Origin of the sequence: Mesorhizobium sp. M0938 (assembly GCF_040319125.1) — a bacterium.
GTDB lineage: Bacteria > Pseudomonadota > Alphaproteobacteria > Rhizobiales > Rhizobiaceae > Mesorhizobium > Mesorhizobium robiniae.
The window spans coordinates 1-57,671 of sequence record NZ_JAMYNS010000004.1 but is presented as its reverse complement, the minus strand read 5'-3'; the positions used below and the strand labels follow the sequence as shown (position 1 = coordinate 57,671).

43 protein-coding genes and 2 pseudogenes (1 of these 45 running past the window's edge) are annotated in these 57,671 nt (G+C 61.2%); 18 read left to right on the top strand and 27 right to left on the bottom strand.

The genetic code is table 11. The features are described 5' to 3' along the window. Positions 1 to 1,142: the start of a cytochrome P450 gene (locus tag NKH73_RS07865; protein ID WP_352929982.1), read on the bottom strand. It extends 3,022 nt beyond the left edge of the window; 1,142 of the gene's 4,164 nt are visible here — the first part of the coding sequence; its start codon is at positions 1,140 to 1,142; the stop codon falls past the left edge of the window. 109 nt (positions 1,143 to 1,251) lie between these two features. Further along, the gene (locus NKH73_RS07860) at positions 1,252 to 3,021 is read right to left on the bottom strand and encodes an adenylate/guanylate cyclase domain-containing protein (RefSeq protein WP_352929979.1); all 1,770 of its coding nucleotides are present in this window, start codon (positions 3,019 to 3,021) and stop codon (positions 1,252 to 1,254) included. A 495-nt stretch (positions 3,022 to 3,516) separates the two neighbouring features. Here NKH73_RS07860 and NKH73_RS07855 point away from each other — a divergent pair, with 495 nt between their 5' ends. The 3 genes from NKH73_RS07855 (at position 3,517) to NKH73_RS07845 (ending at position 6,607) form a co-directional block, all read left to right on the top strand. Next, complete coding sequence (locus NKH73_RS07855; protein WP_352929976.1) at positions 3,517 to 4,011, top strand: helix-turn-helix transcriptional regulator; 495 nt, start codon at positions 3,517 to 3,519, stop codon at positions 4,009 to 4,011. Between the two features lie 242 nt (positions 4,012 to 4,253). After that, positions 4,254 to 5,570, top strand: coding sequence for an oligosaccharide flippase family protein (locus NKH73_RS07850; RefSeq protein ID WP_352929974.1), 1,317 nt, complete (start codon positions 4,254 to 4,256; stop codon positions 5,568 to 5,570). After that, positions 5,567 to 6,607, top strand: coding sequence for a glycosyltransferase family 2 protein (locus NKH73_RS07845; protein ID WP_352929972.1), 1,041 nt, complete (start codon positions 5,567 to 5,569; stop codon positions 6,605 to 6,607). The genes NKH73_RS07850 and NKH73_RS07845 overlap by 4 nt, the downstream gene beginning before the upstream one ends. A gap of 503 nt (positions 6,608 to 7,110) precedes the next feature. Here the strand turns inward: NKH73_RS07845 and NKH73_RS07840 are convergent. The 4 genes from NKH73_RS07840 to NKH73_RS07825 are packed head-to-tail and all read right to left on the bottom strand — an operon-like array spanning position 7,111 to position 13,816. Continuing rightward, the gene (locus tag NKH73_RS07840) at positions 7,111 to 9,285 is read right to left on the bottom strand and encodes a GumC family protein (RefSeq protein WP_352930741.1); all 2,175 of its coding nucleotides are present in this window, start codon (positions 9,283 to 9,285) and stop codon (positions 7,111 to 7,113) included. A gap of 49 nt (positions 9,286 to 9,334) precedes the next feature. Further along, the gene (gene asnB / locus NKH73_RS07835) at positions 9,335 to 11,332 is read right to left on the bottom strand and encodes an asparagine synthase (glutamine-hydrolyzing) (protein ID WP_352929969.1); all 1,998 of its coding nucleotides are present in this window, start codon (positions 11,330 to 11,332) and stop codon (positions 9,335 to 9,337) included. 7 nt (positions 11,333 to 11,339) lie between these two features. Beyond that, positions 11,340 to 12,596, bottom strand: a complete 1,257-nt coding sequence (locus tag NKH73_RS07830) for an O-antigen ligase family protein (RefSeq protein ID WP_352929967.1) — start codon at positions 12,594 to 12,596, stop codon at positions 11,340 to 11,342. Next, a complete protein-coding gene (locus NKH73_RS07825) occupies positions 12,593 to 13,816 on the bottom strand; it encodes a glycosyltransferase family 4 protein (protein ID WP_352929965.1) in 1,224 nt (407 codons plus the stop codon). The genes NKH73_RS07830 and NKH73_RS07825 overlap by 4 nt, the downstream gene beginning before the upstream one ends. A 1,052-nt stretch (positions 13,817 to 14,868) precedes the next feature. Between NKH73_RS07825 and NKH73_RS07820 the strand changes: the two genes are divergently transcribed. The 4 genes from NKH73_RS07820 (at position 14,869) to NKH73_RS07805 (ending at position 22,776) form a co-directional block, all read left to right on the top strand. Continuing rightward, entirely contained in the window at positions 14,869 to 17,067 is a 2,199-nt protein-coding gene (locus NKH73_RS07820; RefSeq protein ID WP_352929963.1) for an autotransporter outer membrane beta-barrel domain-containing protein, read from the top strand. Between the two features lie 493 nt (positions 17,068 to 17,560). After that, positions 17,561 to 18,622 (top strand): glycosyltransferase family 4 protein, encoded by a 1,062-nt coding sequence (locus NKH73_RS07815; RefSeq protein WP_352929960.1) that lies wholly within the window; start codon positions 17,561 to 17,563, stop codon positions 18,620 to 18,622. A 51-nt stretch (positions 18,623 to 18,673) separates the two neighbouring features. Then, positions 18,674 to 20,836, top strand: a complete 2,163-nt coding sequence (locus tag NKH73_RS07810) for an amylo-alpha-1,6-glucosidase (RefSeq protein ID WP_352929957.1) — start codon at positions 18,674 to 18,676, stop codon at positions 20,834 to 20,836. Between the two features lie 161 nt (positions 20,837 to 20,997). Next, positions 20,998 to 22,776: an alpha,alpha-trehalose-phosphate synthase (UDP-forming) gene (locus NKH73_RS07805; RefSeq protein WP_352929954.1), complete on the top strand. Its 1,779-nt coding sequence runs from the start codon at positions 20,998 to 21,000 to the stop codon at positions 22,774 to 22,776. 77 nt (positions 22,777 to 22,853) lie between these two features. Here NKH73_RS07805 and NKH73_RS07800 read toward each other — a convergent pair whose 3' ends face one another. Genes NKH73_RS07800 through NKH73_RS07790 form a run of 3 tightly spaced genes read right to left on the bottom strand, consistent with a single transcriptional unit; the run spans position 22,854 to position 25,730 of the window. Continuing rightward, a complete protein-coding gene (locus NKH73_RS07800) occupies positions 22,854 to 23,525 on the bottom strand; it encodes an ABC transporter ATP-binding protein (RefSeq protein WP_352929951.1) in 672 nt (223 codons plus the stop codon). Beyond that, complete coding sequence (locus tag NKH73_RS07795) at positions 23,522 to 24,763, bottom strand: ABC transporter permease (RefSeq protein WP_352929948.1); 1,242 nt, start codon at positions 24,761 to 24,763, stop codon at positions 23,522 to 23,524. Before NKH73_RS07795 ends, NKH73_RS07800 begins: the two co-directional genes overlap by 4 nt. Positions 24,764 to 24,770: 7 nt before the next feature. Then, entirely contained in the window at positions 24,771 to 25,730 is a 960-nt protein-coding gene (locus NKH73_RS07790) for an efflux RND transporter periplasmic adaptor subunit (protein ID WP_502893880.1), read from the bottom strand. Between the two features lie 205 nt (positions 25,731 to 25,935). On the opposite strand from NKH73_RS07790, the gene NKH73_RS07785 reads away from it, so the two are divergent. After that, the gene (locus NKH73_RS07785; protein ID WP_352929945.1) at positions 25,936 to 26,628 is read left to right on the top strand and encodes a TetR/AcrR family transcriptional regulator; all 693 of its coding nucleotides are present in this window, start codon (positions 25,936 to 25,938) and stop codon (positions 26,626 to 26,628) included. A gap of 6 nt (positions 26,629 to 26,634) precedes the next feature. Further along, a pseudogene (locus NKH73_RS07780) lies at positions 26,635 to 26,775 on the top strand (winged helix-turn-helix domain-containing protein); the annotation flags it as partial. 41 nt (positions 26,776 to 26,816) lie between these two features. Here the strand turns inward: NKH73_RS07780 and NKH73_RS32565 are convergent. Beyond that, positions 26,817 to 27,323: a DUF982 domain-containing protein gene (locus NKH73_RS32565; protein ID WP_502893878.1), complete on the bottom strand. Its 507-nt coding sequence runs from the start codon at positions 27,321 to 27,323 to the stop codon at positions 26,817 to 26,819. 115 nt (positions 27,324 to 27,438) lie between these two features. On the opposite strand from NKH73_RS32565, the gene NKH73_RS07770 reads away from it, so the two are divergent. Continuing rightward, positions 27,439 to 28,896 (top strand): NCS1 family nucleobase:cation symporter-1, encoded by a 1,458-nt coding sequence (locus NKH73_RS07770; protein WP_352929942.1) that lies wholly within the window; start codon positions 27,439 to 27,441, stop codon positions 28,894 to 28,896. 30 nt (positions 28,897 to 28,926) lie between these two features. Here the strand turns inward: NKH73_RS07770 and NKH73_RS07765 are convergent, their stop codons facing one another. From NKH73_RS07765 to tpiA, 5 genes are all read right to left on the bottom strand, one after another. Beyond that, positions 28,927 to 29,466 (bottom strand): DUF1697 domain-containing protein, encoded by a 540-nt coding sequence (locus tag NKH73_RS07765; protein ID WP_352929939.1) that lies wholly within the window; start codon positions 29,464 to 29,466, stop codon positions 28,927 to 28,929. 19 nt (positions 29,467 to 29,485) lie between these two features. Beyond that, complete coding sequence (gene pyrG / locus NKH73_RS07760) at positions 29,486 to 31,123, bottom strand: CTP synthase (protein ID WP_352929938.1); 1,638 nt, start codon at positions 31,121 to 31,123, stop codon at positions 29,486 to 29,488. A gap of 132 nt (positions 31,124 to 31,255) precedes the next feature. Beyond that, positions 31,256 to 32,389: a L,D-transpeptidase gene (locus NKH73_RS07755; protein WP_352930735.1), complete on the bottom strand. Its 1,134-nt coding sequence runs from the start codon at positions 32,387 to 32,389 to the stop codon at positions 31,256 to 31,258. 208 nt (positions 32,390 to 32,597) lie between these two features. Then, entirely contained in the window at positions 32,598 to 33,059 is a 462-nt protein-coding gene (secG, locus tag NKH73_RS07750) for a preprotein translocase subunit SecG (protein WP_352929935.1), read from the bottom strand. A 174-nt stretch (positions 33,060 to 33,233) separates the two neighbouring features. Beyond that, complete coding sequence (gene tpiA / locus NKH73_RS07745) at positions 33,234 to 34,001, bottom strand: triose-phosphate isomerase (protein ID WP_352929932.1); 768 nt, start codon at positions 33,999 to 34,001, stop codon at positions 33,234 to 33,236. Positions 34,002 to 34,145: 144 nt separating this feature from the next. Here tpiA and NKH73_RS07740 point away from each other — a divergent pair, with 144 nt between their 5' ends. The 6 genes from NKH73_RS07740 (at position 34,146) to lexA (ending at position 40,424) form a co-directional block, all read left to right on the top strand. Next, complete coding sequence (locus NKH73_RS07740; RefSeq protein ID WP_352929929.1) at positions 34,146 to 36,038, top strand: SurA N-terminal domain-containing protein; 1,893 nt, start codon at positions 34,146 to 34,148, stop codon at positions 36,036 to 36,038. After that, positions 36,035 to 37,045, top strand: a complete 1,011-nt coding sequence (trpD, locus tag NKH73_RS07735; RefSeq protein WP_352929926.1) for an anthranilate phosphoribosyltransferase — start codon at positions 36,035 to 36,037, stop codon at positions 37,043 to 37,045. Before NKH73_RS07740 ends, trpD begins: the two co-directional genes overlap by 4 nt. Positions 37,046 to 37,049: 4 nt before the next feature. Continuing rightward, the gene (gene trpC, locus NKH73_RS07730; protein ID WP_352929923.1) at positions 37,050 to 37,862 is read left to right on the top strand and encodes an indole-3-glycerol phosphate synthase TrpC; all 813 of its coding nucleotides are present in this window, start codon (positions 37,050 to 37,052) and stop codon (positions 37,860 to 37,862) included. 2 nt (positions 37,863 to 37,864) lie between these two features. After that, positions 37,865 to 38,362 carry a cyclic pyranopterin monophosphate synthase MoaC gene (gene moaC / locus NKH73_RS07725; RefSeq protein WP_352929920.1) on the top strand — a complete coding sequence of 166 codons (498 nt, stop codon included), beginning with the start codon at positions 37,865 to 37,867 and terminating at the stop codon, positions 38,360 to 38,362. Then, positions 38,362 to 39,567, top strand: a complete 1,206-nt coding sequence (locus tag NKH73_RS07720) for a molybdopterin molybdotransferase MoeA (protein ID WP_352929917.1) — start codon at positions 38,362 to 38,364, stop codon at positions 39,565 to 39,567. The genes moaC and NKH73_RS07720 overlap by 1 nt, the downstream gene beginning before the upstream one ends. Before the next feature lie 104 nt (positions 39,568 to 39,671). Continuing rightward, the gene (gene lexA / locus NKH73_RS07715; protein WP_352929915.1) at positions 39,672 to 40,424 is read left to right on the top strand and encodes a transcriptional repressor LexA; all 753 of its coding nucleotides are present in this window, start codon (positions 39,672 to 39,674) and stop codon (positions 40,422 to 40,424) included. On the opposite strand, the gene NKH73_RS07710 is transcribed toward lexA, so the two are convergent. Then, positions 40,418 to 42,874, bottom strand: a complete 2,457-nt coding sequence (locus NKH73_RS07710) for a ComEC/Rec2 family competence protein (RefSeq protein ID WP_352929912.1) — start codon at positions 42,872 to 42,874, stop codon at positions 40,418 to 40,420. The two genes, lexA and NKH73_RS07710, sit on opposite strands and share 7 nt — an antisense overlap. 102 nt (positions 42,875 to 42,976) lie before the next feature. Between NKH73_RS07710 and gltX the strand changes: the two genes are divergently transcribed. Further along, on the top strand, positions 42,977 to 44,401 hold the full coding sequence (gene gltX / locus NKH73_RS07705) for a glutamate--tRNA ligase (protein ID WP_352929909.1): 1,425 nt from the start codon (positions 42,977 to 42,979) through the stop codon (positions 44,399 to 44,401). Positions 44,402 to 44,582: 181 nt separating this feature from the next. After that, entirely contained in the window at positions 44,583 to 45,911 is a 1,329-nt protein-coding gene (gene gltA, locus NKH73_RS07700; RefSeq protein WP_352929906.1) for a citrate synthase, read from the top strand. Between the two features lie 76 nt (positions 45,912 to 45,987). Here gltA and lpxB read toward each other — a convergent pair whose 3' ends face one another. From lpxB to pyrH, 11 genes and pseudogenes are all read right to left on the bottom strand, one after another. Then, complete coding sequence (gene lpxB / locus NKH73_RS07695) at positions 45,988 to 47,172, bottom strand: lipid-A-disaccharide synthase (protein ID WP_352929903.1); 1,185 nt, start codon at positions 47,170 to 47,172, stop codon at positions 45,988 to 45,990. Next, complete coding sequence (locus NKH73_RS07690) at positions 47,162 to 48,061, bottom strand: LpxI family protein (protein WP_352930733.1); 900 nt, start codon at positions 48,059 to 48,061, stop codon at positions 47,162 to 47,164. Before NKH73_RS07690 ends, lpxB begins: the two co-directional genes overlap by 11 nt. Further along, positions 48,048 to 48,881 (bottom strand): acyl-ACP--UDP-N-acetylglucosamine O-acyltransferase, encoded by an 834-nt coding sequence (gene lpxA / locus NKH73_RS07685; RefSeq protein ID WP_352929900.1) that lies wholly within the window; start codon positions 48,879 to 48,881, stop codon positions 48,048 to 48,050. Before lpxA ends, NKH73_RS07690 begins: the two co-directional genes overlap by 14 nt. Positions 48,882 to 48,894: 13 nt before the next feature. Next, positions 48,895 to 49,353 carry a 3-hydroxyacyl-ACP dehydratase FabZ gene (gene fabZ, locus NKH73_RS07680; protein ID WP_352929897.1) on the bottom strand — a complete coding sequence of 153 codons (459 nt, stop codon included), beginning with the start codon at positions 49,351 to 49,353 and terminating at the stop codon, positions 48,895 to 48,897. Further along, positions 49,354 to 50,412 (bottom strand): UDP-3-O-(3-hydroxymyristoyl)glucosamine N-acyltransferase, encoded by a 1,059-nt coding sequence (lpxD, locus tag NKH73_RS07675; RefSeq protein ID WP_352929894.1) that lies wholly within the window; start codon positions 50,410 to 50,412, stop codon positions 49,354 to 49,356. A gap of 178 nt (positions 50,413 to 50,590) precedes the next feature. Continuing rightward, entirely contained in the window at positions 50,591 to 52,996 is a 2,406-nt protein-coding gene (bamA, locus tag NKH73_RS07670; protein ID WP_352929891.1) for an outer membrane protein assembly factor BamA, read from the bottom strand. 217 nt (positions 52,997 to 53,213) lie between these two features. Further along, a complete protein-coding gene (rseP, locus tag NKH73_RS07665; protein ID WP_352929889.1) occupies positions 53,214 to 54,356 on the bottom strand; it encodes an RIP metalloprotease RseP in 1,143 nt (380 codons plus the stop codon). 115 nt (positions 54,357 to 54,471) lie between these two features. After that, positions 54,472 to 55,302 (bottom strand): phosphatidate cytidylyltransferase, encoded by an 831-nt coding sequence (locus NKH73_RS07660; RefSeq protein ID WP_352929886.1) that lies wholly within the window; start codon positions 55,300 to 55,302, stop codon positions 54,472 to 54,474. Continuing rightward, positions 55,299 to 56,042: pseudogene (locus tag NKH73_RS07655) on the bottom strand (isoprenyl transferase); the annotation flags it as partial. The pseudogene NKH73_RS07655 and the gene NKH73_RS07660, both read right to left, overlap by 4 nt. An 11-nt stretch (positions 56,043 to 56,053) precedes the next feature. Further along, a complete protein-coding gene (gene frr / locus NKH73_RS07650) occupies positions 56,054 to 56,608 on the bottom strand; it encodes a ribosome recycling factor (protein WP_095485252.1) in 555 nt (184 codons plus the stop codon). A gap of 126 nt (positions 56,609 to 56,734) precedes the next feature. Next, a complete protein-coding gene (gene pyrH, locus NKH73_RS07645) occupies positions 56,735 to 57,457 on the bottom strand; it encodes a UMP kinase (protein ID WP_352929882.1) in 723 nt (240 codons plus the stop codon). Between the last annotated feature and the right edge of the window lie 214 nt (positions 57,458 to 57,671).

Below are 57,671 nucleotides of genomic sequence, written 5' to 3'. Positions count from 1 at the left end.
ATACCATGGCCGAAGACGAGATAGTCGCTGGCAGGACGCTCTATGTCGAACTCGTTCGGCCGCTGGACGGCATCAGGATCGAACATCGCCGACAATGTCGCCGGCATCACGGCCGTACCTGCCTTCACCAGCCGCTCGCGGTGAGTTCCCCTGGCTATCACCGTGTCCTGGGTGGTGTAGCGGAAGGGACCGATCCAGATCGGCTTGAACCGCATCGCTTCCAGGATCGCGCGACCGAGCCGTTCTTCGTCACCCGCGGCTATGGCGCCTTCCACCGCTGCCTGCGCCTCCGGCCGGGAAAGAACCACGTCGAGGCAATTGCTGCCCGCGAGAAGATTTGTTGGCGCGAAGCCGGCGATCATGCCGAGCATGATGGAATGGATTTCTTTGAGGCTTGTGGCAGGCTGGCTGCGGTCGAGCATTTCCACCAGACGACCGAGCGGTGTCTGGAGACTACCCCGGCCTTCGCGGATCGCCTCGATCGAGCGGTCGATGGCCTTCACCATGTGGCCCGCCGCGACGATGGCGAGTTCGCGAGCTGCAGGACTGCCGAAAGGGTCGGCGAAGAACAAACCGCTCAACGCATTTGCCCAGTTCGCGAATTCGGCATCGTCGTCGATCACAATCCCAAAATAATCCCGGCAGATGCGCACCGGAACGACCTTGAGGAGATCACGCACCACATCGAAGCCCGGTCCGGCTGTCAGCATGATCTCGCGCGAATGGCGGGCGGCGATAGGCCTTGCCACACGTTCCACCTCGTCGACCGGGAAGGCGCTGAGGATGGTCGATTTCATCCGGCGATATGCCGGCCCATCCTGCATGCCGAGAATGAAGTTCGTTCCGCCGGCAATCTCCGTCATTTCGAGGCCATACGGCGTCTGGAAAATATCCTGCCGTTCCAAGATTTCACGGACATCCTCGTTCCTGGTCACGAGCAGGATGTTGCCGAGCTTCAACATCGGCCAGAAGCGCCGCAGAAGCGCCAGTATCCAGCGGGGATCCTGAAGCAGCCGATTTGTCAGGCGGCCGGTCAGGCTCGTGGAGCGAAGGCGCTCGACGTCGAAGGCAGGCAATTCCGCCGCCGGCCGCTGATCTTTCTGAGCCCGGCGAACGCCGTCGTAGTATTTGGTGATGATCATCGCTTCAAGGCCCCCGGCATCCCGGCCGACGGGATGCCCAACGATTTGATCTACGTTTGCTCGCCTCCGGCGTATGTGAGCTGGTTCACAGTTTTTTGCCGCCCCATTCTCATTGCACCCTCTCGAAATTCTCTATGAGGAAAGCGTTCGCCGACTTTTCGGTAAACGGTATCCAGTCCACCTGCTGGCGTGAAAAATCAGGATGGCGCGTCTGGAAGATCGCGCGTTCCGCACGCGCCTCGGCGTCGCGTCCGCTGCGCGCGAGCGCGCCTATCTTGAGGAATCGGGAGTAGAAATAACCGGGAGACAATTCGAGCGAGCGATCGGCGGTGGCGATCGCCGAATCCCAATCATGAGCGAAACTGTAGGCCGCAGTCAGTTCGCCGAGATTGTGGAAGCCATAGATGTCGAACGGACTCAGCCGCTCCGCGGCGAGGAACAGAGGGATCGCTTCCCTTACCTGCCCAAGCAGAAGATGGGCGCTGCCCATTGCCGAGCACGCAAAGGCAAAGCTTGGATTGATACGAAGCGCCTCGCGCAGATGTGCCAATGCCGATTTCGGCTGCCCGCGCATGATATCGGTAATGCCCAGATAAGCATGGGGACGCGCATCCTGACTGTCCATCAGCAGCGCCTTGCGGGAATAGTCAACCACCTTGGCAAGATGTTCGTTGTCGCCGAAGCGCAGCCAGCTGCGCCAGAAATGCCACCAAGCGAGTTCGTTGAGCACGGCCGAGGAATTCGGGTCTTCGAGATAGGCTTTCTGGAAGAACTCGAAGGCGAGTTCGGTATCCTCGCGCGTGCGACGCTGCATGTGCCAGCGCCCGCGTCTCACGAGTTGCCACGTCTCCATGCTTTCCCAAGGCACCTGGAATGTGCGCACCTGCTCGGCCCGATCGACCTCCTTTTCCAGCATCGACACGATTTCAGCACCGATCTCGTCCTGCAAATCGACGATGCCGGCGAAGTCGCGATCGAACCTGCGCGACCAGACCACCCTTCCATTCGAGGCGTCGGCAAGGCTGACGTTCAGCCGAAGTCCGCTGCTGCGGGAAAGCTTTCCGCTGACGACGTAGCGCGCGCCAAGCGCGTTACCGACAAGCCGGGTGTCGAGCATATCGTCGCGAAACTGAAAGCTGGAGCTTTCGGCGATGACCGGCAGCCATCTTGTGTTGGACAGCCCCTGTATTATGTCCTCGGCGATGCCGTCCGCCATATACTCGATTTCGCGATCGTCCCCGTCAATGCGGAATGGCAGGACCGCGATCGCTGGCGGGCCGTTCGCCGCGGATTTCAAACGTATGGAACCGGGAATGCCTCCGGCCGCGGGCGGCATCGTGCCTTGTCCCTCGCCGCTTCGGGCGACGACGAAGAGACGGACCGGCAAAGCGATGTTCTTCAGCGAAAACTCACCGAGATCGGTGAACTTGGCCGCCGATTTACCCTTCACATGGTGCCAGGTGGTCTCGGAAATTGCGACGCCGTCATGTGGCGCGAACTCCTGGATGCGCGCCGCGATGTTCACATCGTCGCCATAGAGACTTTCACCGCGGACAATTACGTTGCCGGTGTGTATGCCCGCGCGAAAAGGCATGCGCATGTCCGGCACAACCGCGGCGTTGATTGCTGCGATCTTCTCCTGAAAGTCGAATGCCGCCCGCAAGGCCTCGATCGGAGCTCCGAATTCGGCCATGAGGCTGTCGCCGGCAGCGCCGAACATTCGTCCGCCGAAGGAGGTGCAGCTTTCGATAATCAGCGCCCGTCGCCCTTCGAACGCTGAAACCGCAGCCTCGTCATTGAGACCCATCAGACGCGAGAATCCAACCGCATCAATGGAAATGATAGTCGCGAGCTGACGGATATATTGCCGCTCAGCCATTCCCCTTACCACCCTCCACCGAAACGTTAGCGCTGTCATCCGCACGCTGCAATCGAAATTGTGGGCTCACCTATGGGAATGTAAAAATTTTCACATACGAGCGTTCTCGCAATCTGCATTGTAGGCGAGGGTCGGGGAAAGCATCCCAGAAAGCCGGGTATATTTGGTGGACTACCCACGCGATTTCTATTCGCCCAATAGCAAAGAAATAGATTCCGTAAATCGTTCCATCGCATCCTTTCAACTTGCTTCTGGTTAGTTAAATTTTGGGGAGATTAACAGATGACTCTGGTCGACAGACACAGCAATGCTGTTGCGCGCAAGCGGTACATTCCGATGGGCGCCAAGTATAATCGCGAGCCACATACGACGCGGCCTTCTTATGCTTTTCCAACTCGTGCATCTGATCGGCCGGATGCAGGCGACGACGAACCAGGAAGACGCAGCCTTGAATCCATCACTGGCATGCTTGATCGCATCGGCTGCGGCTATCTCGTGCTGAACCGCGAACGAAAAGTGATCGAGTGGAACGCAGCCGCTCAAACCACGCTGGAGCGCCAGGGCGAAGCGGCTGAAACAGCCAGTGAGCTTTCGATCGCCCTGAGGCGGCTGGTCGCCAACGTTCCGGCCCATTTCCTGCCGGGTTCACTGTCTTGGGTGGTGATCCGCAGCGCGGGCGACAGGCCGGTGATACTGAGAGAGGATGGCGTTGTCGCGCCTGACGGAACCAGCATCGTGGCATTGCTGGACCGCGAGAACAGGTCGGGGCCAAATCCGCAGACGCTGCAAAGGATGTTTGGCTTGACGAGCGCAGAAACCAACCTGGCGCTGCGCCTGGCTCAGGGCGATGCGCCGTTGGAGATCGCCCGCAGCTGGCGCCTCAGCCCCACCACGATCCGCTCCCAGCTTGCCTCGCTCTTCGCCAAGACCGAAACGAGACGTCAGGCGGAGTTGGTGGCTCTTCTGGGGCGTATTTCGGTCTTGCCATAAGGGATCCCAGGCACCGTGGATCGTCCTGCAGATCGCGCGCCGCGCTGCGCGGTTCGTCGCATCTAAGGTTACCCGATATCAGCGACAGCCGGCCCGAGGAGGTCAGCCGGCTGATCCATCGTTCAGACGAATGATGGCGAGGTCTGGCACCCATCATAAGCTCCGGTAAACCTTCTCGGAATCGCGATCTCATGCCCCAAAGCTACTTTCTGAGATACAGGACGATTCCTGCGGTCGAAAGAATGTTCACCGGCGTTCCTGCAAGCCCGATTGGCAAAATCCTTCGCGCGGCAGGAGGCGTTTCGGCGATGGCGATCGCCGGCCAGCTTACTCTCGTTGCTGCTATCCCCGTGTTGGCCCGGCTCTATTCCCCAGCCGATTTCGGGGTCTTCACAATCTATCTCTCGATCGTGAACATCCTCGGCGCGGTCGCAGCACTGCGCTTCGAGGCCTCTCTCTATGGCGTCAAGGACAATGCTCGAGCGTATGTCACTGTTAAGCTCATCCTCTTGGCTGTCGTGGTAACGAGTGTTGTCGCCTTTGCGGCAGGACAACTGTTGTCGAGCATGGTTCCCGCGCGCGTCAGCCACCTCGTCTGGCTGGTTCCACTCGGGATGGCGGGCGCAGGCCTCGTCGAAGCCGTGAACTGCTGGAGTTTACGGGCAGGTCTTTTGCGCGACTTTGCCCTCGGCCGCCTGATCTTGCCGGCGACCATGGCGCTGTTGCAGTTGACTTTCGGTCTCGCCCATTTCCAAGGCGAGTCTATGGTGCATGCTCATATCCTGAGCCAATTCATCTTTATCGGAATCCTCGGCTATCGGATTCTGAGTTGGGAAGACATACGGGGCATCGTCCGAGCGCGGTGGCGGACCGTTTTTGCCATCGCCAGGCGAGAATACAAATTCCCGTTGTTCGACATTCCTTCAGCCCTAGCGAGCTTCGCCATCATCAACCTTCCCGCGATTCTCGTTGGCTCGTTGTTTGGCGCCGCCTTCGCCGGTTACCTGGGCGTTGCAGCGCGGCTCATCACTGGACCCGTCACGCTGATTGCCACTCCGCTCAGCAATGTTTTCGTGGCCGAGGCGAACAAAAAAAGCAGTCGCGGGCATCTGATCGGAACCGCACGCGGCCTCTTGATTCTTGCAGCCGGCCTTACCGCATTACCGATACTGGCGCTTGGGCTGGCCGCACCATATATCGTCGTTCCTCTCCTCGGCGAGCCTTGGGTTCCAGCCGCAGAAATTATGACCGCGCTGGCGTTCATGGGCGCTGCGCAGGCGTTGTCGACGCCGCTTCAAGATGTCCCCGCTCTCCTGCGGCGACAGGAGGTGCGACTTCTCGTCGACACCGCGCGGACGGCACTTGTATTCGGTCCACTTCTCTTCGGTGCTGCGGCGGGTTGGGCACCGCTCACCGTTATTTACCTGATGGCGGCCGGCGGGACCGTCGGCTTTGCAATAAAAACGGCGGCCTATCTGTATCTTTTGAGCCACGACGTTCAATTCGCAGGAGCGGCCATGCCAAAGCAGATTCACCGTCTCGAGGGAAAGACACCATGAAGCAATCGCCGCTTGATCAGTTCCAAACGACCAATGTGGTTGACCAAAATCATTGCGCTGATGCATCGGGACTGCGCCCGTTCATATCGGTCGGAATCCCAACTTTTCGCCGACCGGATACAATCCGCCGGGCGATTGATAGCATCCTGCGTCAGGATTTTTCCAATTGGGAACTGGTCGTCAGCGATGACGAGGGGCCAGAGGGATCGACTTGGGCAATCGTGACCGAATATGCCCGGGCCGAACCTCGAATCCGAATTGTCGAAAACCGCCGAGGTCGCGGCCAGGTGGAGAATACCAACAATGCCATGCTTGCCTGCGCCGGAAAATGGATCAAGTTGCTGCATGACGATGACTGGCTCGCACCAGGCGCGCTCAAGACATTCGCCGAGGTTTCCAAGAAACACCCCTCGGCTGCATTCATAACCTGCGCCGCGAACGTAATGGAAGAAAAGCGGGTCAAGTTCCGTTTGGCGCCGGAGGACCGAGAACGGGTTTCGGTCTATTCGAGCCAGCAATGCCTGACCGACCTCTATCTGGTCCGCACGACGCGCACCCTTGGGATCATCCCATCGACACTGTTGATCAACCGCGACGTCATCCACGCCGGTTGTCTGATGCGTGCGCACAAATCGATCCCGGCCGGAGTCGACCAATTGTTCTTCGTCGACCTGGCCCGCCATGGAGACATGGTCGCAATAAACGATGGCTTGATCTTCTACGACGCGACGAACCATCCGAGCATCACGACATCCAAGAATTTCGACGAGGTGGATCAGGTAACCCTCGCCGTCAAACAGCTTAACTGGAACCTCATCGAGGATCGGAGACGCCTCCCTCGCCCAGAGACCGTGTTGCGGGCGCTGCGGGTTGCTCGTCTCCCCATGAGATTTCATCGTCAGCCCTGGCGAGCGACAATCCGTGATGCCATGCAAATTCTTCGTCCGTCAGTTATGAAAGTCGCGAACCAGCACCTTCTTGCTTACCTGTTCGCGATCCGCCCGCGATTGGGCCGGTTGCTTACCCGGACACGATAGCCCTCAATCTCGCAAACGAACGCAGCCTGCTGAAGCCCTGGCGCATAGCGCGGGAGCGGGGTCGCGCTCTGTTCTCAGATTCGGAGGAACGTATCCCGATTTGCAGATGAGAGCGCAGCGACTGTGCACTCTCGCTCGGGGAAGATCTCAGCTGCTTCATCGCTGACCGCCGGTATCGAGATCGACTCTGATGCCTCGATTGGACCATCCGTCACCGCTCTCACCCGCAAGGAACGCTCTCCGCAAGTCCGACGGCGGCGTCGACGGGAGGTTGGTGAGCGGTCACCGCCTGACGGTTCGGGAGCCAGAAGACTCGGCGGTCAGTAACCAACCTACCCGGTCGATGTCATAAGCCGGATCGCAACGTTGTTGGGTTATGGTCCCATACAGCTGATGGCCTGTCTCCTTGACGGGCAGGCGGCGTCCGTCGGCCGCGCGCCCCCGCTCCCAGGCGATCGGCACAGGGCTGGCGACAGCGAATGCGCCAGCAGCAGGCGCACTCATCATGTTCTCACGAGCAAGAGATCAGCGCTGTCTCCGAACCGATAGCCGGCGTGCTTTTTGAGATCAACCTGCGTGAGAACGCTTCCAATGGGGACCCGAGCCGGCATATCGCCCCCAAGCAGGTCCAGAACGCCGCGCGCGATACTGCGAGGTGTCTTCCCCCAGCGAACAGCAAAAAGAACCATGTTGGCCCAGCCGGTCAGGAGCCTGGCCTCTGGCCCTCCCAGTCCCAGCGGCCCATTAATGATGACGACGCTATAGGTCGAGTGCAACTCCTCCGCGAGCAGGGAGCTATCGGCTGTGGACAGCAGCGGCAGCAGATCCTCCGACGGTGCGATGGCCATGAAATCAATTCCGGTTTCAGACGTTTCCGCGATTGCATCGTGCAGAGCGCAACGGTCGCTCACATAGTCTCCGAAAGAATTGTGCGGCTTGGGTGCACCGAACTCGGCCGTGAGGCGAGAACCCGTGCGGTCAAGATCGAGGAAAAGCACTCGCCCGCCCAGTCGGGTGGCTGCCAACGCCAAGCTCCATGCAAGCTCGGTCTTACCATCATGCTGGACACTGGAGGTCACGAGGATCACGTGCGAAGAGCGATCCCTCGCCTGATTGGGCGCCGCGGTGACAAGCAGGGACATCACGGCTCGGCTATATCTGGACGCCTGCTGACCTAAAACCAGCTGCTGCAGTCGCCTTGCATGCGTCGTGGGAGCTTGGGGTATCAGCCCAAGGCACGGAACCCCGAGTGCTGCTTCAGCCTCGGCCTCGCCGCGCAAAGTACGGTCAAAGCGGTTGCTGACGATGACGAAGACGCCGCCAATGAGAATAAACACGATCATCCCGGGCGGAATAAGGAAGATTGGCGAAAGAGTTGTTGGATTGGCGGGCGGCCACGCCGCTGAAAGAATCCCGACCCCGGAGGATGGACTTGCGATACGCCGCATCAAGTCCTGTTGCCGGGTCAAAAGATCGTTATATCGCTGCGTCAGAATGCTGACCTGCGGCTCGAGAGCGCGCAGTCCAGAAAGCCGGCCGGCTGTATCGGCGACAACCGCATCCAGGACGTCCTTACGCTTTTGCAGCGCCGCTACCTGAGAGCGATAGATATTCGCCTCAGCAGCGATGCGGGCGGTTTCTTGTTCGATCTCACGGTTGATTGCACTTGTGGTATCTTTATCTGTTGCGCCACTGGCCTGGCGAGCCAAGAGATCGGCCAGCACGGGTGATCCGATGGCTTCGGCCAACGAGGCGACCGACGCACGCTCCTTTCGCAGTTCCTGAATGTGTTGGAGTCGAGATTCCGTTGCGGAGAGATCCGCTTTCGACAAGGAAATTTGCTGGGTGAGTTCGGCTGTCTCCTTGGCAGCGTTGTCCGCCGCACCTTGATCGACGGCGCCATGGCTCAGCCGATACCTCTCCAGACGATCGGTAGCTTCTGCGAGATTGCTTTGAATAGCCGGCAGTCCGGCAGCTATCGAGTCGAGCTCCCGCCTGTCAGATGCCTGGCTCTTCCTCGCGAGATCGCCGATATACACTTGGACAAACGTATTCGCTATCAGAGCGGCTTGCGCCGGATCGTCATCGGTAAAGCCGACGCTGATAACTCTTGATCGCAGTTCCTGTCCAATCCTTATACCCTCGCGCAGCACCTTGAGTTCAGCCGCATCTGGCTCCGCCGGCTTGCTCTGCGGCCAAATTCTGGCCAGCAGACCGGCTGGAGCCGCGCGCATATTCGGCGGCGCGACGCGAGCAGGATCGGGACGAGAGTTTCCAGTCCCGGCGTCAGCCTGTTTCGTAACATCAGCCTGTTTCGTAACATTGGCAGCGTCTGTTTTGCGCAGCGCTGCCACTACGCTTCGTAGGTGGCTTGACGAGGAGAGCATGGTTATATGGTCGTCAATGCTGGAATCCAGTATTTCCTGAGCAGAGATCAAGCCGCCGGGCGCCACTCTGCCAGGCGCGTCGACGATTACCTGTGTAGTGGCCTCGTATAGGGCAGGCCGTGCAAGACCCGCAATCGCCGCCAACAAGCCGCCTGCGATGGCCATGGCCAGCAGGAACCATTTTTTTCTTAAGAGAGTGACGAGAAGCTGATGGAACGGGGTTTGCGTATCCATCTGCTCGCGCAACGGCCGTCCCATGCGCGGATTGATCTCGCGCGCAGGCACGGGCATTTCCGTAACGTGCGGAAGGTGGATGCGGCTAACTATAGATCCTTCCATCTCAGACTCCTGTAAGTTCGGGCGCGCGAGAAAGCTCCGTTGCCGGCATCGATGGCCGCCTTGCCTCGTTGCGCCAGGCCTGGAACATGAAAGCCGACCACAACTCGCGAGAGTGGTCGTGCCTGCCGTCGACGTGATCGCGCCAGCACGCATCCACCTTTGCAAAGTCGAAAATCCCGTCTCCGGAGAGACGCATGTCGGCGACGAGATCGTTGGCCCAAATGCGCAGCGGGCCCCTCAACCAGACTGCGATGGGAACATCGAAACCTTGTTTCGGCCGGTCCATCAGCCGCTGCGGAACATAACGATGCAGCAACCGACGAAGGATCCACTTGCCTCTGCCATTGCGAACCTTCGTATCCGTCGGCAGGCGCCAAGCGAATTCGACAACCCGGTGATCGAGCAACGGGCAACGCCCCTCAAGGCTATTGGCCATGCTGGCTCGGTCCAGCTTCACCAATATATCGCCGGGCAGGTATCCAGCCATGTCGTCGTACAAGAGGCGGGACAGCAAACCGTCAGGCCGGTGCTCGGCGCGAGTTGATAAAGGCGGCTGGTGGAGAGTGAGGTTCTCGTTCGACGATCCCGTCAGTTTCCGATATAATTCGTCCTCATCGGCCGCAGCGAGTAGTTGAGCGAGGCGATTCAGACGGTCGCCCCGCAGCGCATGCCGTGCGCCCGCGGAGAGCGGTAGCTTGCCGACGAGATCGTGACGGGCTGCATGGGCCATCAGCCCGACCCCTGCTGCAAGCGCCTGACGCAGTGGCGACGGCAGAGCATGCTGTCGTTTCAGTCGGGCCGCCATGAAGTGGCGGGCGTAACCGGCAAAACACTCATCCCCACCATCGCCCGACAGAGCCACCGTAACGTGCTGGCGGGCAAGCCGTGCCACCAGCAGAGTTGGTATTTGCGATTCATCGGCAAACGGCTCGTCCCATATCTGCGGCAGTTCAGGAATGACCTCGCGCGCAGCGGCTGCCGAAAGGTGAAGTTCAGTATGGTCGGTGCCCAGATGCCGCGCGACTTCCGCAGCGTGGGGAGCTTCATCAAACCCGTCCTCGCCGAAAGCTATGGTGAAAGTGCGCACAGGCTTCTCCGACTGAGCCTGCATCAGGGCAACAACAGCTGAACTGTCTATTCCCCCCGACAGGAAGGCTCCCAGCGGAACGTCAGCGATCATACGCTCCCGAACGGCAAGCCGAAGCAGGGCATCGAGCTCATCCGTCAGTTCTTCGTCAGTGCCGACGATCGGCTCCGCCCTACCCTTCGCGACGGTTTCAGCCAGCGACCACCAGTATCGGATGCGATGCGACAGGGATGCGGCACTGCGTGCCCCAGCCAAATCGGCGGCCGTCACCGACAGGACCGAGCCGGGCGGTAGCTTGAACGCACCTCGCCAGATGCAACTGTTATCCGGTACCCATCCCTTCGAAAGCATAGCGGCGGCTGCATCAAGGTTGAGCTCCTGGTAGAAACCTGGAAAACAGTTGATGGCCTTCAACTCGGACGCAAAGACGAGTGCATCCCGTGTTGGAGCGATGTAGAGCGGCTTTTTACCCATGCGGTCGCGGGCAAGGTGAAGGGTTCTTGTCTTCAGATCCCACAGCCCAAACGCGAACATGCCAGCGCAGCGCGTAAGCGCCTTATCGAGGCCCCAACTCTCGATGGCGCACAGCATGACTTCGGTGTCGCTGGCGCCCCGGAAATGATGGCCCGCACTTTCCAGCTCGCGGCGCAGATCGCGGAAATTGTATATTTCGCCATTGAAGGTAATGACATATCTGCCGCTTTCGGAAAGCATCGGCTGGCGGCCTGCTTCCGACAAGTCGACGATAGCCAAACGCCTGTGACCGAAAGCAACGCCGGCTTCACGGTTTGTCCAGAAACCTTGACCATCGGGCCCGCGGTGATGAAGGGCCGCCGTCATTTGCTCTATTGCCCTGAGCGGCTTGGTATCGGCTGAATCGGCAGCTAAAAGAATTCCGGCTATCCCACACATGCCACTACTACCCCAGATTGTTAGAGACGGTCGAAACTGCTCGCGGAGTACCGGCAACAAGGCAGATGGTCAGCGCAAACCACACGATCGGGTGGCGGATGATCAGGTGCGGCATCCCGAAGATGACGATTGACACCAGGAGCACCAACAGCGCGTCGTGCTTCGCACGCCACGCCGACATGATGGCAGCGCCGACGATCCACACCAATCCCAGGACTGCGATGAAACCGCCTTGAGTGAACAGATCGAGGATCGTGTTGTGAGCCTCAAACGGTCGTTCCAGAAATTGCCGCTCGGCCACTGCTGGCCGCTCGAGATGCGGACCCGGACCAAGGCCCAGCGACCCGGATTCCGCGCCTTTCTCCAACGCTTCGTCCCAGAGATGCACGCGAAGTGCAGCGGCGCCGGCCGTAGCCTCGCCGCCCTTGTCCTTGGTCAGGCTCTTGGCGAAGTTTCCGATGACGCTCGCCTCCGTCAGGACGTAGGGGCTCATTGCCATCGCTAACGGGAGCATGCCGACCAGCAACAGGAGGACGGCTTGCCGCGAAAAGCTGACCTTGTTGCCACCTGTCCTCAGCCATGTCCTGATCCGCAATCCGAGGAATGTCAGGCAGGCCAGGATACTGGTATACAAATAGGTATCGCTCTTCGTCAGCCTCCCGACATAGAAGGTAAGAAACAAGCTGGCGATCCCAAGCAACCTGCCCCATCGATTGGTGGTGGTGGTGGCGAGATGCAAGGCCAGAGGGCCAAAGATTGCGCAGTAGAGCGCGAGCTGATTTGGATTCTGCGACCAGCCGCGAAAGCGATCCCAGAACCAGGGGTCGACGCCGGCCCGAGGGATCCACCCCCAGCCCTGTCCTACCTGAATGGCAAGAGCCATATTCGCGACGCCCACTACCCACCAGCCCGTGCGACGGAGATGGCGATCAGCCTCGGGTTCGGCGGCGGCAAGGCAGGTGACGCTGGCCAACAGCAGGTAGGCCATCGTATCGTGTATCACCCCAGTCATGTATAGAATTGTGGTCAGATAGCCGATAATGGCACCGACCCCGAGACCAAATGCCATCATCGTCCAGAAGCTTGCGAGGCGTATCAGCGCCGGCGTGGTTTCCAGCCGGCCGCCCGCGAGTACCCGCCCAATCGACAGCATCATCCAAAGCACCAGGAACAGTTCGCCAACCCCAAAGGGCGACCCCGGAACGTCGAGTTGCACTGCAAAGGACATTGCGAGGCCGCAGCCCAGGATCGCGTCCCGGATCATCGGCTCGCTCCACCCAATCCGCGGCTTGCGGCATCCTCTTTGAGACGGATCCGAGACACTGGTCGGGCGAGGCCGCCCTGGCATTCGGCGCTAAGGACATTTTTGTACAGATCGCAATACTGGTCTACGACCCGCGGCAGCGCGAACTGCTCCCGGACGAGTTCGACAGACCGGGCGCCCATGATCTTTCCGCGATCGCGATCAGAGAGGATGTCTATTATTCGAGACGCAAGGCCAGCGACATCATGAGGAGGGACAAGATAGCCGTTCCATCCGTCTTCAACCACTTCATTGCAGCCCGGCATTCTTGAGGCGACGATGGGCAATCCCGCCAGTCCTGCCTCAAGCAGGACACGCGGGATTCCTTCTCGATACTGTGTGGGGAAGGCGAACAGATCGGCCATGCCAAGAAGGGCTGGAACATCGCGTCTCGGGCCTAGTGCGATGACATGAGGAGCGCGCCGATCGATTTCCGCCTTGTCGACTGCAAATGGACCTTCGGAATCCCAAGGGCCGACAAGCACGAAACGAGCGTTGGGCCGTTCAGACAGGACACGGGGGACTGCTTCAAGCAGTGTTGGGATGCCCTTCTGGCGAGTCAATCGGCCGACAAAAATTACGACCTCGGCGGACTGGAGCCCAAGCTCTTGGCGCATTCTCATCGCTGACGGCGCAAGATGCCTTGCCATAGCGAATGCATCGACGTCGATTCCAGAACTGCGGATCACTCTTTGGCTGCCGCGTCCGATCAATCGATAGCGTTCGAAGAAAGCCTGATCGTCCCGATTCTGGAACACTGTGGCGGCCGTCCAGCAGGACGCAAGCCATTGTAGCCCGCAAAAGACTGGACGTAAGGCCAGCGCCCGCGGTTGGAGCGACGAGAACGTCCAGCCCAGGCCGTTGATTGTGCGAACGACTGGAGCTTGCCCGCGCACGGCAAGCGGTGCCAACAGATTGGGCTTGGTATCGAAACTTTGAACAATGTCGGGTCGCAGCTCCGACATCAACTTTCGGATCGTCCTGATCGCGCTCCATTCCCCGCTGCCGCTGGTAAATCGGTCGAAACCGTAGCTGCGATGCGGAATGCCATGCCGCAAAAAAGCAGCGTCATCGCCGCTGGAAACTGCAGTGACCCGGAATCCCCTTTCCCGCAGCGACATCAGGAATGGAATTCTCAACGCGTGATCCTCGCCCCCCACGCACACGAGATGCGGGTTCATCCTGCCTCTCCTGACCGTGCGTTGTACCCCGGTAGCGCGAAGTATCCGGTTTTTAGAGCTGCTTTCATGGAGTTCGCTACTTCTTTGCGCGTGATGCCAAGTTCACGGTAGGGGCAGGCTCGCCTACTGTCCTCGTCTGTTTGAATGAGGTAAACCGCGTTTGGATCAAGGTGTTGCAAACATTGGGAGCTGAGGTTTCCCTGCCGATCAGGCCATCAACACCGAGGGGCGCGGCACGGTGAAACCGAGGCTGTATAGCGGGCCTGCTCGGCCAATTTTTTGTCGACAAGCCCGGTGGGCGAGGCGACCGGGACTATGCCTCCGCCGTGCCTCGTTCCGTTACCGGCGACTCGGTGGCTGTTGAACAGCATCTCAGTCACAGCGGTTTTGGGACATCACCATGGGCGAGTAGCCCATAAGCCGAACTTGACCATTCCGACGTCGGCATCCTCAACTATCGATGCTGCGGGTTGTGAACGGGCACTTGTCCACTGTCTGTCCACAACAAACTTGGTTCCGACGGTAGGCAATGTGGTCTGGATCAATATTCAGATTAAGCTTGTCTAATTTAGCCGAAATGAAAAGTGGGTAGCGTGAAAACGTCTTTATTCAGACAGATGACGTGATTTCAGTTGTATCCCTTAATAATATACTAGTAAATCTGGCTCTCTCCCACATTGCCCAATTGAACCGACGTCGAAAAATCCAATTCAATGGATATTTGAAGGACCAAAATAGCTCTAATTCAAACAGAATCCTACCTATAAACATATCTAAATGTTATATTTAGTTATTCGAAATAATGAAAAAATACTTATCAGAAATAGCGTAAACTTGTCGAGGCAAGTTTAGCAATTCTATATGCAACAACGTATTTCATGTTTAAATTTCGCAGTGTATCCCAAGTAATATGTTCTCTCGCGCAGACGTCCTATCGTCGATCAACGATTCTATCAGATGAATGCGGGTATGTGATTTGGAGCTAATATACCTGTCGGGTAGGCAGGGGCATCGCGGGGCGCTATCGAATCAGACGAAGGATTAAATTGTAGATGGCTACTCTGCACTATACATCGGGTGGATCGGCCACCGAAATCGCAACCGCCGGATTCAACCTGGTTGACGTTCAATACCTTTCGCAGGTCAACGCGTTGCCGGATGGCATGAAGGCCCTAGTCTATCTTGGCGAGGCCGACGGGGTAACTTCATCCTTCATCGACAAAGTCACGCCCTTCCTTGGCAATCCGAAGGTGTTTGGGTTCTACCTTGCTGACGAGCCGGATCCCACCGGCAGATGGGGCACCTACGCGACCGCTGAAGACCTGAAGGCGGAATCCGACTGGATCCACAATCATTTTCCAGGCGCCAAGACCTTCATCACCATGATGAACATGGGATCCCCCGACAATCCGGACTTCTCCAATACCTATAATCCGGCCAATACCGGTATTGATTATTTCGGATTGGACCCCTATCCGGTGCGCACGGGAACAGACACGGTCGACTACGACATGATCGACAGAGCCGTGGCTGCCGCGGTCGAGTCGGGCATCCCGACCAGCAGCATCGTTCCGGTCTACCAGGCATTTGGCGGCGGCAATTGGGAGACTTCCGACGGCGGAAGACATGTCATGCCCACCGCCGAACAGCTGGAAACCATGATCGATCACTGGGGTGCGCTGGTTCCGTCACCCGCCTTCGACTATACCTACAAGTGGGGAACGCAGAACGGCGACACCGCGCTTGAAAGCTCCTCGGAACTGCAGGCCGTCTTCCGACAGCACAACACCAGCAATACCGGGACCCCTCCTCCCGACAATTCCGGCAATGAAATTTTGTATGGCACAAGTGGCGCCGACGTGTTCCACGGGGCCGGCGGCCACACGATGATCGGCTATGGCGGCAATGACACCTATTATGTCGAGGATGTCCGCGACAAGGAGATCGAGGCCGTCGGCGGCGGTGCCGACAAGGTACTCGCCTCGGTGAGCCATGCCCTTACGGCGGGCTCGGAAATCGAGCTCTTCGCCACCAACAATGCGTCCGGTACGGCGGCATTGAACCTCACCGGCAACGGATTCGCCCAGGCCATCCAGGGCAATGCCGGCGCAAACATCCTCAACGGTGGCGGCGGAGCCGACACGATGACCGGCTATGGCGGTAATGACATCTACTATGTCGACAATGCGGGAGATAAGGTGGCTGAAGCGGTGGGTGGCGGCTCCGACAGGGTGGTCACATCGATCAGCCATACGCTTACTGCCGGTTCGCAGATCGAGCTTTTCACCACCACGAACGCCGCCGGTACGGGAGCGATCAATCTGATCGGCAACGCGGTTTCCCAAACCATCCAGGGCAATGCCGGCGCCAATGTCATCAATGGCGGCGGCGGAGCCGATGCGATGTCCGGGTATGGCGGCAACGACACCTATTATGTCGACAATGCCAGCGACAAGGTGCGCGAAGCGGCTGGCGGTGGTACCGACAAGGTGCTCGCCTCGGCGAGCTTTGCGCTTTCGCACTCGGCCGGCTCGCAGGTCGAACTTCTTGCCACCACGAACGCTGCCGGTACGGGAACGATCAATCTGGTTGGCAACGAATTTGCCCAAACCATCCAGGGCAATGCCGGCGCCAATTACATCAACGGCATGGGTGGCGCCGACACGATGACCGGCTATGGCGGCTACGACACCTATATTGTCGACAATGCCGGCGACAAGGTGGTTGAGGTGGCCGGCGGCAGTGGCGACAGGGTATTCGCCTCGGTGAGCTATGCGCTTTCTGCCGACGCGCATGTCGAGCTTCTTGGCACCACGAAATCCTCCGGCACGGGAGCGATCAACCTTACCGGCAACGCGTTCGCCCAGACTATCCAGGGCAATGCCGGCGCCAATGTCATCAAAGGTGGCGGCGGCACCGACACCTTGACCGGTAACGGCGGCAACGATGCCTTCGTTTTCAATACCGCTCTTGGGACCGGCAACATCGACAGGGTCACCGACTTCAATAAATCCCAGGACAAGATCCACCTCGACGACGCCATTTTTGCCGGGCTCAAGTTGGGAGGGCTTTCATCCGGAGCTTTCTTTGCGGGTAAAGCTGCGCATGATAGCTCCGACCACATCATCTACAACAGTTCGACTGGAGCACTCTCCTTCGACAGCGACGGGATCGGCGGCGCAGCTCAAACACAGTTCGCCACTCTCTCTCCAGGTCTGTCGCTTACGGCAGCCTCATTCTTCGTGACCTGAAGGAGTTAGCTGAAACGAGATCGCGCCAGGGCGTGGATGCTCTGGCGCGGACCGTCGCGGCACCTGCGAGGAATGGTCGATCAGTTTTGACTGAGGTAGCTGTAGACGCCCGCGCCGATGGCGACCGCTCCTATCGTGATCAAAATTGAAGGCACTCCCATCAAGGTGGCAGTGATTCCCCAAACAATGGCAACTGCGATGGCGCCGGCCGTGCCCAAGACCATTCTAGGCCATTTCCGCATTGTCCATATCCCCTACGTGTTCCGAAACATCGCATGAATGCGTACGGGGTAATAGCATGGCGCAGTCGCGTCTAGGGCAACGCTGTGTTCTGCGCCGAATGCAAATGTGTTCGCCTGGCCAAATGGTTCCCTTCCACGGCAGCAGCTGAGTGAATTGCCTGTTATCCCCTAGGGAACTCTTACCGTCGCGGGAACGTTCGAGAGGTTGATGCATTTCGACTTCAGCGATGACCTGAGGGAAATGCCAGACGATGAGAATAGCCCATGTGGCACCGCTCCATGAATCCGTGCCGCCTCAGCTTTATGGAGGTACGGAGCGCATTGTCTTTTACCTGACCGAAGGATTGGTCGAGCTTGGCCATGACGTGACCTTGTTCGCCAGTGGCGATACAAGGACGTCGGCAAAATTGGTGCCGTGTCGCGAGCGTGCGTTGCGTCTTGACCCACGTCCGCTGAAATCCGAGACAGCCGCGCATCTTTTAATGCTTTCCGAGGTGAGGAAACGGGCTCAAGAATTTGATATTATTCACTTTCACCTCAGCCATTTCCTGCATTTTTCATTCTTCGAGCACATACCCGAACGGACGGTGACGACGCCGCATGGCAGGCTCGACTATGTCGATCTGGCGCCGGCCTATGAGCGTTTTCCACGCTTTCCGATGATTTCCGTCTCCCATAGCCAAAGGACCGGGCTCGCCAGCGCCAACTGGTTGGCAACGATCCACCACGGCCTGCCGACCGCGATCTACAAACCGGTTTTCGAGACGAGCCCAGGGGAGCCCTACCTTGCCTTCCTTGGCCGGATGTCGCGCGACAAGCGGCCGGATCGTGCCATCGAGATCGCGCTTCGCGCGGGACTGAAACTAAAGCTTGCGGCAAAGATCGGTGATGACGACCGTTCTTATTTCCACGAGGTGGTCGAGCCACTGATCGACGGTGACCGTGTCGACTATGTCGGCGAGATCGAGGAGGACAAGAAAGCGGAATTCCTTGGCAGGGCGGCGGGTCTGATATTCCCGATTGACTGGCCGGAACCGTTCGGTCTTGCCGTCATAGAGGCGATGGCCTGCGGCACCCCGGTGATTGCGTGGAGTTCCGGCGCCATGCCGGAGATTATCGATCAGGGAGTGACTGGTTTTATCGTACATTCCATGGAGGATGCGGTCGCGTCTGTGCCCGGCATGCTGCGGCTCGACAGGCGGAAGGTGCGAGCTGCCTTCGAAAGGCGGTTTTCCGCTGAAAGAATGACCCGCGACTACATTTCCGCCTATGCGCGCCTGCTCGGTGCCTCGGCCGAAGCAAGAGCATCGTGAGCGGCGGTACCTCGGAGCGCGGGGGTCGAAAACGAGAGAGATGTGTAGCGAATGACCCAACTTGACGAGCGCAAGCTTGATCCAGCGGTGGCACTTGCCTCCCTGGACGCCACCGCACCTCGGGAGCCGCACCGGCTGTTCGCGCTCAAGCAGGGCGACTGCTTTGCCGTGGCCGACGCCTACGGCGATATCCGCGGCGCCGGCGACGGTTTTTTCCGTGACGACACCCGAGTGCTTTCCGAATTCCGGCTGACCGTCGGCGGCCGGCAGACATCGCTGCTCGGCGCGTCGCTGAGCCAGGACAATGTGCTCTTCACCTCCAACCTGACCAATCTGCCGATGCAGAGCGTCCGGGGCCGGGACATTCCGCAGGGCGCGATCCATATCGAACGCGTTAGGCTGCTTTGGGAGGACCGGCTGTTTGAACGCATCACGCTTTCCAATTACAGCCAGGAACACTCCACCATCCGCGTTTCGCTGCATTTTGCTGCCGATTTCCGCGACATGTTCGAAGTACGCGGCTCGACAAGGCTGAAGCGCGGTATGGCCCATGCTGCCGAGACGGATGCGACTTCCGTCCTGCTTCGCTACGATGGGTTGGACGGGCTAGCGCGGATGTCGGCGATATCGTTCTCGCAGGCGCCGGACCGTCTGACGGCCGACCGTGCGGATTTCCTGATTGCCGTCACGAGGCGCAGCAGCAAGGTGCTGTATGTCGAAGTCGGTCCCGAGGTAGCGGAAACGCCGAACCGCGATCGCTACCGCGCCGCCGCGGCCCGGGCTCGCTTCGGCATGCGGGCCAAGCGCCGCCATGGTGCTACGGTGCACAGTTCCGGGCGCGTCTTCAACGATTGGGTCGAGCGCGCGCGTGCGGATGTGGCGCTGCTGACCACCGAGCTAACGACCGGACCTTATCCCTATGCGGGCATCCCTTGGTTTTCGACGGCGTTCGGCCGCGACGGCGTGATCTCCGCTTTGCAGATGCTGTGGCTCAACCCAGGCCTGGCGCGAGGCGTGCTGGCCTTCCTTGCTCAGCACCAGGCGACAGAGACATCGCCGTTCAGCGATTCGCAGCCGGGTAAGATCATGCACGAGACCCGCAAGGGCGAAATGGCAGCGCTGCGGGAGCTTCCCTTCGGCCGCTACTATGGCGGTGTTGACACGACGCCGCTCTACATCCATCTCGCCTGCGCCTATGCGGACCGTACTGGCGACATGGCATTCGTCGACAGCCTGTGGCCGTCGCTCTGCGCGGCCGCTGAATGGACCGAGGAGGCAAGCCGGCCGACCGGCTTCGTCACCTATCAGCGTGCCGCCGAGTCCGGTCTCTCCAACCAGGGATGGAAGGACAGTATCGATTCCGTCTTCCATGCAGATGGCCGAATTCCCAAGGGCCCGATCGCCCTGGTGGAGGTGCAAGGCTATGTCTTTGCCGCGTTCCGGGGGCTGGCAGCCCTCGCCCGCCGCCGCGGCGAGGGCGACAGAGCCGATCATTGGGACAGCCGCGCCGAGGCCATGCGCGCCGCTGTGGAACGCCATTTCTGGCTGGACGATCTCGGCTTCTATGCCTTGGCGATTGATGGCGCCGGCGAGCCCTGCAAGGTGCGGACGTCCAATGTCGGGCATCTTCTCTATGTCGGGCTCCCCGAGCCGACGCGGGCGCAGATGGTCGCCGACCAGCTGCTTTCGGCGTCCTTCCATTCGGGCTGGGGGCTGAGGACACTCGCCGACGATGCTGTGTTCTTCAACCCGATGTCGTACCACAACGGCTCGATCTGGCCGCATGACACCGCTATGTGCGGCGCCGGTCTGGCACGCTTTGGCGAGCGTGAAAGCGTCGTCCGGCTGATGAGCAGCACCTTCGAATCGGCGGTTCATTTCAACATGCGGTTGCCCGAACTGTTCTGCGGCTTTACCCGCGCGCCGGGCGAAGCGCCGATCGCCTATCCCGTCGCCTGCTTGCCGCAGGCGTGGTCGGCCGGGTCTGCCTTCATGCTGATGCAGGCCTGCCTCGGCTTGGAGATACACGGCTGGGATCGCGAAATCCACGTCACCCGGCCCAGGCTGCCGATTGGTATCGACACGCTCACGCTGAGGCATCTGGGCATTGGCGCAAAGGCCGTGGATCTGACATTTCAGCGCGTCGGCGACAGGGTCGTCGCCTTTCTCGCCGACCGCCATGAGGGCTTAGTGCCGCTCATCGTGCGGACCTAGTTTAGCTTTGCGCATCGAATTGACCGCCTCGCTCCAACTGCCGGAACCGATGGCCCATCCGTGCGTTGCAAACCACGCCGGCGCACGGCTACCTGTCACAAGTCGCCGGCTTCGAAGGCAAAGAAAAACGGCCGACCGGCCGAGGAAAATTCGTTGTTCCGATGTCAAACTATGGCGTAGAGGTACTGTGGGTTCTGATCCTTGCAAGCCTCGGCCTTTCCGCCGTTGCCGTGGTGTTCTCGGTATTCCAACGGCGCCACAGCCACACCCCACCGGTTACATATGCCGCAGGCGAGGACGTGGCTTCTGAAGCGACTCGCAAAGTGCTGCGGGAGTTTGAAAAGAACCGCCACTCGGCCGATGCGGCCCTGATCACATGGTCGCCCGACACCTTACGCAAGATTCTGGCCGACGATCTGCCGGAGACGCAGGTGATCGTCGTATCCAACCGCGAGCCTTACATCCACAACACTAGGGATGATGGCGTTGAGCTCTTGGTACCGGCCAGTGGACTGGTTTCGGCGCTCGAGCCGATCACCCGCGCCTGTGCCGGCACCTGGATCGCGTACGGCGGCGGGACAGCGGACCGTCTCACGGTCGACAAGAACGACCGGGTTGAGGTGCCACCTGGCAATCCGTCCTACACGCTGCGCAGGGTCTGGCTGACGGAGGAAGAGTATCAGGGCTATTATCTGGGCTTCGCCAATGAAGGTCTGTGGCCGCTCTGCCATATCGCCTTCACCCGCCCGACTTTTCGCGCGTCGGATTGGGAGGCCTATGAGGCCGTCAACCGCAAGTTCGCCGATACGGTGGTTGCCGAAGCGCGCCACGAGCGGCCGATCGTGCTGGTCCAGGATTACCATTTCGCGCTCTTGCCGCGCATGATCCGCGAGCGCCTGCCCGAGGCGATCGTCATCACTTTCTGGCATATTCCATGGCCCAACTCGGAAGTGTACAGCATCTGTCCATGGCGTGAGCGGATCCTGGAAGGCTTACTCGGTAGCTCGATCATCGGCTTCCATACCCAGTTCCACGCCAACAATTTCGCCGAAAGTGTCGATCGCTTCCTGGAAAGCCGCATTGAGCGGGCCGATGCGGCGATCTCCTACGGCGGACAGACGACGCTGGTGCATGCGTACCCCATCTCCGTGGAATGGCCGGCCGAACTTCTGGCGAAACTGCCTGATGTCGATCAATGCCGCGCCCGCGTGCGCGAGAGGTTTGGGCTGAAAGCGGATGTCAAACTGTGCGTCGGCGTCGAGCGCCTCGACTATACAAAGGGCATCCTCGACCGTTTCCGGGCGCTGGATGAATTGTTAACGAGACATCCCGAATGGGTCGGAAAGCTCGTTTTCCTACAGATCGCAGCACCTAGCCGGGGCACACTCCCGGCCTATAGGCAACTCCACAATGAATGCCGCCGCTATGTCGAAGAGCTCAATCAGAGATACGGCAGCGAGGATTACAGTCCTGTCCTGATGGTAGACAAACATCACACGCAGGAACAGGTCTACGAGATCTATCGCGGCGCCGATATATGCATGGTCACCAGCCTGCATGACGGCATGAACCTGGTGGCGAAGGAATTCGTCGCGGCCCGCGATGACGAACAGGGCGTGTTGTTGCTCAGCACTTTTGCCGGCGCCTCGCGCGAACTCCTGGAGGCACTGATCGTCAATCCCTACGATACGACCATGACGAGCGAGGCTTTGCTGCAGGCGCTGACCATGACACCGGAGGAACAGCGCGAGCGCATGCGGCCCATGCGCGAGATGGTCCGTGACAACAACGTCTATCGCTGGGCCGGCAGCATGCTTCTGGATGCCGCCCGGCTTCGCAAGCGCGGCGACCTCGACCGGGTGATGGGTAACGGCGAGCGGCCGTCGAACAACAACAACGTCATTCCCATGTTCGAGCGGATAAGAAAGGCAGTGTCGTGACAAGCCTTCGGCTGCTGCCGCCGCTGCCAAACGCACCGGCGAAGCAGCGCGCCGCAGCACCTGAATATTGACACACCTTAGCCGATCTTCCCGTCCACGATGTGAATGCGCCTATCCATACGCGCCGCCATGTCGAGATCATGCGTAACCGCCACGACGGTCTTGCCGCGCTCGCGCACCAGGTTCTCCAGGATTGCGAAAACCTGCTCGGAGCTCTTGCTGTCGAGGCTTCCCGTCGGCTCGTCGGCGAGGATGAGCGGCGGGTCATTGGCGAGCGAGCGTGCCACCGCGACGCGCTGACGCTGGCCGCCCGAGAGCTGGTCAGGCCGCTTGTCGAGATGTTCGCCGAGGCCCAGGGATGAAAGCAGTTCCCCGGCCCGTTGGCGCATTTCGGGCCGTGCCAGTCGGCCCAGCTTGCGCATCGGGATTTCGACATTTTCGCGGGCCGTGAACTCCGGCAGCAGAAAATGGAACTGGAACACGAAACCCAGCATCGAAAGCCTGGTCCGCGCGCGCTCCCTTTCATTCATCGGCTCGGTATCACGGCCGCCAATTCTCAACCTCCCAGCGGTCGGCCGGTCGAGCAGCCCGAGCAGATAGAGCAGTGAGGATTTGCCGGAGCCGGAGGGACCGGTGACGGCGACGAATTCTCTCTCGTTAATCGCGAGCGTGATGTCCTTGACCAGCGTGACGGGAACGGTTTCGGGCAACACGCGTGTCAGTTTCTCGGTCTCGATCAGTGCACTCATGACGCGCCTCTGATGATCTCGACGGGGTTCAGGCGCGCCGCACGACGCGCCGGCAGGTAGCCGGCAACTGCCGCCGAGCCCAGCGCGAAAGCCGAGGCGATGACGTAGTGCATCAAGCTCCAGGCGATCGGCAGACGGGTCATCTCCTGGCCGGTCGCGGCGATCTCGAAGCGCACCAGCGACAGCGCATAAGTCATGGAGAAGCCGAGCAGCGCGCCGAGCACGGAGCCGGCAGCGCCGATCGCCACGCCTTCCAGCAGAAAGAGCCGGCGCATATCGGACTCCGCGAAGCCAAGCGATTTCATGATGGCAATGTCGCGCGCCTTCTCATGCGTGATGGTGGAGATGATGTTGTAGATGCCGAAGCCGGCGACCAGCATGATCGCGCCAACGACGGTGTACATGATGACGTTGCGTACGACGAGCGCTTCGAGGATCGATTCGTTCGCCTCCTGCCACGCCACGGCCTTATAGCCCAGTTCGGCCTCGGCACGGTGCGCGACCGCCGGAGCGCGGTTGGGATCGTCGAGCTTGATGCGGATCTCGTTGATGGCGTCCGGGCGCGCGGAGAGGATCTGCGCGTTCTTCAAAAGCATATAGGCCTCACCCTCGTCGCGTGCGGTGGTGCCGGTGTGGAACAGGCCAGCGATCTTGAAGTTGCGCGTCAGCCCCTCAGAGGAAACCGCCGTTATCGTGTCGCCGAATCCGGCGCCGAGTCGGCTCGCCATCGTGTCGCCGATGAGCACGTTGTTGCCGCCCGCGGCGAGCGCCGAAAAACTGCCTTCAACGAAGTTTCCGACGATCGGCGACACGCCGGACTCTCGCTCCGGTTCGATCCCAATAATCGCCGCGCCCACTTCGCGGCTGGAATAGCGGATCACACCCTGCGTTTTGAGGCTCGCCGCGAACCGGCCGGGAATCCAGCTCGCGAGCCAGGAGGTCGCGGCAGTGGGATTGATGATGCCGCGGCGATCGTCGCGCGGCCTGAGTCCGGAAATCGCGACCGTCGCGAAGGCATCCTCGGCTGGCTGACGGCGGGCGGTGCGTTGCTCGTCGGTGATGTCGACATGCGGCATCGTGTCGACGAGCTGCCTGACGAAATCGTCCTGGCCGCCCTGCATCAGCGCCGCCATGGCGATGGAGAACCCGACACCGACTGCAACGCCTATTACCGCAACCAGCGTCTGGCGGCCGCGACCGGCAATGTGCGTGACGGCGATGTCGAAGATAAGCGGCATCGTTGCTTTATTTCTCCTGGGCGGCGGCGATGCTCACGCGCGCTTCGTCGGCAAGGTCTGCTGGATAGGGCGAGACGATGCGAGCCTTCTCGTCGATACCTGCCTTCCCGTCGGCGCCCGGCAGGACCTCGATGCCATTGGTGCCGCGAATGCCCGCTCGGATTTCGCGCCGCCGAGCCTTATCGCCGTCGACCATAAACACCTTGTTCCCATCCACCGCGACGGACGGGATCAACAGCGCATTTTTCGAAACGCGGATGACGATGTTCACGTCGGTCGACATGCCAATACGAAGCGGCGTATCGTCCGGCAGGCGGAAGCGGACGCGATAGGTCTTGGTTACCGGATCGCCCTTGGGCGTGATGCTGTCGACCACCGCTTCCAGGTTCTGCCTGGGGAACGCATCCGATTTAAGCAGCGCACGCTGGCCAACCTCGACCCGGGGAATGTCCTCCTCGTTGACCTCGGCGACCACCAGGAGCGGCTTCGGCTCGCCGACCCAGAACAACACCGTGCCGAGCTCGGCGACCTCACCCACCTCGCCGTCCTGCCTGAGCACGGCGCCGGCGCTCGGCGCGCGCAACACGTAAGTGTCAAGTCGCGCCTTCTGTCCGGCAACCAGCGCTTCGATTTGACCGAGCTCGCTTTGCGCACGATCGAGCGCCTGCTGGCTCGCCGCGCGCCTCTCGGCAAGCAACGTCAGCCGCCGGAGCTCTTCCTGGGCAAGCGCTTGACGCGCTTCGAGCTCGCCGAGCACGGCCCGTGCCTCGCTGTCGTCGAGCCTGGCGAGCACATCGCCTTGTGCAACCCTCGACCCCTCGCAATTACATTGCTCGATGATCCTCTCGCGGACCACGGGTGTCACCTTGGCCCAGGTTCGCGGCTCGACGGAGCCACTCGCGTAAACGATCTCCGCCGCGTCGCCGCGTTGTGGCGTCACGATCGAAACCGTGGCCGGCTGCCACATATACCACGCGCCGAAAGCAGCCGCCGCCACAAAAACGATGCCAATAATCCAGCGTATCCGTGGCAAGAAACTCTCCCTCCATTATCGAAACCGAACGTCGGGCGGCGGCAGACATAGCACTAGACCGACCGTCGGTCTATAAAAGTTGCATAAGGGAACGGTTCGTGCTCCTCTTGCTCGACCTGCATCGCGAGGATCGAATTTTTTGCCCAGAGTGATAAAGCCGCCGGAGATAAGAGCCGCCGAGCTCCTCGACTGCGCCCAGCGGCTATTCTTCGAGCAGGGCTACGACAACACGACAGTGAACGACATCATTCGCGAGGCCGGCCTGTCGAAGGGCGCGTTCTACCACTATTTCGCATCGAAAGAGGCGCTGCTGGAGGCGCTCGCCACACGTCTGGCGCGTGACAGTTTCACCGAGTTGCAACCCGCACTCAACGATCCGTTACTCGATGGGCTTGGCCGGCTCAATGCGCTCTTTGCCGGCTCGCGGCGCCTGAACGTCGAGCTTGCTCCGCAACTGCGCAAAACATTTTTCGTCCTGTTCCGGCCCGAGAATCTTGCCCTCTTCCATCGGGTCGACCAGGCGGCCAGGGAATTGGCGATGCCGATAATCACCGATCTGCTTAGAAAAGGAAGCGAGGAAGGCATCTTCGACGTGCCCGACCCGGAAGCTTTCGCGGAGATGTATTTGCAGCTGCGGCTGATCTTTCGCGATGTGATGCACCGCGCCTTGCTAAAGGCCGAGCAGGGCAATATCGACGAAGCGGCGCGACTGCTCGACGACCGGCTGCGGCTCTATGGCATCGCAATCGACCGGCTTTTGAAGCTACCCGATGGAACGATAGAAGCGGCGCAACCCGGGTTTGCCCGGGCTTTCCTCGAATCAGGCCCGTGATCAGCCGAGGAAGTGTTCGATCGCAGCATCGACGTGCAGATATTGCGACTGCGTCGCAAGCTCGAGGTAAACCCGAGCGAGCCTAATCTCATTGTCACCGAGCGGGGCGCTGGCTACCTGTTCGCAGCCTCAGTCGAGGTGCTGTGACTTTGCCGGAGGGGCGCCATGTTCATGGCAGATATGAACGTTCATCGCCTCATAGCATGCACGTTACCGATACTTTCGCCGCCCATCGGCAGCGCCATGTCGTCGTCGAGCAAGCGCGTGATGCGGGCGAAACCGGCAAAAGCCTTCCTTGCTTCCTCTGCCGACATCCTTCCCGCCAGAGCCGCGGAGCAGCAATTCACCGCACATTGATAGACGGGCCCACGCCGGCCTGTTGGCCACTTACGCAAGAAGTCCATCGCTTCGGCCACGCTACCAATTTCTGCGGCAGGACCGTTCTGCCCGCGCGAAATCCGCACAGGCGTAAAGAATTGCAGGCGATCCATCGTTTCCTCCCGGTCGATCGCAACATCTGATCGAACTGTATTAAACTGTCGGCTGGCCATTTGGTTCCGGCAAAGAGAGCCCGATGCTGAAGAAAGAAGTCGGGCTAAATACAAGCCTCTCACACTGCTCGACCAAAATCGAATCACCAAACGTGACAAACAAGCGACAAACCGTTGCGCCGCGTCGATAAGACCGATTCTCATTGAATATCTTTAAGGTCAAAGCCGGCAAATCAATCTGTTGCCGGTCCCCTTGCGTCAGGCTTAACCTGCACGGTCAACGCGTGAGGGCGCGTGCGGCCAACAAGGGGACATCGCAATGACCATACAAGGCGCATCACCTGACCTGTATAACGAGGATCTCGCTCCAGCCAAGGTTCGAAACTGGGGACCATTCTCCATTTTCAACGTCTGGACGTCGGACGTTCACAGCCTCTGGGGCTACTATCTGGCGGCAAGCCTGTTCCTGTTCTGCGGTGGCTTCGTCAACTTCATTATCGCCATCGGCATCGGTTCCATGATCATCTACGTGCTGATGAACATGGTCGGCTATGCCGGCGTGAAGACCGGAGTGCCCTACCCTGTCCTTGCTCGCGCTTCTTTCGGCATCTGGGGCGCCAACATACCGGCCTTGGTGCGCGCCATCGTCGCCTGCTTCTGGTACGGCGCACAGACGGCGGCCGCGTCCGGCGCGATCGTGGCGCTGCTGATCCGCTCGCAATGGTTCGCCGACTTTAACCAGAACACACATTTCCTCGGCCATACCGGCCTGGAGGTGATCTGCTTCGCGGTGGTCTGGGCGCTGCAGTTGCTGATTATCCAGAAAGGCATGGAAACGGTGCGGCGCTTCCAGGACTGGGCCGGTCCGGCGGTTTGGGTGATGATGCTGATCCTGGCGATCTACCTCTGTGTCAAGTCAGGGACTTTTGCTTTCACCAGCGACATCCCGATGGATGTGCTGCTCGAAAAGACCAAGGATGCGGGCGTGCCCGGCACGCCGGGCTCGTGGACTTCGCTGTTCGCGGTGGCGGCGATCTGGGTGACTTATTTCTCGGCGCTCTACCTCAACTTCTGCGATTTCGCCCGCTACGCGCCGGATAAGGCATCGCTGCGCAAGGGCAATATCTGGGGCCTGCCGGTCAATCTCATCCTGTTTTCGCTGGTCGCCGGCGTCACCACGATTGCCGCCTTCGACGTTTATGGCGAAGTGCTGCTGCATCCCGACCAGATATCGGCCAAGTTCGACAGCTGGTTCCTGGCGGCACTCGCGGCCCTGACCTTCGCCGTGGCGACGCTCGGCATCAACGTGGTGGCGAACTTCGTGTCGCCGGCATTCGATTTTTCCAACGTCTTTCCGCGGCAGATCGACTTCAAGAAGGGCGGCTACATCGCGGCGCTGATCGCGCTGGTGCTCTACCCCTTCGCGCCATGGGAAGGCAGCGCTGCCTCTTTCGTCAACATCATCGGCGCGACGATGGGACCGATCTTCGGTGTCATGATGGTCGACTATTACCTGATCCGGAAGGGCGAGGTCGACGTCGAGGCACTCTACAGGGAAGATGGCGAGTTCCGCTTCCAGAACGGTTGGCATGTCAACGCCTTCATCGCAGCCGGCATCGGCGCGATCTTCTCCTCGCTCCTGCCGAACTTCACCAACTGGCTGCCGTCGTGGTGGGGCGTCTACGGCTGGTTCTTTGGCGTAGCGATCGCAGGTGTCATCTACTATGTGCTGCGCACGATGGCACTCGGTGCCGGGGCCAGGATGGCGAAGGCTTGACGGATTCGGGGCGGCGCGAGCCGCCCCGTTTTACTTCACGACCATTTCCGCCAAGCGGCGCACTGTGTTCCAGTTGCGCGACGTGCCGACGCCGAGCCGTTTGTGGCTCGTTGCCGCAAGCAGTCGCGAACTTGGCCTTTCGCGGGAAAAGACGATCCAGATGTCGCCGCCGACCGCCTGCATCCTTTCATCCTTGCCGATATAGGCCTTCAGCGCTGCGACGCCTTCCGCCGGAGCGGGCTTGCGCATCACACGCACCGCCACTTGATCCGCGGCAGCAGCCGATTCGGACGGAAACGGATTGCTCGCCGCAAGTGCCAGCCAGTCATCCGCGCGGCGCACGATGATGTCGACATGGCGGCCGAATGTTCTTTCGAACGCCGTCTCCAGCCGGTGTTCGAGCGCGGCAATTTCTGTCTCTTTCGCCTCGAAGACCAGATTGCCGGTCGCTACCAGCGTGCGCGGGTTGTTCAGCCCCAGGTCGTCCGCCATGGCCCTGAGATCGGACATCACGACCCGGCGTCCTTCACCCAGGACAATGCTGTAGAGCAGCGCGACGTAAGTTTGCATGGTGCGGCCCGTCGGCCTTCTAGACCAGCCGCGACTGTTCCACCGCCGCCTCGATGAAACTGGCAAACAGCGGATGCGGGTCGAGGGGCCGGCTTTTCAGCTCGGGATGGTACTGCACGCCGATGAACCAGGGATGATCGGGGTATTCGACCGTTTCCGGCAGCACGCCGTCCGGCGACATGCCGGCAAAGACCAGGCCGCAATCTTCAAGCCGCTCCTTGTAGTCGACATTGACCTCATAGCGGTGGCGGTGGCGCTCGGAAATCTGCGTGTCTCCGTAGATGTCGGCGATTTTCGAGCCCTTGGCGAGGTCCGCCTGATAAGCGCCTAGCCGCATGGTGCCACCGAGATCGCCTGTCTCTCTGCGCTTCTCCAGCATGTTGCCTTTCAGCCATTCGGTCATCAGGCCAACAACCGGCTCCTCGGTCGGGCCGAATTCGGTCGAAGAGGCATGCTCGACGCCGGCCAGCGAACGCGCCGCCTCGATGCAGGCCATCTGCATGCCGAAGCAGATGCCGAAATACGGCACCTTTCGTTCGCGGGCGAACTTCGCCGCCAATATCTTGCCCTCCGCGCCGCGTTCGCCGAAGCCGCCGGGAACCAGAATGCCATGGACCTTCTCCAGCCACGGCGCCGGATCCTCCTTCTCGAATATCTCGCTCTCGATCCAGTCGAGCTTGACCTTGACGTGGTTGGCAAGGCCGCCATGCGACAGCGCCTCGATCAGCGATTTGTAGGCGTCCTTGAGGCCGGTGTATTTGCCGACGACGGCGATGGTCACCTCGCCTTCCGGATTGTGGATGCGATTGGACACCGCTTGCCAAGGCTCCATGCGCGGCTTTGGCGCCGGATCGATGCCGAAGGCGGCCAGCACTTCCGAATCCAGCCCTTCATTGTGATAGGCCATCGGCACGTCGTAGATGTGCGGCACGTCGAGTGCCTGGATGACCGCGCTTTCGCGCACGTTGCAAAACAGCGACAGTTTACGGCGCTCTTCCTTGGGAATGGGGCGATCGGCGCGGACCAGAAGAATGTCGGGCGCGATGCCGATGCCGCGCAACTCCTTGACCGAATGCTGGGTCGGCTTGGTCTTCAATTCGCCCGCCGTCGGAATGTACGGCATCAGGGTCAGATGGACGTAGACGGCGTTGTTGCGGGGCAGGTCGTTGCCGAGCTGGCGGATCGCCTCCAGGAACGGCATTGCCTCGATATCGCCGACGGTACCGCCGATCTCGCACAGGACGAAGTCGTAGTCGTCATTGCCGTTGAGGACGAAATTCTTGATCTCGTCGGTGACGTGCGGAATGACCTGTACGGTGGCGCCAAGATAGTCGCCGCGCCGCTCCCGCTCGATGATGTTCTTGTAGATGCGGCCGGTGGTGATGTTGTCCTGCTGGTTGGCCGAGCGGCCGGTGAAGCGCTCATAGTGGCCAAGATCGAGATCGGTCTCGGCGCCGTCGTCGGTCACGAAGACTTCGCCATGCTGGTATGGCGACATCGTGCCGGGATCGACGTTGAGATAGGGATCAAGCTTCTTTATGCGCGCGCGGTAACCCCGCGCCTGCAAGAGAGCCCCAAGGGCCGCTGCAGCGATGCCTTTTCCAAGTGAGGAAACCACGCCGCCTGTGATGAATACATATCGCGCCATGGGAGTCATCGCTTAACGCGGCCGAATTGATTCCGCCAGAGAAAAAAGCGCCGCGAAGGCTTTTTCCCAAGAAGGCGTGACGGGCGAGCAAAAAACAAAAGGGCCGGCGAAGCCGGCCCTTCGGCAGTATCGTTTAAAACGTCAGATGATGACGACCTTGGTGCCGACTTTCACCCTGCGGTAGAGATCCATGACATGCTCGTTGATCATGCGGAAGCAGCCATTGGAGGCGCTCGTTCCGATCGACTGCGGCGCGATGGTTCCGTGAATGCGCAGATGTGTGTCCTTCTTACCCTCATAGAGATAGATGGCGCGCGCGCCGAGCGGGTTGTCGCCGCCGCCGGGCATGCCGTCCTTGTACCGCCCATAATTCTTCGGCTCGCGCTTCTGCATGTCGAGCGTTGGGATCCAGCGCGGCCATTCCTGCTTATCGCCAACTGCGACCGTGCCCTTGAACTGCAAGCCCTCACGGCCGACGGCGATGGCGTAGCGGCGGGCGGTCGACGAGGATTCGACGAGATAGAGGCGGCGCGCGCCCGTATCGATGACGATGGTGCCGGGATTGTAGCCGGTGAACTCCACGCTCTGCGGCACGAACTCCGGCTTTACCGTGAACTGTTTTTTGGCTTCCTTCCTGGCGAGTGCGGCGTCAAGAGCGCGCGTCTCGGGGAGCAGCGACATCGAAGAGGACGAGGCGTTGCCGCCGAACAGGCCTGCAAACAGCCCGACGCTCTGCGGTTTCTGTCCGATCGCCTCGCTGCGCAATTCGCCATTGTTGCGGACCAGCGCAACGTTCATGGCCTCGGCGGAAACTGGTTCGGCCGACTGGATCGGTATGAGGGGTTGAACCGGTTCGATGATCTTGACGGCCTTGTTCTTAGCAGGCTTGACGTCAGCCGGCTGGGCAGCAGGCTTATCTTTCTGGGCAAGGCCCTTCTTGGCAAGAAATGCCTGCCGTTCCGCGTCGGCCTTGGCTTTGGCCGCCTCGCGCATCGCCAGCTTCCTGGCCTCGATCGCCTTAGCTCGAGCGGCCTCCTTGTCGGCGGCGATCTTGGCTTCGAGCTTGCCGATCTGGGCAAGATCGTCCGAAGTCGGCTTTTTCTTCTTCTTGAGGAGCCTAAGTTGCGCCGTATCGCTTTTGGCGGCGACGTTGACGACATCCGTTGTCACTGCGGCCTTAGAGGCCGAATTGCCCGCCGGCATGGCCGCGTAAGCGGGCGCACCAAGGCTGAGCGCGGCACAAAGGCCGGCTAAAATGAAGCTGCGAAGCTGCATGGCGAAGATCCGATCGTTCAATGCTTGTTGCCCACGGCGTCGGCGTCCCCCAAGGACCCCAAAAGTGCCGCGCGCAATCTATAATCGATTAATCGAAGTCGCCTCAAGCGCCGCGTCGTGCCGTGCCCGGTCGAATCTGCGTGATCGTGCGGCATTTGCCGCGACTGTGTTCAAACAACAACAGATCGCGGCGCCGGACGTCCGTTGATTACTGGTTTGGAACCTGCGGCGTCACCGGCGCCGTGGCGCCGTTTGTGGCCGGCGGCGTAGTCGAATCCGCGGCAGGCGGCGCAGTGGGAGCCGGCGCTGCTGCATCATTGCCGGAAGGCGGCGTCGGTGCCGTGTTGCCGGAAGGCGGCGCAGGCGCCGTAGTGCCAGGCAACTGGTTGAGCACGCCACCGCCCGCGCCGTTCGCCGCCGGCACGCGATCGAGAATATCGATCGGCTTCTCGCCGTAACGGGCGATGATCGACAGCGTCAGCGAGGTGACGAAGAAAGCCGCCGCCAGGATCGCCGTCGCCCGTGTCAACGCGTTGGCAGCGCCGCGCGCGGTCATGAAGCCCGATCCGCCGCCGATGCCGAGGCCGCCGCCTTCGGAGCGCTGCAGCAGCACGACGCCGACAAGAGCGAGCACGACCATGAGGTGGACGACGATCAGTACGGTTTCCATAGTTTATCCTGGCAAAGCCTTGCGCGGCCGTGGATACGACCGGTGATTTGGAGGCGGCTCAATACAATGCTTTGATGACATTTCCAAGCCCGCAGCCGGAATATGGGAAGCAATGCGCCCTTTGCAACGATTTCCGCTGCGGCACCGCCTATCCCAGCCCGACAGGGCTGGGTGCTACGAGATATTTCGATAGGCTTCGGCGATGCCGAGAAAGTCCGCCGCCTTCAGACTTGCGCCGCCGACCAGCGCGCCGTCGACATTTTTCACGCCAAGCAGTTCGACGGCGTTCGACGGCTTGACCGAGCCACCATAGAGAATGCGCATCTTCGCCGCTGCGCTGCCAAGCTTTTCCGACAGTTTTTCGCGGATATGCGCGTGCGCCTCGGTAACGTCGGCGGCGGTCGGCGTCAGTCCTGTGCCGATCGCCCATACCGGCTCGTAGGCGATGACGGTATTCGACGCCGTGGCGTTGGGCGGCACTGAGCCGGCGATCTGGCGCGACAGCACGTCGAGCGTAGCGCCCGCTTCGCGTTCGGCTCTCGTCTCGCCGATGCAGATGATCGCCACCAGCCCGGCACGCCACGCAGCGGACGCCTTGGCCTGAACGATGGCGTCGTCCTCGTTGTTATCGGCACGACGTTCGGAATGACCGACGATGACGTGGCTGGCGCCCGCATCCTTCAGCATCTCGGCCGAAATACAGCCGGTATGGGCGCCGCTCTCCTTGGTGTGGCAATCTTCGCCACCGGCCCGGACCGGCGTGCGCGACAAAATCTCCGCGGCGTGCGCAAGCAGGGTCGCCGGAAGGCAGACCAGCGCTTCGGTCTCAGCATCGAGCCCGCTCATGAAGCCGTTGCCGATCATCCTGAGTTCGTTGAGCGAGGCACTGGTGCCGTTCATTTTCCAGTTGCCTGCGACCAGCGGGCGGATTCCTGGCGTCATGGGATTTGCTTCTCCGGGCAATATTCGGCTGCGTCCTCACTAGCAAACTCAGCCCACAAAGCAATCGACAGTGGGCCGGAAGGACGCTATTGCGCTTGTTTCAGACTCGGCGCATGCGAAAATGCGCAAAAATCGGAAGTGACCATGCTTGGTATCTTGAGAAACGCGGCGGGGACCTGGGTCGCGAAGGCACTGCTGATATTGTTGGTGTTGAGTTTCCTCGTCTGGGGCATTTCCGGGCAGGTGGCGGGTGGTTTTGCAGGTCACGACGCGGTTATCACGGCCGGAGGCACCAAAGTGTCGATCAACGAGTACCGCCTCGCCTATGATCGCCAGATCAGCGTGATGTCGCAGCAATTCGGCCAGCGCATCAGCCGCGAGCAGGCGACGGCGCTTGGCCTCGACAACCAGGTCCTGGCGCAACTCGTGTCGGGTGCAGTCCTCGATGAGCAGGCCCGCAAGCTCGGGCTTGGACTGTCCAAGGACCGGCTGGCCCAGCTCACCCATGAAGACCCGGCCTTCAAGGGTCCCGGCGGCAGATTCGACAGGAGAACGTTCGAATACATTCTGCAACAGGTCGGTATGCGGCCGGAAGACTATCTGAAGAATCGCGCCCAGGAAGCTGTGCGCCAGCAGATCGTCGAGGCGGTTTCGGACGGACTCAAGGTTCCGGATACCTTCTTCAAGGCGGTGGCACTCTATCGTGGAGAGGACCGCACCATCGACTATGTGACCTTACCGAAATCGCTGGTCGAGCCGATTGAAGCGCCATCCGACAGCGCGCTTTCGGCCTATTTCGAGGAAAACAAGAAGACTTATGCGGCGCCCGAATACCGCAAATTCTCCTATGTCAGGCTCGAGCCGGAAGACATTATGGATCTGAGCGCCGTGACCGACCAACAGGTCAGCGAGGACTACAACAAGAACAAGGGGCGCTATACCACGCCGGAAACGCGCACCATCGAACAGCTCGTGTTCAAGACGCCTGATGCCGCGAAGGCAGCGCTCGATTCACTCAGGACCGGCGCAACTTTCGACAAGATCGTTGCCGCCGAGGGTAAGACGCAAGCCGACACGCTGCTCGGCACGCTGACTAAGGACAAGATCGCCGACAAGGCGGTGGCAGACGCCGCCTTCGCGCTAAACGCCAACGAGGTCAGCCCGGTCGTTCAGGGCGCTTTTGGTCCGGTGCTGCTGCGCGTCACCGACATCAAGCCCGAAGTGGTGAAGCCGCTGGCCGAAGTGTCGGCTGAGATCCGCAAGGATCTGGCGCTGAGCGAGGCGAGCCGCATTCTGCTTGATGTGCATGACAATTACGAAGATATGCGTGCTTCGGGCAGCACGCTCGCGCAAGCGGCCGAAAAACTGAAGCTTAAGGTCGTCACCATTGACGCGATCGATCGCACCGGCCAGAGGCCGGACGGCACCATCGTCAACGACCTGCCGGAATCGCCGGATCTCATCAAGGCGGTGTTCGATGCCGAACCCGGCGCCGAGAATCCCGACCTCACCACCGCCGGCAACGGCTTCGTGTTTTACGAGGTGGATTCAATCACGCCGGCCCGCGACCGCACGCTGGATGAAGTCCGCCAGAAGGTAGTGGCCGACTGGACGGCGACGGAAACGACCAAGCGGCTCACCGCAAAGGCCAACGAACTCGAAAAGCGTCTCGATGCCGGCGCCACGCTCGATGTGATCGCGAGCGAGCTCAAGCTCGAGAAGCAGACCAAGCGCGGCGTCAAGCGCGAGGCGGACGACGTCGATTTCGGAAAGGAAGGGGCGGCTGCGATGTTCGGCGAGGGCGAAGGCGGGACCGGGTTGATCCCCTCGCCCACTGGCGACGGACAGATCCTGTTCAAGATCGCCGAAGTCTTCGAGCCTGCCGGAGCCGACGCCAGCTCGGTACCGGACGACGCGCAGAAATCCTTCACCTCCGGAATGTCCGGCGACCTGCTCGACCAGTTGGTGGCGCAGTTGCAGACGCAATACGACGTTCGCATCGACCAGACCGCCGTTGCACAAGCCCTGACCAGATGAGCGCACTCAAGTCCCATATCGCCAAGGTCGCGGCCGGCAACGCCCTTTCCTTCGAGGAGGCGCGGGAGGCCTTCGACATCATCATGTCGGGCGACGCGACACCCGGCCAGATCGGCGGCTTCCTGATGGCGCTGCGCGTGCGCGGCGAGACGGTGAGTGAGATTTCCGGCGCCGTCGCCACTATGCGCGCCAAGATGCTGCGTGTCGAAGCGCCCGCTGGCGCCATCGACATCGTCGGCACCGGCGGCGACAATTCGCACAGCGTCAACATCTCGACCGCATCCGCCTTCGTCATCGCCGCCTGCGGGGTGCCGGTGGCCAAGCACGGCAACCGCGGACTGTCCTCGCAGACCGGCGCCGCCGACGTGCTGACAGCGCTCGGCGTCAAGATCGATATCCCGCCGGAAACGATCGGCCGCTGTATCCACGATGCAGGCGTCGGCTTCATGTTCGCGCCGGCGCATCATCCGGCGATGAAGCATGTCGGCCCGACCCGCGTCGAGCTCGGCACCCGCACCATCTTCAACCTGCTTGGTCCGCTCTCCAATCCGGCCGGTGTCGCCAGACAGATGGTCGGCGTGTTCTTGCCGGAGTGGATCATGCCGGTGGCCGAGACGTTGAAGGCGCTGGGCGCCGACCACGCCTGGGTCGCCCATGGCGACGGCTATGACGAGATTACCACCACCGGTGAAACCCAAGTGGCCGAACTGGTCGGCGGCGAGATCCGCAGCTTTACGCTGACCCCGGAAGCGGTCGGGCTGAAGCGTCACACCAAGGACGAATTGCGCGGCGGCGACGCCGCCTACAACGCCCAGGCGATGCGCGACATGCTGGGCGGCGCTGCCGGCGCTTTTCGCGATACGGTGCTGATGAACGCCGGCGCCGGACTGGTGGTCGCGGGCAAGGTAACGACGCTTGCCGACGGCATGGCGACGGCAGCGCAAGCCATCGACAGCGGCCGCGCGCTGCAAGTGCTCGACCGGCTGGTCGAGATTTCGAACGGATAGAGCCGTGTCTGACATTCTGCGCAAGATCGAGGCCTACAAGCGCGACGAGATCGCGGCGGCAAAGGCGCGCGTGCCGCTTGCCGAGATCAAGGCGCAGGCGAAGGACGCCGATGCGCCACGCGGCTTTCTCGCGGCCCTTGAAGCCAAGCGCAAATCCGGCAGCTTCGCGCTGATCGCCGAGATCAAGAAGGCGAGCCCGTCCAAGGGTCTGATCCGCGCCGATTTCGATCCGCCGGTACTGGCCAGGGCCTATGCGAAGGGTGGTGCCGCCTGCCTTTCGGTGCTGACCGACGCGCCGTCCTTCCAGGGTGCGCCTGAATTCCTCACCGATGCGCGTAACGCCGTGACGCTGCCCGCTTTGCGCAAGGATTTTCTGTTTGAGCCTTATCAGGTGTTCGAAGCCCGCGCGTGGGGCGCGGATGCCATCCTGATCATCATGGCGAGCGTCGATGATGCCGTGGCCAGGGAGCTCGAAACGACGGCTTTCGAACTCGGCATGGACGCGCTGGTCGAGGTGCATGACGAGGTCGAGACGGAACGCGCGCTGAAACTGTCGTCACGGCTGATCGGCATCAACAACCGCAATCTCCGGACGTTCGAAACCAGTCTCGATACTTCGGAGCGGCTCGCGGCGATGGTGCCGGGCGACCGCCTGCTGGTCAGCGAGAGCGGTATTTTCTCGCACGAGGACTGCCGCAGGCTGGAAAAAAGCGACATCGACACCTTCCTTGTCGGCGAGAGCCTGATGCGGCAACAGGACGTGGCCGCCGCAACGCACCTGCTTTTGACGGGCAAGGCGCCGGCCGAGGCCGTCTGACGATGACGGCCGCCCTCACCCATCTTGGCGCGAAAGGCGAGGCCAACATGGTCGATGTCGGCGACAAGGCGGAGACGACGCGCACGGCGATCGCCGAGGGTTTTGTCTCGATGCTGCCCGAGACGCTGAAAATGATCCTCGATGGTGATGCCAAGAAAGGCGACGTGCTGGGTACGGCTCGCATCGCCGGCATCATGGCGGCCAAGAGGACTCATGAGCTGATTCCGCTCTGCCACCCGCTGCTGTTGACCAAGATATCCGTCGACATCGAACCGGACGCGACGCTGCCCGGCCTGAAGGTCACGGCGTTGGCCCGCGTCACCGGTAAGACCGGCGTCGAGATGGAGGCGCTGACTGCCGTCTCGGTCGCTTGCCTGACCATTTACGATATGGCCAAGGCGGCCGACCGCGCCATGGTGATCTCGGGCATTAGGCTGGTGGAAAAGACCGGCGGCAAATCCGGCGACTACAAAGCGGGCGCCCAGGGGACAGGCCGATAATGGCGCTGCTTCCGGTCGCCGAGGCGCTAGAGCGTCTGCTTGACGATGCTGCGCCCTTGCAAGCTGAAAGCATCGCCCTGATGGACGCCGCCGACCGCGTGCTGGCGGGGCCGCTCATGGCGCTCCGCACACAGCCGCCCTTCAACGCGTCCGCCATGGACGGCTATGCCGCGCGGGCCGAGGATGTCGCGTCAGTGCCGGCAACACTTTCGGTGATCGGCATGGCGCCGGCCGGACGCGGCTTTGCCGGAACAGTCGGCCCGACGCAGGCCGTGCGCATCTTTACCGGCGCGCCGCTTCCCGCAGGCGCCGATACCATCGTCATCCAGGAGAATGTCCGCGACCTCGGCGGCGGCAGCATCGAAGTGACCGCGCCGACGGTTGAAGGCCGCAACATTCGACGCCTCGGGCTCGATTTCTCGAAGGGCGACGTCCTGCTGGAGAAAGGTCGCCTGCTTGATCCGGCGGCGTTGTCGCTGGCGGCGTCGGCCAACCACCCGCAGGTCAGCGTGGTGAAACGGCCGCTGGTCGCCATCATCGCTACCGGCGACGAATTGCTGCCGCCTGGCAGCGAGCCTGGCCCCGACCAGATCATCTCGTCAAATGCCTATGGCGTCGCCGCCGCTGCTCGCTTGGTCGGCGCCGACGCGCTCGATCTCGGCATCGCCTCCGACCGCAAGGAGGCGATCGCCGCGCTGGTGAAAAAAGCGGTCGATGCAGGAGCCGACGTCATCGTCACGCTGGGCGGCGCCTCAGTCGGCGACCACGACCTTGTGCATGACGTGCTGACTGGCGAAGGCATGACGCTCGATTTCTGGAAGATCGCCATGCGACCGGGCAAACCGCTGATGTTCGGCCGGCTGGGCGACATCCGCTGCATCGGCCTGCCTGGCAATCCAGTGGCGAGCCTGGTCTGCACACAGCTTTTCCTGAAGCCGTTGCTTGCGCGGCTCGGCGGCCGCGCCTACCGGCAGGACATGCGTCAGGCGCGGCTCGGCGCCGCCATTCCGGCCAACGATCTCAGGCAGGACTATGTACGCGCGGTGGTGAAGGAAGACGCCGGCACGCTAACGGCGACGCCGTTCGGCATCCAGGATTCCTCGATGCTCAGGATGCTGGCCGACGCGAACGGGCTGATCGTGCGTGAGCCATTTGCACCCCCAGCCGCGACAGGCGCCGCCTGCAGCGTGCTGATGTTACGCTGAACAAACCGTCAACGCATTCATTAAACTTTAAACAGTTGCGGAACACAACTGGAACAGATAGTGTTTGTTCTGGGTTTGTTTTTCTGATTCTGTTGGGGGTCGCGATGCTGACACGCAAACAACATGAGCTGTTGATGTTCATCCACGAGCGGCTGAAGGAAAGCGGCATTCCGCCATCGTTCGACGAGATGAAGGAAGCGCTCGACTTGGCCTCCAAGTCGGGAATCCATCGGCTGATCACGGCGCTGGAGGAGCGCGGCTTCATTCGCCGGCTGCCCAACCGCGCTCGCGCGCTGGAGGTGCTGCGCCTGCCCGATTCGATCGCGCCCGGCCTCAATGCGGCGCGCAAATTCTCGCCGAGCGTCATTCAGGGCAGCCTTGGGCAGAGCAGCCATGGACAGGGCAGCCTCGGGCGGCAGATCAAGCCGGCGCCTTCACGCATGCCTGCGGCCGGCAACGACGACGACGTTGTCGCCACCGTCTCCATCCCGGTGATGGGCCGTATCGCTGCCGGTGTGCCGATCGATGCCATCCAGCACCAGACGCATTCGATCTCGGTGCCACCGGACATGATCACCGGCGGCGCGCACTACGCGCTGGAGGTCAAAGGTGATTCGATGATCGAGGCCGGCATTTTTGACGGCGATACGGTCATCATCCGCAACGCCGACACCGCCCAGCCTGGCGAGATCATTGTCGCCCTGGTCGACGAGGAGGAAGCGACCCTGAAGCGGTTCCGCCGCAAAGGCGCCTCGATCGCGCTGGAAGCCGCCAATCCGGCCTATGAGACGCGCATATTCGGGCCGGACCGGGTCAAGGTGCAAGGCAAGTTGGTCGGGTTGATCCGGCGTTACTGAACGGCAGCTTTCTTGGGTTTCTCAGGCTTGCGGTAAGGCGGCAGACCCCTCGCCTCGCGCGAAAATCTCCGCTGCTCATGCCAGGGCCTGTATGGCTGATCGACGGCAAAACGGATTTCTGCGCGCGTCGTCGCTGATAGCGGATCGAAGAAGACGGCAGCACTGCCCATGCGAGCGAGCTGGCGTTTGGTGACGACGAGAACCAGCGGGTTGCGGCAGGGATTATAATAGGCTGTGGCATCGTCGATGACGATCAAATCCGCAAAGCCACAGGCCGGCCGCGCGGTTTTGCGGTCGTCGGCGAGCGCGATGATGGCGCCGGACGGATGCCGGGCGATGCAGAGGCCGTCAGTGCAGTAAAAAGGCGCTCCCGGCGGCAGGTCGGCAGGGTCGGCGATGTCGAACCGCACGTCTCCTTTTTCAAATGTCTCCGGCTCGACAATGGTCGCTGAGGTCAGCGCATGTTTCCAATTGTCGGTTGTGAATTCGTTCGAACGCACTCGGTTGATGGCAAGTTCGCCGCCGCCGATCGGCAGCGCCACCAGATGTGCGTCCTCCGAGATCAGCACGTCGGGGGTGCGTGTCTCGGAAATCGTTAGCAGGCCGGCGAGCGCAAAGGGAAGTGCCGCAAGCCGCAACCATGTCGTCGCCATTGTGGCAATGACCAGGGCGACCGTCACCAGCAGAACCGACTGCAACGAAATCAGCCCGACTGCATCGACCGGCGAACGCTCGGAGATCCATCCCGATATTGCAATCATCGCCGTCAGCCCCTTGCCCATCATGTAGAGGAAAGGCCCGTCGAGGCCGAAAGGCATTGCCAAGGCGCTAACGACGGCCAGGAACATGACGACCGTGACGATCGGCATGACGGCCAGATTGGCGAACAGGCTGAGCGGCGAGACGCGCTGGAAGTGCCAGATGGCGAAAAGCGCGGTGGCGCTGCCGGCAATGATGGAGGTCATTGCGATTGCACCTGTCCCAGCGAGGAGTTTCCGCGTGACGAAAGCGACCGGTGACCGTCGCTGCGGCGGCGCCTCGGCCTTGTCGGCACGATAGTCCGACCAGCCTGCATAGGCGCCTACGAGGGCTGCGGTCGCGGCGAAGGACATCTGGAAGCTGGGGCCGACCACCTCGTGCGGCGACACGACGATGACGGCGATCGCTGAAATCGTCAGATTGCGCATGGTGAGTGCGGCCCGATCGAACAGCACGGCGACAAGCATCACCGCCAACATGATGAAGCTGCGCTCAGCCGCGACCACGACACCGGAAAAAATCAGATAGGCAGCTATGGAAACGAGTGCGGCGCCGGCCGCATATTTTTTGACCGGCCTGCGCGACGAAAAATCGGGGAACAGCGCAAAGGCGCCGCGCAGCAATCCCATGATGGTGCCGGCGACAAGCGCCATGTGCAGGCCGGAAATGGAGATGATGTGATAGATGCCGGTGCGCCGCATCGATTCGTTGATCTCTTCGGGGATGCCGGCACGCACGCCGACGATCAGCGCTGCGGCAATCTCCCCCTCGGCGCCACCGATGCTGTCCCTGATATGGTCGGCGATGCTTTCGCGCGCCTTTTCGATCGAGGCGGAAAGGCGCGTGGCTAACGGTGCATCCTCGGAAGCGACGATCTTCGGATTGCCAAGGAAAAAGCCGCTAGCGCCAATACCGGCGAAATAGCTGTCAAAGGAGAAGTCATAGCTGTCCGGCCTAACCGGGCCAGTCGGAGGCAGAAGCCTCACATAGCCGGCCACCACCGAGCCTGCGGTCATCTCAGCGGGAGTTTTGCGTGCCGAAACCCTGACCCGTTCCGGTGCATAACGCAGTGTCGGCCGGGCGGTCGATATCACGTCGATGGTCAGCCTGATCCGGCCGTTCGCCATCTGGTCGAGCCTGACGACGCGGCCGGTGAGCTGGGTCTGGATTACCGAACCTAGCATCTGCGTTCCCGCGCGCCAGGTTTCAACCTTGGCGGCGAGCACACCGAGTGCGCACAGCAACGCTGCCATGAAACACAAATGCGTTTTGCGCCATGACCGCGTGACCGCTGCACACAATGCCGTGAGGACCACGACGGCGATGGGTTGGGGAAAGCCCGGTTCCACGGCAAGCGAAAAATAGACGATCACGCCGGATGCCAGGAAAACCGGCACCAGCAGGAAGGCGACGCCGCGGTCGAGTTCCATGCCGGCCGCCGAAACAACGCTGTTGCGGACAGCGGATGGTGCGAGGCGACGGAACTGTCGGCGGAAGCCAACGACAGGCCCGGGTGTTGGACTGGGTATTGGCGCGGAGCGGCCTGGCGAAAGAGGCTGGATGCCCGGGTGCGACCCAGGCAACGAAACGGGTAGCGGCTCGGCGTGAGGAACGTCGGCAAACAGCGATCGTTCGCTGACGCTTGCGACCGCGCCCTCGCTCTCGTTCACGCCGCGGCCTGGTCCAGCCATCGGGTCTGCCCCTTGCGCCCTTGACCTCCTATGCTACATGAACGCGCGACGCGCGAAAGTCCGCGCAACCACATCCGTTTCCTGCGCCTGCCCGAGAGTTCCATGTCCGACAAGGTCGTCACCCGTTTTGCCCCCTCGCCCACCGGCTTCCTGCATATTGGCGGGGCGCGCACGGCGCTGTTCAACTGGCTGTATTCGAAACACACCGGCGGCACGATGCTGCTGCGCATCGAGGACACCGATCGTGAGCGTTCGACGGCTGCGGCAACCGCTGCCATCCTCGACGGGCTCTCCTGGCTCGGCCTCACCTGGGACGGCGAGCCGGTATCGCAGTTCGAGCGCGCGCCGCGCCACCGCGAGGTAGCCGAGGAGTTGGTGCGCATGGGCAAGGCCTATTATTGCTATGCGACGCCAACCGAGCTGGAGGCGATGCGCGAGAGCGCGCGGGCCAAGGGGCTCCCTCCCCGCTATGATGGACGCTGGCGCGATCGCGACCCGTCGGAGGCGCCTGCGGGCGGTAAGGGCGCCATCCGCATCAAGGCGCCGACCGAGGGCGAGACGGTGGTGGATGATCTCGTGCAGGGTGAAGTGCGCTTCCCCAACAAGGATCTCGACGATTTCATCATCCTGCGCTCGGACGGCAATCCGACCTATATGCATGCTGTCGTCGTCGACGACCATGACATGGGCATCACCCACATCATCCGCGGCGACGATCATCTGACCAACGCCGCCCGCCAGATGGTGATCTATCGAGCCATGGGCTGGGACGTGCCGTCGATGTCGCATATTCCGCTGATCCACGGCGCCGACGGCGCCAAGCTGTCGAAGCGACATGGTGCGCTCGGTGTCGAGGCCTATCGCGCCATGGGCTATCTGCCCGAGGCGCTGCTCAACTACCTGGCGCGGCTTGGCTGGAGCCATGGCGACGACGAAGTGATGTCGATCAAGGACATGATTGCCTGGTTCGATATCGGCGACGTCAACAAGGGCGCCGCCCGTTTCGACTTCGCCAAGCTGGAGGCTTTGAACGGCGTGCATATGCGCCGGATGAGCGACGCCGAATTGCTCGATATCTTCATCGCCACCTTGCCCTATCTCGAAGGCGGCCCGGCGATCGCAACGCGCCTCGACGACACGCGCAAGGCGCAATTGCTTGCCGCCCTGCCAGGCTTGAAGGAGCGTGCCAAGACGCTGGTCGAGCTGGCCGACGGTGCCGGCTTCCTGTTCACCGATCGGCCGCTGCCGATCGACGAGAAGGCGGCGGCGCTGCTCAGCGGTGAGGCGCGCGAGATCCTGCGGGGTGCCCACGCGGTGCTGAAGGCAGTTTCAGGTGACTGGACGGCCGCCGCGGCGGAGGCTGCGATCCGCGAATATGCTCTGGCAGGCGGTCATAAGCTCGGTGCCGTGGCCCAACCTCTGCGTGCCGCGCTGACCGGCAAAAGCACCTCGCCCGGCGTGTTCGATGTGCTTGCCGTGCTTGGCCGCGACGAAAGCCTGGCGCGCATATCCGATCAAATCGATTAGCAAAACTGGCCCAAGAAGATTGGCATTGAAAGGCGGGTTTCGCAGTGCAACATTAGGTCTTGGCCCAATTTGGCACGCAAATCCAAAAGCGGGCGCAAACGCGCGAACTCCGATCCTTTCGACGTGTTGCGTTGCAGATATATTGCCTTGCCGGCAGTGAGAAAACCAAAAGGAGTTTGCAATGTCCGAAGCTGCGACAAAGATGGAATTTGGCGGCAAAACCCAAGCATCGACTGCAAAACTTGAATTCGGCGGCAAAACTCACGAGCTCAAGGTGCGAAGCGGTTCGGTCGGACCAGATGTCATCGACATCGGCTCGCTTTACAGCACCACCGGGGCCTTCACCTACGATCCCGGCTTCACGTCGACGGCAAGCTGCGAGTCGGAAATCACCTTCATCGATGGCGATGCCGGCATTCTTTTGCACCGCGGTTACCCCATCGACCAGCTGGCCGAGCATGGCGACTTCCTCGAAGTCTGCTATCTCTTGCTCTATGGCGAATTGCCGACCAAGGCGCAGAAGGACGATTTCGACTACCGAGTGACGCGCCACACCATGGTGCACGAGCAGATGTCGCGCTTCTTCACCGGCTTTCGCCGCGACGCGCATCCGATGGCGGTGATGTGCGGCGTGGTCGGCGCGCTGTCGGCCTTCTATCACGATTCCACCGACATCTCGGACCCGTATCAGCGCATGGTCGCATCGATGCGGCTGATCGCGAAAATGCCGACGATCGCGGCGATGGCCTACAAATATCACATCGGCCAGCCCTTCATTTACCCGAAGAACGAGCTGAATTTCGCGGCCAACTTCCTGCATATGTGCTTCGCCGTGCCTTGCGAGGAATATAAGATCAACCCGGTGCTGGCGCGTGCGATGGAGCGCATCTTCATCCTGCACGCCGATCACGAGCAGAACGCCTCGACTTCGACCGTCCGCCTCGCCGGCTCGTCGGGCGCCAATCCGTTTGCCTGTATCGCTGCCGGCATTGCTTGCCTGTGGGGCCCGGCGCATGGCGGCGCCAACGAGGCCGCTCTGAACATGCTGGGCGAAATCGGTCATGTCGACCACATCCCGGAATTCATCGCCCGCGCCAAGGATAAGAACGACCCGTTCCGGCTGATGGGTTTTGGCCATCGCGTTTACAAAAACTACGATCCGCGCGCCAAGATCATGCAGAAGACCGCACATGAGGTGCTGGGCGAACTCGGCATTAAGGACGATCCGCTGCTCGACATCGCCATGGAGCTGGAAAAGATCGCGCTGACCGATGCCTATTTCATCGAGAAGAAGCTTTATCCGAACGTCGATTTCTATTCCGGCATCACGCTGAAGGCGCTGGGCTTCCCCACCACCATGTTCACCGTGCTGTTCGCGGTCGCCCGCACAGTCGGCTGGATCGCGCAGTGGAAGGAGATGATCGAGGATCCGCACCAGAAGATCGGCCGCCCGCGCCAGCTCTATACAGGTGCGCCGGAACGGGATTACGTGCCGATTGCGAAGCGGTAGGTGAGTGAATAGCGAATAGTGAGTAGCGAATGGGGAAGAAGACAGCGAACGCTAGACGGCAGCCTGCCCCTACTCGCTATTCGCTACTCCCTATTCGCTTCTTTATGTACTCCATCACCACCCCCGCCGCGATATCGCCGGACGGCCTGTCGGTGGCCATGCGTCTGGCCACTTCGGCAAAACCGTCCTTCTGCCAAGTGCGGTAGGCAGTGTCGGAAAACAGCGCTTCCAGCTGCCGCGCCAGATAGTGTGGCCGCACATATTCATTGTAGTGCTCGGTCACCACCGGACGGTCGGCGATGAGATTGGGCAAGGCGGCGCTCCATACGGTGATCAAGCGTTGGGCCATCCACATGACCGGATCGAGCCGGTAGCAGGAGATCATTGGCACACCCGACAGCGCCAGTTCCAGTGACACCGTTCCCGATGCGATCAGCGCCGCATCGGCCTTGCCGAAAGCCTGCCATTTGCGTTCGGGATCAAGGATGATCTCCGGCTTCTCGTCCCAACTTGCCACCGAAGTCCTGACCAGGTCGGCGACATGCGGAACCGTCGGCAACAGCAGGCGCAAGCGATGCCCCCGCGCGCGCAGGATCGAGACCGTCTTGCCGAACGGGCCAACCAGCCTTCGCACCTCGCCGCGACGCGAGCCGGGCAGCACCAGCAATGTCTTCACGCGATCCTCGGACAGGTCGCGCAGCAGGCTTTGCGCCTTGGCAGCACCGAGCACGCCCGGATCATGCGAGAGGCGATGGCCGACATAGGTGCCGGGCGGACCTCCGAGGCGGGCGAGTTCCTTCACCTCGAAGGGCAGGATGCAAAGGATATGGTCGACATACGGTTTCATCGCCACCGCCCTGCCCGGCCGCCATGCCCAGACGCTCGGGCAGACATAGTGGACGATGGGGATTGCCGGATCGGCGGCACGCACCTTCTTGGCTACGCGGAGTGAAAAATCCGGACTGTCGATGGTGATGAGGCAGTCGGGCTTTTCACCGGCGACCGCGCCGGCCGTCTGGCTGATCCGCCGCATCAGGCGCGGCAGGTCACGCAGGACGGCGCTCAGCCCTGTCAGCGCGATCTCGCTGCCCTCGAACAGTGGGATGAGGCCAAGCGCCTGCAGATGGCGCCCGCCAATGCCGACGAGCCTGACCTCGCGGCCGGTCGTGCGCTTAAGCGCCTGGATGAGGTCGGCGCCAAGCAAGTCGCCGGATTCCTCGCCGGCGACGATGGCGATCTTCAGCGGCTTGTCACTGGCCATTGGCCGGCTCCTCGACGGGCAGGCCGACGATGAAAAGGCCGAGCGCATTGGCGCGCGCGATGGTGACGGGGCCCTCCAGAATGAGCGAACGACCAGCTTCGATGGCAATGCCGGCAAGGCCGGCTGCATGCGCCGCATCGACCGTCTGCGGGCCGATCGACGGCAGGTCGGCGCGCAACTCCTGGCCGGGCTTGGCGCATTTGACCAGGACACCACGCGTGCCGCCGGCCAGCCTGCCATGGCCGCGCAACTCTCTTGCCCGCTCCAGCAGCCCGGCAGTGCCCTCGATGCCTTCCAGCGCGATCGCCCGCCCACCGACCGCTATTGCCGCCTGGCCGATATCAAGCGCACCAATGGCCTTGGCGGCGGCGCGCCCTGCCTCGATGTCGCGCCAGTCGGATCGATTTGGTCCTGCCGCGGTCAGTGTTCCCTGGCTCGCCGCCAGTTCGGGAACCACCTCATGCACGCCGACCACTTTGATGCCCCGCTTTTCAAGGCCCCGTGTCAGGACTTTCAGAAGCCCATCATCGCCGCGCGCCAGCGCCAGGACCACCGAAGGCACGATCGCCAGCAATCCGAAACTCGGGCGCATGTCGATCAGCCGCGGCCTGCGCTTGATCTCGCCGGCAAGAACCAGATGGGTGACGCCGTGACGCTTCAGCGTCGCCACCAATGAGCCGATCTGCTCAAGTGCCAAGCTGTCGTGCTCGTACCGGCGGAGCTCCTGCCGGTCGGCCTCGCCTTCCATCAACAGAATGAAAGGCGGATGATCATGCGCGGCCAGCCCTTCGGCGACTTCCACGGGCAAGCTGCCGCTACCGGCAACGATACCGATCCTAGAGCCCGGCGCGAGTTGAAGCTTCGCCCCGGCGATCTCAGCCTTCGTCATCGCCATCGTCACCGTCGCCGCCCTTGAGCGACGGGACGGCGTAGTGCCGCTTGCCGCGACTGGCGATGAAATCGATGATCTTCATGGCCGTCGGCGATGAAGCGAATTCCGCCTTGGCGAACTCGATATTCTCGCCGACGGTTCGGGAGCGATCGAAGATCGTCCTGTAGGCCTTGCGCAACGTAAGGATCTCGGCGCGCGGCAGGCCGGCGCGCTTCAGGCCGATGATGTTGAGGCCGCGAAGGCTGGCGCGATTGCCGACGGCGATGGCGTAGGGAATGACATCGCCGACAATTGCCGAGCAGCCGCCGAGAAAGGCATTCTCGCCGACGCGGACAAACTGATGAACAGCGGCGAGCCCACCGATATAGACGTTGTCGCCGATCTCACAATGGCCGCCCAACGTCGCCTGATTGGCGAAGGTGGCGTTCTTGCCGACGATGCAATCATGCGCGATGTGGGCATAGGCAAGGAAGTTGCCGTTGTCGCCGATAACAGTCTCGCCGCGGCTGGAATCGGTGCCGAGGTGCATGGTCACGCCTTCGCGGATCGTGCAGTTCTCACCGATGACGAGCGTGGTGCGGCCGCCCTTGTGCTTGGTGTTTTGCGGCGGCGCGCCCAATGTCGCCATCGGATAGACCTTGGTCGAGGCGCCGATCGTGGTCGCGCCCATCACCGAGACGTGGCTGACCAGTTCGACGCGGTCGCCGATCACGGCGTCGCCGCTGATATGACAGAACGGCCCGATGCGGACGCCTTCGCCGATTTTAGCGCCTGCCTCGATGACCGAAGATGGATGGATAACTGTCTGGATTTTCATAAGCATTCGATCGTCAGTCGCTCGTAACCATCATCGCTGATATCTCGGCTTCCGCGGCCTTGACGCCGTCGACCAGAGCCTCGCAGGCGAATTTGAGAAGGTTGCCGCGTTTCTTAATTTTCTTCACATGAATCTTCAACTGGTCGCCGGGAACGACCGGTTTGCGGAATTTGGCGTTATCGATGGTCAGGAAATAGACCAGCGATGGTTTTTCGGTGCCAAGGCTGCGGATGCAGATGGCGCCGGCCGTCTGCGCCATCGCCTCGACGATCAGCACGCCGGGCATGACCGGCTGATCCGGGAAATGACCCTGAAAATGCGGCTCGTTTATGGTCACGTTCTTGATGCCGATAGCGGACTCGTCGCCATCGATATCGATGATGCGGTCGATCATCAGGAACGGATAGCGATGCGGCAGGAGCTTCATCAACCCCAATATGTCGACCGCTTCGAGCGTCGTCGCCGCCATCATCTAGCTATTCCCCCCCTCGCCGGATTTGCGCGCCCTGGCCAGTCTTCGCAAAGCTGCGATCTCCCGCATGGCTTCCGCCATCGGCTGTGCCGGATATCCTCCCCAAATCTCGCCCGCAGGAACGTTGCTCATAAACCCGCTTCTCGCAGCAAGTTTGGCCCCGGTCCCTATGGTCAGGTGATCGGCAAGGCCGACACCGCCACCCATGGTGACGTTGTCGCCCACCGTCACGGAACCGGAAATACCTGAAAGACCGGCGATTATGCAGTTGCGGCCGATGCGGACGTTATGAGCGATCTGCACCAGATTATCGATCTTGGTCCCCTGACCGATGATCGTGTCGGACATGGCGCCACGATCGACCGTGGTGTTTGAGCCGATCTCGACATCGTCCTGGATAACGACCCGGCCGATCTGCGGGACGCGCTCCGGGCCCTTCGCTCCGGCCACGAAGCCAAAGCCGTCCTGACCGATGCGGGCACCGCCATGGATGATGACGCGGTTGCCGATCAGCGCGTACTGGATGCTGGCGCCTGGACCGACATAGCCGTCGCGGCCGAACTGGCAGGAGGGACCGATAACGGCATGAGGGGCGATGACGGTTCCGCTGCCGATAGAAGCGCGGGGGCCGATGATCGCGCCGGCCTCGATGATCGCGCCGGCCTCAATATGCGCCGATGGGTCGATATGGGCATGCGGCGAGATGCCGGTTTCGCCGGTCATCGGCGCCGGTGTCGCAGCCGCTGGGAAGAGAAGGCGTCCGACCATCGCGAAAGCCTGTTGCGGGCGCGGATGGACCAGAACCGCGATGCCCGCTGGCGCTTTGCTGGCAAATTCGGCGGGACAGAGAACTGCAGCTGCCCGCAGCGATTGCATCAGCGCGAAGTTGCGCCTGCCATCGACGAAGACGAGGGCATGCTCGCCGCCCTCGCTTGCCGGCGCCAAAGCTTCGATCGATATATCGGAGAGGCCCGAATCGACAAGCACCGAGCCGGTCAGATTCGCGACTTCGCCAGCCGTGTACCGGCGTGAGGGCGCGAAGAACACCGGATCGGTCATTCCAGAAGCTATATCCAGCTAGCGCATGACCCCAAAAATCGGAATCGATCTTCGGAAAGGATCATGTGCAAATCAAAGTGCCACAGTATGCTTTGCGCCTCCGGAGGACACGCGGCGCTGTAGTATCGGATCACTCTCTTCCGGACCCAAACGGCCCGGAAACATCGTTGCCCGCCGATCAGAAGCGGGTCGATATGCCGAAGTTAAATTCCTGCACGTCGTCGGTCTCTTCCTTGAGGACCGGGACCGCATAGTCGATGCGGATCGGGCCGAACGGTGACGCCCACATCAGACCGACGCCGACGGAGGCGCGCCACTGCATGTCGGTTGTCGACTGGTCGACAAAATCTGCCTGAACCTTGCTGCCGTAAAGCGTTGCCGCATCGGCGAAGACTGCGCCACGCAGACCGAAGCTCTCCGGAATGACCGGCATTGGGAACTGGGCCTCCGCCGAGGCATGGAAATAAGTGGTGCCGCCGAGATGGTCGCCCGCGTCGTCGCTGTCGACGGGACCGATGCCACCATAGGCAAAGCCGCGGATCATGCGGTCACTGCTCTGGAAATGATCGAAGATGCGCAGATCGCCGCCGCCGTAGCCTTGGACGTGGCCAGCCCCGCCCGAAATCAACCCGACCAGATCAAGCTGCTCCGACAATGTCTGGTAGACGCTGCCGCGCGCTGTGACCTTGACATACTTGGCGTCACCACCGAGACCGGCGAATTCCGTGCTGACGTTTGCATAGATACCTTCATGCGGATTTTTCATGTCGTCGATGGTGTTGTAGACCAGGCCGAGACTGACTGACGACTTGAGCCACGGGCTCTCTTCGATACCCTGAAGGATCGCCCGAGATATGTCGTCGACGCAGTCGGGGGCGGGGATACCATCATTGTCCGAGGGCTCGTCGATGCCATCGTTATCATCGTCGCAGTCTTCGTCGAGCTTATACTTCTCCTGCGAGATATTATAGGCAAGCTGCGTCGAGATGTTGTCGGTGATCGGCAGGCCGAAGCGCACTGTCGCGCCTATCGTCTCGCTCTCGTATTCGTCATAGTTCCTGGTCCGGTTGAAGACATCGAAACCGGCGGCGATACGCCGCCCGAGGAAATAGGGCTCGGTGAAGGAAAAGTTATAATCGCGCGAATTTCTGCCGCCGCCCGCCGATATCCTGATGAACTGACCGCGTCCGAGGAAGTTGCGCTCGGTGATCGATCCTTCGATGGACGGGCCTGCCGTATCGCCGCCAGTCGAATAGCCGGCGCCAACCGAGAACTCGCCGGTCGACTTCTCGACCACGTCGACCACCAGCACCACTTGGTCCGGCTCAGAGCCGGGAACGGTGGAAACCTCGACTTTTTCAAAGTAATCGAGCGCTTCCAGCCGCTTCTTCGCGCGCTGGATGAGAACCTGGTTGAAGGCGTCGCCCTCGCTCACGTCGAATTCGCGACGAATGACATAGTCGCGTGTCCGGTCGTTGCCGCGAATCTCGATGCGTTCGACATAGGCCTTGGTGCCCTGGTCGATCGTATAGACCACCGAAATGGTGTGGTTCTCGAAATTGCGGTCGCCGCGCGGCGTCACCTGGGCGAAGGCATAGCCGGAACCGGCGACCGTCTCGGTCAGCGCGATAATGGTGTCTTCGACGTTCTTGGCGTTGTAGACATCGCCCTTGTGGGTCTCGACCACCGACTGCAGCGATGCGCCGTCGACCTCGGGAATCGTGCTCTCGACGCTGACGTCGCCAAATGTGTAGCGATCCCCCTCCTGCACGGTGATCGTCACCGTGTATTTGTTGGTGGTCTCGTCGAGTTCGCCGACCGCGGAAACGACCTGGAAATCGGCATAGCCGTGATTGTAATAGAAACGGCGCAGCAGCTCCTGGTCGGCGCGCAGCTTGTCTTCGTCATAGACGTCGTCGCGCAGCACGAACGAAAGGTAGGACGAGCGCTTGGTAGAGATGATGTCGGACAGACGACGACTCGAATAGGCGCTGTTGCCGACGAAATTGATCGCGGCGATCTGCGTGCGGCCGCCTTCGTTGATGTTGAAGACCACGTTCACGCGGTTGTCGCCGAGATCCATGATCTCGGTGGTCACGGCGGCGTCGTCGCGGCCGATACGCCTGTAGGCGGCCTTGACCGCCTCGACGTCGGCATCGAGCGCCTGCTGCGAGAACGTTCCGCGCGGCTTCAACTGGATCGAGACCGCAAGCGCGTTGTCCTTGAGCTTCTTGTTGCCCTGGAACAGCACCTGGTTCACGACCTGATATTCGGAAACCTTGATGACCAGCGAAGAACCGACCTGGTTGATCTGGACGTCCGAGAACAGCCCGGTGCCGAACAGCGCCTTGACCGCGTCGTCGATATCGGCGCTGGAGAAGACCTTGCCGGGCTTGATCGTGACGTAGTTGCGGATCGTGTCGGCGTCGACACGCTGATTGCCGCTGACTTCGACTCTTGAGACAACAGCGGCCTCGACCGCCGATGTGGCAACGAATTGCACTGCGAGCGCACCTGGCACGACCAGAGCGGCGGACATGGCCACCGCGGACGCGGCGCTCAGAAACTTGGAAGTTGCCTTCATCGGGCTTTTGTACCTTTTCTCGAAGTCCCCACGGCGAGAAAACCGGACGTGCGGTAATTTCCCCTACCGTATTAACCGGATTTTCCCTACACGCAAGGCTCCTGGTTAATTTGTATTTACTTAACCCTGTTGCGTGGCTTTCGCGTCACGCATATCCCCACGCATGGTAAACGGCGTCTCAACATTGGCTCTGTCGAAGCCAAATTTCTTCATGATTTCAGCATCCAAACAGATCGTTCCAGAAAACGAACCCCATGAAGCCCAACACGAGCATGAAGCCAGCCCTGTAACCCATTTCCATCATCCGTTCCGACACCGGCCGCCGAATGACTGCCTCCACGCCGTAGAACAACAGATGGCCGCCGTCGAGGGGGGGAATCGGCAAAAGGTTGAGAATACCGATCCCGACCGACAGCAAAGCAACAAGTTGTACAAGCCAGTCGAAGCCCAGTTTTGCCGCCTGCCCTGACATCTTTGCGATCTTGATTGGCCCGCCCAGCTGGCATTTGTCTTCGCGGCCGACGACGAAACGCTGCAGGAACTGACCGGTGCGCTGAATGATATATCCCGTCTCCTCGACCGCCGCCCCTACCGCTTCGATCGGGTTGTAACTGACTAGCCTGGGTTGGCCGAATTCCTGATTGTTGACGACGCCGATCACGGCCACTTTGACCTTGTTGCCCAGCCCGTCTTGCTGCTCCATCAGCTCCGGCGTCGCAGTGGCGGTGATCTCCTTGCCGTCCCGCAGCATGACGAAGGTAATGGCATCGCCGCCGCGGCCCGAAACCAGGCGCTGGACGTCGGAGAAGGTCTGGACCTTGCTGCCGTTGACGCTGACGAATCGGTCGCCCGGCAGGATGCCGGCCCTGGCCGCAGGACTGCCGGCGGTGACTTCAGCCACCATCGGCTCCATCACAGGGCGGCCATAGACGGAAAACAGCACCGCAAAGACGGCGATCGTCAGCAGGAAGTTGAACAGCGGGCCGGCAACCACAGTCGCCGCGCGCTTCCAGACCGGCTGCGTATGGAAAGCAATCTTGCGTTCGGCGTTGGTCAGCGATTCAAGCTCCTCCGAGCTGGGCTGGCTCGAGGTGGCATTCATGTCGCCGACAAATTTGACATAGCCGCCAAGCGGAATGGCGCAGAGCTTCCAACGCGTGCCATGGCTGTCATTAAAGCCGAACAGCTCCGGGCCGAAGCCGATCGAAAAGGCTTTTACGCCGATGCCGCACCAGCGGCCGACCAGGTAATGGCCCATCTCGTGCACGAACACGACCACGGTCAGCACGAACAGGAAAGGCACCAGCGTGCCGAGGAAAAAGCCCTCCGTGCTGAAAACCGCGTGAAGAATCTCGTTCAACTCATGTCCTCAAAATTCGTCCGCAGCACGCTCGTACCGCGACTGTGACATCAATCCAGGCGAATCCATGGCGCATCCTGCGCAGGTGAAGAAACCGGGCAAGGAACAATGCCGATCAAGCTGGAAACAGCCCCTGCGCCGGATGGTCGGCGGTCGCCGAAATCCACCCGATGACGTATAGGGCGAAGGCCGCCGCGACAAGCCCGTCGACTCGGTCCATCACACCGCCATGGCCCGGTATCAGCGTGCCCGAATCCTTGCGGTCGTGACGGCGCTTCACCCATGATTCGAAAAGGTCGCCGGCCTGGGCCACGATCGAAAGCACGAGCGCAACGACACCGAGAATTGCGAGATTGCCGGCCCCGGCCAAGGCGGCCAAAAGCAGCCCGGCAACAACCCCGCCAACGGCCCCACCGAGCGCCCCGCTCTGCGTCTTGCCGGGCGAGATCGATGGCGCCAGCTTCGGACCGCCAACAGCGCGACCGACAAAATAGGCCGATATGTCGGTCGCCCAAACCACCGCGAACAGGAAGAGAATGGCGACTAGGCCGGATCGGTCGCCGTCGCGCAAAAGAGCAAGCGACAGGCCGGAAATGGCGGCATAGGCAAGGCCGGACGCGTCCCACGGCCCTGTCTGGTGCACCGAAGTCTGGTGCATCGAAGACACGAGGACGGTGACAACGGCCATCGCGGCCACAAGAAGCAGCAGCCAGGACGCCGGCAGGCCGGCGACCAAGGCGACGACGAAGACCAGAAGCAGCGCTTCAGGCAGCAAACCAAGGCTCGTGGCTGCAACCGGGCGGCACATCCGCGTCCATTCATAGAAGATCAGGATCGTCATGGCGGCGCAAAGCAGCCGGAAGGGCAGTCCGCCGAGCCAGGTCAGGCCAAGCGTGATGACGGCAAGCACGACGGCAGAAATCACGCGAAGCTGGAGGTTGCTCATCCCTTGGCAGTCACGGCGACGTCTTGAGCGCCAAGCCCGCCGAAACGGCGCTCGCGTCCGGCGAAATCGCGCAATGCGTCGGCCAAATGCTCGCGGCTGAAATCGGGCCAGTAGCAAGGCAGGAAGACGAGCTCGCTATAGGCGGCCTGCCACAGAAGGAAATTCGACAACCTGAGTTCGCCGCTGGTGCGGATGACCAGCTCAGGGTCCGGAATACCCTGGGTATCGAGGGAGCCGGCGAAGGATTCGGCCGTGATCGCCTCGCTGTCGAGCTCGCCGCGCGCCACTGCCGAGGCAAGCTTGCGCGCCGTGCGCACGATCTCGTCACGCCCGCCATAGTTGAAGGCGATGACCAGCGTCAGCGCATCGTTGCGCATAGTCAGCGTTTCGGCCTCTTCCAGCAGGCTCCTGATATCAGGCTGCAACCCTGCCCTGTCGCCGATTATCCTGACCCGCACGCCGCTCTGGTGCAGTTCGGCGAGATCGCGGCGGATGAAGATTTTCAGGAGGCCCATCAGGTCGCTGACTTCGGACTTCGGTCGCGACCAGTTTTCCGACGAGAAGGCGTAGACGGTCAGGAAGGAGATGCCGAGGCCAGGAGCGGCGCGCACCGTGTTGCGCAACGCCTCGACGCCGGCACGATGGCCGGCAAGCCGTGGCATGCCGCGCGCCTTGGCCCAGCGTCCGTTTCCGTCCATGATGATCGCGACATGCGCGGGGCTTGTCATAGTTTCGCTTTCGGGTCGGACCCTTAAACCTGCATGATTTCAGCTTCCTTATCGGAAAGCAGATGGTCGATGGTGCCGATCATCTCATCGGTGAGCTTCTGGACCTGGTCGGACCGCTTACGCTGATCATCCTCGCTGATGTCGCCGTCCTTTTCCGCCTTTTTGAGAAATTCCATGCCATCCCGGCGCACGTGGCGCACGGCGATGCGGGCATTCTCGGCATAACCATGCGAGATCTTGACCAGCTCCTTGCGGCGCTGTTCGTTGAGCTCGGGCAGCGGAATTCTGAGATTGGTGCCGTCGACGATCGGATTGAAGCCGAGATTGGATTCGCGGATGGCGCGATCGACCGCGCCGACCATCGACTTGTCCCAGACCGAAACCGAAATCATGCGCGGCTCCGGCACCGACACGTTCGCCACCTGGTTGATCGGCATGGTGGTGCCGTAGGCCTGCACCTGGATCGCGTCGAGCAGGTTGCTCGAGGCGCGGCCGGTCCGCAGCGAAGCCAGATCGTGCTTGAACGCAGCGATCGCCCCGTCCATGCGCCGTTTGAGATCATCGTATTCGCCACTCATCATCGTCTCCTCGACCCGTTAGCCCGGGTTCACTGTTCAGGGGTAACCCCGTGTTCGAGCCTCAATCCGAAAACCGGTTCCCGCTTTTCGCTTACGCGGACCCTCGGCTCGGCATCGGGCTCCCGATCAGTCGTCCGCGACGACCGTGCAACGGCCACCGCCCCTCAGAATATCACCGAAACCACCCTTCTCGTGGATCGAATAGACGATTATCGGAATGTTGTTTTCGCGCGCAAGTGCAATCGCGGCCGTATCCATGATCGAAAGACCGCGTTTTATCACTTCGCCATGGCTGATGCGCTCGAAGCGAGTCGCGTTCGGGTCCTTCTTGGGATCGGCCGAATAGACGCCGTCGACCTGAGTACCCTTGAACAGTGCATCGGCGCCGATTTCCGCCGCACGAAGCGCCGCGGCCGAATCGGTGGTGAAGAACGGATTGCCGGTGCCGCCGGCGAAGATGACGACCTTGCCCTGGTTCATGTAGGCGGTCGCCTGGCGCTGCGAAAAGCTCTCGCAAAGTTCAGGCATGGCGATTGCCGACAGCACCACCGCGTCGACGCCTATCTTGTTCAACGAGGTGCGCAGCGCCAGCGAGTTGATGACGGTGGCGAGCATGCCCATGTGGTCGCCAGTGACGCGATCTCCGCCCTTGGACGCAACCGCCACGCCGCGAAAGATGTTGCCGCCGCCGATGACGACACCGACCTCGATGTCCAGGGCGCGGGCCTCGGCGATGTCTGCTGCGATACGATCGACGACCGACACGTCGATGCCGAAATGCTGCTCGCCCATCAACGCTTCGCCTGACGCTTTCAGCAAGACACGTCGGTAGAGGGGCTTCACCGTCATCTGGTCCTCATCGTTGTGCGTGTGACGCGCCTGGAGCGGCTCCCCCGCGCAGGCGCTGCCCCGAAACATTGGCGTTCCGATACACGAAGGGCCCCGCCCGGTCACCCGGCGCCCCCCCCCGGAAACAAGCATACCCACATTTTATAAGTATATTTTAAACAAAAACCAGCCCCCCCGCCCCGCGCCGATATGGGTTTGCGGGGTGTGGTTGTAA

Bases quoted from the DNA above. Each gene is read 5' to 3' on its own strand.
- NKH73_RS07860 (WP_352929979.1), bottom strand. From the start codon at position 3,021: ATGGCTGAGCGGCAATATATCCGTCAGCTCGCGACTATCATTTCCATT.
- NKH73_RS07850 (WP_352929974.1), top strand. From the start codon at position 4,254: ATGTTCACCGGCGTTCCTGCAAGCCCGATTGGCAAAATCCTTCGCGCG.
- NKH73_RS07845 (WP_352929972.1), top strand. From the start codon at position 5,567: ATGAAGCAATCGCCGCTTGATCAGTTCCAAACGACCAATGTGGTTGAC.
- NKH73_RS07840 (WP_352930741.1), bottom strand. From the start codon at position 9,285: ATGCCCGTGCCTGCGCGCGAGATCAATCCGCGCATGGGACGGCCGTTG.
- asnB (WP_352929969.1), bottom strand. From the start codon at position 11,332: ATGTGTGGGATAGCCGGAATTCTTTTAGCTGCCGATTCAGCCGATACC.
- NKH73_RS07830 (WP_352929967.1), bottom strand. From the start codon at position 12,596: ATGATCCGGGACGCGATCCTGGGCTGCGGCCTCGCAATGTCCTTTGCA.
- NKH73_RS07825 (WP_352929965.1), bottom strand. From the start codon at position 13,816: ATGAACCCGCATCTCGTGTGCGTGGGGGGCGAGGATCACGCGTTGAGA.
- NKH73_RS07820 (WP_352929963.1), top strand. From the start codon at position 14,869: ATGGCTACTCTGCACTATACATCGGGTGGATCGGCCACCGAAATCGCA.
- NKH73_RS07815 (WP_352929960.1), top strand. From the start codon at position 17,561: ATGAGAATAGCCCATGTGGCACCGCTCCATGAATCCGTGCCGCCTCAG.
- NKH73_RS07810 (WP_352929957.1), top strand. From the start codon at position 18,674: ATGACCCAACTTGACGAGCGCAAGCTTGATCCAGCGGTGGCACTTGCC.
- NKH73_RS07805 (WP_352929954.1), top strand. From the start codon at position 20,998: ATGTCAAACTATGGCGTAGAGGTACTGTGGGTTCTGATCCTTGCAAGC.
- NKH73_RS07800 (WP_352929951.1), bottom strand. From the start codon at position 23,525: ATGAGTGCACTGATCGAGACCGAGAAACTGACACGCGTGTTGCCCGAA.
- NKH73_RS07795 (WP_352929948.1), bottom strand. From the start codon at position 24,763: ATGCCGCTTATCTTCGACATCGCCGTCACGCACATTGCCGGTCGCGGC.
- NKH73_RS07790 (WP_502893880.1), bottom strand. From the start codon at position 25,730: ATGTGGCAGCCGGCCACGGTTTCGATCGTGACGCCACAACGCGGCGAC.
- NKH73_RS32565 (WP_502893878.1), bottom strand. From the start codon at position 27,323: ATGAGAATCGGTCTTATCGACGCGGCGCAACGGTTTGTCGCTTGTTTG.
- NKH73_RS07770 (WP_352929942.1), top strand. From the start codon at position 27,439: ATGACCATACAAGGCGCATCACCTGACCTGTATAACGAGGATCTCGCT.
- NKH73_RS07765 (WP_352929939.1), bottom strand. From the start codon at position 29,466: ATGCAAACTTACGTCGCGCTGCTCTACAGCATTGTCCTGGGTGAAGGA.
- pyrG (WP_352929938.1), bottom strand. From the start codon at position 31,123: ATGACTCCCATGGCGCGATATGTATTCATCACAGGCGGCGTGGTTTCC.
- NKH73_RS07755 (WP_352930735.1), bottom strand. From the start codon at position 32,389: ATGCAGCTTCGCAGCTTCATTTTAGCCGGCCTTTGTGCCGCGCTCAGC.
- secG (WP_352929935.1), bottom strand. From the start codon at position 33,059: ATGGAAACCGTACTGATCGTCGTCCACCTCATGGTCGTGCTCGCTCTT.
- tpiA (WP_352929932.1), bottom strand. From the start codon at position 34,001: ATGACGCCAGGAATCCGCCCGCTGGTCGCAGGCAACTGGAAAATGAAC.
- NKH73_RS07740 (WP_352929929.1), top strand. From the start codon at position 34,146: ATGCTTGGTATCTTGAGAAACGCGGCGGGGACCTGGGTCGCGAAGGCA.
- trpD (WP_352929926.1), top strand. From the start codon at position 36,035: ATGAGCGCACTCAAGTCCCATATCGCCAAGGTCGCGGCCGGCAACGCC.
- moaC (WP_352929920.1), top strand. From the start codon at position 37,865: ATGACGGCCGCCCTCACCCATCTTGGCGCGAAAGGCGAGGCCAACATG.
- NKH73_RS07720 (WP_352929917.1), top strand. From the start codon at position 38,362: ATGGCGCTGCTTCCGGTCGCCGAGGCGCTAGAGCGTCTGCTTGACGAT.
- lexA (WP_352929915.1), top strand. From the start codon at position 39,672: ATGCTGACACGCAAACAACATGAGCTGTTGATGTTCATCCACGAGCGG.
- NKH73_RS07710 (WP_352929912.1), bottom strand. From the start codon at position 42,874: ATGGCTGGACCAGGCCGCGGCGTGAACGAGAGCGAGGGCGCGGTCGCA.
- gltX (WP_352929909.1), top strand. From the start codon at position 42,977: ATGTCCGACAAGGTCGTCACCCGTTTTGCCCCCTCGCCCACCGGCTTC.
- gltA (WP_352929906.1), top strand. From the start codon at position 44,583: ATGTCCGAAGCTGCGACAAAGATGGAATTTGGCGGCAAAACCCAAGCA.
- lpxB (WP_352929903.1), bottom strand. From the start codon at position 47,172: ATGGCCAGTGACAAGCCGCTGAAGATCGCCATCGTCGCCGGCGAGGAA.
- NKH73_RS07690 (WP_352930733.1), bottom strand. From the start codon at position 48,061: ATGACGAAGGCTGAGATCGCCGGGGCGAAGCTTCAACTCGCGCCGGGC.
- lpxA (WP_352929900.1), bottom strand. From the start codon at position 48,881: ATGAAAATCCAGACAGTTATCCATCCATCTTCGGTCATCGAGGCAGGC.
- fabZ (WP_352929897.1), bottom strand. From the start codon at position 49,353: ATGATGGCGGCGACGACGCTCGAAGCGGTCGACATATTGGGGTTGATG.
- lpxD (WP_352929894.1), bottom strand. From the start codon at position 50,412: ATGACCGATCCGGTGTTCTTCGCGCCCTCACGCCGGTACACGGCTGGC.
- bamA (WP_352929891.1), bottom strand. From the start codon at position 52,996: ATGAAGGCAACTTCCAAGTTTCTGAGCGCCGCGTCCGCGGTGGCCATG.
- NKH73_RS07660 (WP_352929886.1), bottom strand. From the start codon at position 55,302: ATGAGCAACCTCCAGCTTCGCGTGATTTCTGCCGTCGTGCTTGCCGTC.
- frr (WP_095485252.1), bottom strand. From the start codon at position 56,608: ATGAGTGGCGAATACGATGATCTCAAACGGCGCATGGACGGGGCGATC.
- pyrH (WP_352929882.1), bottom strand. From the start codon at position 57,457: ATGACGGTGAAGCCCCTCTACCGACGTGTCTTGCTGAAAGCGTCAGGC.